Source organism: Burkholderia sp. Ac-20379 (genome assembly GCF_017104645.1).
Classification (GTDB): Bacteria; Pseudomonadota; Gammaproteobacteria; order Burkholderiales; family Burkholderiaceae; genus Burkholderia.
In genome coordinates this window covers 1-51,041 of sequence record NZ_JAAGPF010000012.1, presented here as the reverse complement: position 1 = coordinate 51,041, position 51,041 = coordinate 1, and the positions used below count along the sequence as shown (strand labels likewise).

Genomic DNA, 51,041 nt, shown 5'->3' with positions numbered 1-51,041 from the left:
GTGCTGGCCGCCCAGCCCGCGCCGCGCCCGGCCCAGCCGCAACGCGGCGCGCCCGAGGCCGGTTGAGCGGCGGATTGCGGGGCGCACGGTTTCGGGGGCCATACGCGGCCGCCCGAAACTCGCTATAGTTCGTCGCCAGAATCAGGCCGCATCGACACGACAGCGGCCGACGCGACGAACGAGGTCCCCCGTTGAGCGATATCCCGTTTCACTGCACGTCCTGCGGCAATTGCTGCCAGGATCTGCGCCTGCCCGTCACGCCCGCCGAAGCCCGCACCTGGCTCGAACGCGGCGGCCGCGTCGACATCCTCTGCGAAGCCGTGCCCTGGCTCGCCGAACCCGAACCCGACAACGCCTTCGGCCACTACAAGCGCGGCCGCAGCTTCGCCGCCGCGAGCGGCTCGCTGCCGATTCGCGTGGACGTGACGCTGGCCGCCTCGTTCACCGGCCCGTGCCCGAACCTCGACGACGCGATGCGCTGCACGGCCTATGAGATCCGGCCGATGGTGTGCCGCGTCTATCCGGCCGAGATGAATCCGTTCCTGCCGCTCGTGCCCGCCAACAAGGGCTGCCCGCCCGAGGCCTGGGAATCCGCGCAGCCGCTGATCGCCGGCGGCGTGATCGTCGACGCCACCGCGCGCGAGGCCGCCGAGCGCAGCCGCGTCGAGCAGGCGCGCGCCGCGCCGGCCAAGCGGGCGATCTGCGAGGCGCTCGGCATCAGTCAGGCATCGGTGTCGAACGAGGGCTTCCTGATCCTGTCGCCGGAGCCGGCGCAACTGCTCGGCGTGCTGCACGCGCTGCCCGCCGAACTGATCGACACCGCGCACGATGCGGGCGACGCCGCCGCCGACACGCCGTCCGCCGCCGACTGGACGCTCGTGACCAACCGCCAGCAAACCGCCGACGCGCTCGCGCAGGTCGGCGCGAGCGGCACGCTCGACCGCGCGCAGCCGCCCGGCGCGTTCCTCTACCTCGGGATGTTCGACGCGTCCTGAGCATCGCCGGGCCGCCGTTGCGCGGCCCGGTTCTCCCTCGGCGGGCGTTCGCTCCGCCGCGCCTGCCGCCTTTCCCCGCCTGGCTTCCCCGATGTGACGCGCATCTTGCGCCACGGCCCGCGCACGCCTGTCGTTCCTCGTTCGAGCGGGAAGGACGGCACGCGTCCGTCCTTCGTCTAGGGGTAAACGCAAATTAAATTAAACGTAATGAGTTATACAATGCGTAAAAATTTGCTGAGGCGAGCGCATGTCGCGCACCGCCAGACCGGAGATCGAAATGACCTTGGATTTGAGCCGACCGGGCGAAACCGGTTACCAGCCGGGCTTCGCGAACCACTTCGCGACCGAGGCGCTGCCGGGCGCGCTGCCCGAGGGGCGCAACTCGCCGCAGCGCGCGCCGTACGGGCTGTACGCCGAGCAGTTGTCGGGCACGGCGTTCACCGCGCCGCGCGCCCACAACCGCCGCAGCTGGCTGTACCGGATCCGCCCGGCCGCCGTGCATCTGCCGTTCGAGCCGCTCGAGCGCGCCCGCCCGCTCGTTTCGGAGTTCGCGGCCGATTCGGCCGACGTGCCGCCCACGCCGCCGAACCAGTTGCGCTGGGATCCGCTGCCGATGCCCGCCGAGCCGACCGATTTCATCGACGGCTGGGTGACGATGGCCGGCAACGGCTCGGCCGCCGCGATGAACGGCTGTGCGATCCACGTGTACGCCGCGAACCGCTCGATGCAGGACCGTTTCTTCTACAGCGCCGACGGCGAGCTGCTGATCGTGCCGCAGCAGGGCCGCCTGTTCATCGCCACCGAGCTGGGCCGGATCGATGTCGAGCCGCAGCAGATCGTGCTGATTCCGCGCGGCGTGCGCTTCACCGTGGCGCTGCCGGACGGCGAGGCGCGCGGCTATATCTGCGAGAACTTCGGCCAGGCGCTGCAACTGCCCGACCTCGGCCCGATCGGCTCGAACGGCCTCGCCAACCCGCGCGATTTCGAAACGCCGCAGGCCGCCTACGAGGATCGCGAGGGCGATTTCGAACTGGTGGCCAAGCTCAACGGCCGGCTCTGGCGCGCGAAGATCGGCCATTCGCCGCTCGACGTGGTGGCCTGGCACGGCAACTTCGCGCCGTGCCGCTACGACCTGCGCCGCTTCAACACGATCGGCTCGATCAGCTTCGATCACCCCGATCCGTCGATCTTCCTGGTGCTGCAATCGCCGAGCGACACGCCGGGCGTGGACACCATCGATTTCGTGATCTTCCCGCCGCGCTGGCTCGCGGCCGAGGACACGTTCCGCCCGCCCTGGTTCCACCGCAACGTCGCGAGCGAGTTCATGGGGCTCGTGCACGGCGCGTACGACGCGAAGGCCGACGGCTTCGTGCCGGGCGGCGCGAGCCTGCACAACTGCATGTCGGGCCATGGGCCGGATGCGGGCACGTTCGAGAAGGCGTCGGCGTCCGACACCTCGACGCCGCACAAGGTGGGCGACACGATGGCGTTCATGTTCGAGACCCGCACGCTGATCCGCCCGACGCGCTTCGCGCTCGACACGTCCCAATTGCAGGCGAACTACTACCGCTGCTGGCAAGACCTCACGAAACACTTCAATCCGGAGCAACGATGACCGCCGTAACCGACCTCAACGACACGCTCGCGCCCTCGCTGCGCAGTTGGCTCGACTCGGCGAACGCCGCCGGTTGCGATTTCCCGATCCAGAACCTGCCGTTCGGCATCTTCAGCGACGCGAAATCGGCACAGCCGCGCGCGGGCGTGGCGCTCGGCGACGCGATCGTCGACCTGACCGCGCTGGCGCAGGCCGGCCTGCTCGCGGTGCCCGGCGCCGATGCGCACACCGTGTTCGACGCGCCCACGCTGAACGCCTTCATCGCGCTCGGCCGCGATGCGTGGCGCGCGGTGCGCGTGCAACTGAGCGCGCTGTTCGAGCGCGACAACCCGCAACTGCGCGACGATGCGGCGCTGCGCGAGCGCGTGCTGACCGGGATGGCCGGCGCGACGCTGCATCTGCCGGTGGCGATTCCGGGCTACACCGATTTCTATTCGTCGAAGGAGCACGCGACCAACATCGGCTCGATGTTTCGCGATCCGAAGAATGCGCTGCTGCCGAACTGGTCGGAGATGCCGATCGGCTACAACGGCCGCGCCTCGTCGGTGGTGGTCAGCGGCACGCCGGTGCGCCGCCCGCTCGGCCAGCTTAAATTGCCCGACCAGGAGCGCCCGGTGTTCGGCGCGTGCCGCCGGCTCGACATCGAGCTCGAAACGGGCTTCGTGATCGGCCAGGCCACGGCGCTCGGCGAGCCGGTGGCGTGCGAGCAGGCCGAGGCGCACATCTTCGGCATGGTGCTGCTCAACGACTGGAGCGCGCGCGACATCCAGCAATGGGAATACGTGCCGCTCGGGCCGTTCAATTCGAAGACGTTCGCCACCACCATCTCGCCGTGGATCGTCACGCTCGACGCGCTCGAACCGTTCCGCGTCGCGCAGCCGCGGCAGGAGCCGCAACCGCTGCCGTACCTGCGCCACGCGGGCGAGCACGGCTTCGACATCCGCCTCGAGGTGCTGCTGCAACCGGAAGGCGCGAGCGAGGCCACCGTGATCAGCCGCACCAACTTCCGGCACATGTACTGGTCGATGGCGCAACAGCTTGCACATCACACCGTGTCGGGCTGCAACACGCGGGTGGGCGACCTGATGGGCTCGGGCACCATCAGCGGGCCGGAGAAGGATGCCTACGGCAGCCTGCTGGAACTGACCTGGGGCGGCAAGGCGCCGCTCGCGCTGAACGGCGGCGGCACGCGCAGCTTCATCGAGGACGGCGACACGCTGACGCTGGCCGGCCACTGCCAGGGCGACGGCTACCGGATCGGCTTCGGGCCGTGCGTCGGCACGATCCTGCCGGCGCTGGCCGGCATTCCGGGCGGCGTGGGCGTGGCCGACGGAGCGCGCAGCGATGGCTGATCTCACGCTGCATACGTATTTCCGCAGCTCGGCGTCGTATCGCGTGCGCATCGCGCTGAACCTGAAGGGGCTCGACTACGCGCAGGCGCCCGTGCATCTGGTGCGCGGCGGCGGCGAGCAACTGGGCGAGGCGTATCGCGCGATCCATCCCGACGGCCTCGTGCCCGCGCTGATCGACGGCGATGCGCCGCCGCTCGTGCAGTCGCTCGCCATCGTCGAGTATCTCGACGAGTGCCATCCCGAGCCGCCGCTGCTGCCGGCCGCGCCGCGCGATCGCGCGTTCGTGCGCTCGGTGGCGTTGCAGGTGGCCTGCGAGATCCATCCCGTCGACAACCTGCGCGTGCTTTCCTATCTGAAGGGCACGCTCGGCGTGAGCGACGCGCAGAAAAGCGCGTGGTATGCGCACTGGATCGAGGTGGGGTTCACGTCGCTCGAACGGCGGCTCGCGGCCGATCCGCGCGTGGGCCGCTGCGTGTTCGGCGATACGCCGGGGCTGGCCGATCTGTGCCTCGTGCCGCAAATCTGGAATGCGAAGCGTTTTGCCGTGCCGCTCGAGGCGTATCCCACGCTGATGCGCCTGTACGCGCATGCCTCGGCCCTGCCCGCGTTCGCCGCGGCCGAGCCGTCGGTGCAGCCCGATGCGGAGCCGCCGCCCGCGCGTTGATCCGGCGATTCGCGGTGGTTCCGCCACGCGGCGCGATGCTTCGGCTCGCGCCGCGTGTGCGTTTACGGCTACGGTTATGGCTGCGGTTACGGCTGCGTTTCGGGCGGCCGATACGGTTTTCCTCCACTCGTGACGCCAAGTCATCGATGTCCTGACGGCCAGGCCATTCGTCGGCGCGCGGCTGCGGCGTACGCTTCGGTCGGTCGCATGCAGCACGCCTCGCGTGCCATGCGTTCCCAGGCAAAAACGTTCAGCGATCCGGAGGAATGAACCATGTATGCAGTGACTGGCATCAGCGGCAAGGTGGGTGGCGAAGTGGCGCGTGCGCTGCTGGCGGCGGGACAACCGGTGCGCGCCGTGCTGCGCGACGCGGCGAAGGCGGCGCGCTGGGCGGCGCTCGGTTGCGAGATCGCGATCGCCGAGATCGACGATGCGGCCGCGTTGACGCGCGCGTTCAGCGGCGCCACGGGCGTGTTCCTGATGACGCCGCCGAACTACGATCCCGCACCGGGCTTCCCGGAAACGGTGGCGACCGGCGCCGCCGTGCGCACGGCGATCGAGGCGGCGCGGCCGGGCAAGGTGGTGTTCCTGTCCACCGTCGGCGCGCATGTGGAGGAACCGAACCTGCTCAACAACTCGAAGATGACCGAAGCGACGCTGCGCACGCTGAGCGTGCCGGTCGGCCTGTTGCGCGCCGGCTGGTTCATGGAAAACGCCGCGTGGGATGTGGCGGCGGCGCGCACGGGCGTGGTGCCGTCGTTCCTGCAGCCGCTCGATCATCCGATCCCGATGGTGGCGACGGCCGACATCGGCCGCCATGCGGCAAGCATGTTGCGCGAGCATTGGGACGGCGTGCGCGTGGTCGAGCTCGAAGGCCCGCGCCGCTACAGCGCAGACGACATCGCCGCGGGCTTCGCCGCCGCGCTCGGACACGCCGTGCGGATGGAGCCGGTACCGCGCGACACGTGGGAGGCGCTGTTCCGCTCGCAGGGCATGCAGCATCCGCTGCCGCGCATGCGCATGGTGGACGGCTTCAACGAAGGCTGGATCGATTTCGAGGGTGCGGGCTGCGAGCATCGCGTGGGCGAGGTCGAGCTCGATACCGTGCTCGCCGGCCTGGTGGCGCGCTGAGCGGCGCGGCGCAGCCGTATCGTTCGGAATCCGTTATGTTGAACGCCTTCGCTAGAGGAGCCGCCATGCAACGCATCTTCATCACCGGGTCGGCCGACGGGCTCGGCCTGATGGCCGCGCAATTGCTGGCCGATCAGGGGCATCGCGTCGTGCTGCATGCCCGCAACGCCGCGCGGGCCGACGCGGCGCGCCGGCACTGTCCGGCCGCCGAAGCCGTGGTGACGGGCGATGTCGCCACGCTCGATGCGATGCGCGAGGTGGCCGGGCAAGCCAACGCGCTGGGCCGCTTCGATGCGGTGATCCACAACGTGGCCGTCGGCTATCGCGAGCCGCGCGTGGAGACCGCCGACGGGCTGCCGCACGTGTTCGCCGTCAACGTGCTCGCGCCGTACGTGCTCACCGCACTGATGCAGCGCCCGCAGCGGCTCGTGTATCTGAGCTCGGGCATGCATCACGGCACGCGCGCCGCGCTCGACGATCTGGAATGGACGCGGCGGCGCTGGGCCGGCGCGCAGGCCTACGCGGAGAGCAAGCTGTACGACGTGCTGCTCGCGTTCGCGGTGGCGCGCCGCTGGCCCGAGGTGCTGTCGAACGCGCTGGAGCCGGGCTGGGTGCCGACGCGCATGGGCGGCCCCGGCGCGCCCGACGATCTCGATCAGGCGCATCGCACGCAGGCCTGGCTCGCGGCCGGCGACGACGCGAACGCGCGCGTCACCGGGCAGTATTTCTTCCATCGCAAGCTGCGCCGGCCCGATCCGGTCACGCACGACACCGGCGTGCAAACCGCTTTGCTCGACGCCTGCGAGCGCCTGTCGGGCATTGCCTTGCCCGATTGAACGCCGCGTTCGCGGGCGGCGGCGGGGCGATTGTTTAGTCCTGCCGCCTAAAAAATTGGTGCTGTCACAATCATCGGCTAGAATAGCGGCTTGTCTTAGGGGAGTAGTCTGCTTTGCCGCCCCGGCGAAGCGCCGACGTCAACATATTTGACCTGAACCGGTCATGGCGTCGGCAGCCGTGTTGTCCCACGGCCTGGCGAGACCTATGACGTTCCTTCCTCCCGGGCCGGGCTGGAAGGCAGCGTCATGGTTGCGTCGCCCGGCCCGTGGAGATAACAACAGATGTCCCTCAATCCCTCCTGCCGTAGTGCCGTCGTCGTTGCGGGGTGCCCGCGATGATCCTGACGTTCGTCCTGTTGCTGGCCGCGGCCGGCATCATCTACTTTTCCTGCGAAACCTTCGTCAACGGCGTGGAATGGCTCGGCCAGAAGCTGAACCTGACGCAGACCGCCACCGGCACGATCCTCGCCGCGTTCGGCACCGCCTTGCCCGAGAGCGTCGTCACGCTGGTGGCCGTGGCGTTCGGCAATACGCCGGCCACCAAGGAGATCGGCGTGGGCGCCGCGATCGGCGGCCCGCTCGCGCTGAGCACCGTGGCCTACGCCGTGGTCGGCATTTCGCTGCTCGCGGTGGCGAAGCGCCTGGGCCGTGCGAGCGAGGTGCAGGCCAACACCGCGCAACTGCGCCGCGACCAGCTGTGGTTCCTCGCGATCTTCGTCGTGAAGATCGGCGTGGGCCTCGTGGTGTTCCAGTACAAGCCGCTGCTCGGCATCGCGTTTCTCGCGGCCTATGCCGTGTATTGCTGGCGCGAACTGACGGCCGAAGGCGATGGCGGCGAGCACGGCGAGCTCGAACCGCTGATGCTGCGCCCGCGCTCGGACAACCCGGCGCTCGGCTGGGTGCTGTTGCAGACGCTCGGCGCGCTGGTGGTGATCTTCGCCGCGTCGCATCTGTTCGTGAATCAGATCGAAGCGGTGGGACCGTGGCTCGGCATGAGCCCGCAATTGACGGCGCTGCTGTTCAGCCCGATCGCCACCGAGCTGCCCGAAATCATGAACGCGGTGATCTGGGTGCGGCAGGGCAAGGAGCGGCTCGCGCTGGCCAACATCAGCGGCGCGATGATGATCCAGGCGACGATTCCGACCGCGTTCGGGCTGTTCTTCACGCCGTGGCATCTGGCGACGCCGTCGATCCTGGCCGCCGTGATGACGGCCATCGCGATCGTGTATCTGCAGTTCGTGTTTCGCGCCTCGCGCGTCAACAGCCGCCTGCTGACCTGTGTCGGTGCGTTGTATGCGGTGTTTGCGGGGCTGCTGGTCGTGATCTGATGCGTGTTACGCCGCCGGGCCGTCGCGCGCCGAGGGGGGCGGGCGGTGGCTGGGCGGCGTGCCTGCCCGCCTGGCCCGCAAACCAAGGGGACGCCGCCATGATCGAATTGCTCGAACCGTTTTCCCGCCGAATGGCGGAAGACCTGCTTTCCGTCTTCCCGAACTGGCGCGGCCATCTTTCCGGATTCGTCGAATCCGGAGCGCACTACCTCAAGATTCAGGTGCCGCCGCCCTAGGGATCGGCAGGCGGCCCATTGGCGATCCACGTGACGGACGAGCAGGACGTGATGGTCTGCTACGCGTCGACGCACGGGCATTTCTCGTCCGTGTCGGGCACGGCGGATGAACCGGGCGGCGCGATCCGGTTCATCCGCGAGATCCTCGATGAACAGCGCGCCCTGGTTTCATACATTTGGCTCGGCGACCCGGCGATGCCGCAAGGGTTCGTTGCCGATCGATGGTATCCGGCCGACCGGATACCCGCCGCGAATCATGAGTATCCCTACACGACCTCGATGCGCGTTCGCTCCTGGAAGGGCACGTACGACACGACGTTCGACGCGCCTTATATCCGGGACACGCCGCAGCGCGATTGACGCCGCATCCCCTCACTGCCGTTCCGGCACCGCCTCGTTGCAACCCGGCTTGTCGAACAACGCGGCCATCCCGCACGCCGACGCATACATGCGCCCGCTCGAATGGGCGATGCCGGGCGCTTCGAGCACATGCTGATGCGTGTTCGGATCGAGCATGTGGATATAGGCGTCGTAGGCCAGCCCGCGAGCGTAGCGCGTGAGCCCCTGCGCATCGGCCTCGCAGTTGTGTCCGACTGCATCCTCGTCCGGCGAATTGTCGGCAGTGCCGAGCAGGTACACGACATCGCGCTTCAGATAGCGGGCCTGCACCGCCTCGGCCGTGGCCGGCGCGCCCGCGTACGGCGGCACGCCGGAGCCCAGGCCGTAGTTCCAGCGCTCGAACCTCGGGCATTGTTTCGCGTCGAACGGCGCGAACGCGCCGTCGGAGCCGGGCCGCACATCGGTGAAATAGAGGTAGGTCGCGGGGTTGGCCACCACGTAGCGGAGATGGATCGGCGCACTGCCCAGATCGGCCTCGCCGCGCCCGAGCGCCGCGTAGCGCTGCACGTATTGTCCGCCCGCCGAATGCCCGGCCAGCACGATCATGCGCAGGTTGGGAAACAGCGTGCGGTTGGCGAGGCGCTTGAAAATTTCGTCGACGATCTCGAACGAACTGATCGCGACCGGGCCGGTTGACAGCCGGGCGCGCGGCCAGTCGTCTTCGCGCCAGCGGAGCATGGTGTCCGGCAAGCGATGCGCCGCAATATCCTTCGCAGTCAGAAATTGCGGCGTGATCAGCAACGCATCGCGCGCACTGGGGCCGGCGATCCGGGCCGCGTACTCGCCCGAGGTCAGATCGCGGCGCGGCCATCCCGGGATCACGATGACGGCGCGCGTGATGCCGGGCTGCGGCTGCGTCCAGTCGCGCGACACCGCGATCGGCACCTGAACCGTGCCGGAGGGCGTGGCCAGTTCCAGCCGCCCGGGCTGCACGATCGGCACCGGGGTGTGCACGACGTCGCGCTCGCGCATCGCCGGGGCGGCGGCTGGCGTATCGGCCTGCGCCGCCGGGGCCGCCCAGGCCAACGTCGCGGCGAACATCAGGGGCAGGGCGCGGATGAAGCTTCGTTGCGGATGCACGCGTTGTCTCCTCGGTTTCCATCGATCTTGTTCATCAGGAAACGAAGCCGGAGGCGATCGCGTTGACCGGTTCGGGCTCCCAGGCGAGCGCTGCGATTTACGGCGCGTTACAGGCGTGACGCCACCTGCGCCCGGCCGGCATCCATGCCGCAGGCCGCAAAACATCTGAACATTCGGAGCCGCCGGCGACCGGCGGCCGGAACCATCCGGCTCTCGAAACGCCCCCACGCCACCGGCAAGGCTTTCACCTTCATTTCGTTAGTCTTAACGATTCGTTGACATTCCCCTCCCTAAAATCCGTACCGCAAACAACAATCATTTGTATTTACAACGGAAGGGTAAGCATGTTGCCGTATCGGGGAAGGGGTAAGCGTCCGTCGGGGTTGCTGACAGGCATGCTGGGCGCGACGCTCGGCATCGCGGTGATGTCGGGCGCGCAGGCCCAGGCGCAACCGGCTGCGGAGCCGGGCGGGGCGGCCAATACGGCGCAATCGAAGGCTACTGCCAACGCCGCCAACGCCGCGGCGCCGGCCCAGGCCGCTCCGGCCACCCCATCGGCCACGCCGCCCACCGCCGCGCTGCCGGCGGTTTCCGTGCGCGAATCCCGCTCGTCCTACCAGACCGAATTCGTCCGCTCCGAGCAGTTCACGCAGCCGATCCTCGACATGGCGCAGAGCGTGGCCGTGATCCCGAAGAAGGTGCTCGAGGAGCAGCAGGCGCAGAGCCTGCAGGACATCCTGCGCAACGTGCCGGGCATCACGTTCACGTCGGGCGAGGGCAATCTCGGCTGGGGCGACATGTTCACGATTCGCGGCTTCTCGTCGGAACAGAGCTTCACGGCCGACGGCATTCGCGACGCGGGCCTGGCGAGCCGCATGGACACGTTCAACACCGAGAGCGTCGAGGTGTTCAAGGGCACCGGCTCGATCGAATCGGGCGTGGCCGCGCCGGGCGGCAGCGTCAACCTGATCACCAAGGAAGCGCATCTGGGCGACGCCTATCATCTGCAGGGATCGCTTGGCAGTGCGAGCTACCGGCGCGTCACGGCCGACCTCAACAAGCAGCTCAACGACACCACGGCGCTGCGGCTGAACCTGATGCGCCACAGCAACGACGTCGACGGCCGCGCGGTCACGAACTACGACCGCTGGGGCGTGGCGGGCTCGCTGGCGATGGGGCTGGGCACGCCCACCACGGTGACGATCGACTACCTGCACCAGCACGACGACAACGTGCCCGACGGCGGCATTCCGATCCAGCGCGGCACGGGCGGCTCGCCGATGCCGGGCGTGGCGCGCAACGCCTGGTACGGCGATCCGAACCTGTACACGGATCGCACCGAAACCAATCGCGTGACGGTGAAGGCGGCGCACAACGTCAACGACAACGTGCGCATCTCCAACATCACGCGCTGGGAGCAGACCGATCGCGTGACGGTGCTCGCGCCGGCGCGCTTCAACAGCACGGCCGGCACCTCGCTCGGCTACGTGGGCACCGGCCCGCTGATCGCGAGCGCCTCGGGCGTGCAGTCGTACAGCGGCTACGCGCTCGACCCGAACATGAGCGGGCTGGCGGTGATGCGCGGCAACAACTACGGCACCTCGAAGCGCTACGACATCGTTGCGAACGAAACCAATTTGAACCTCGCGTTCGACACGGGCCACATCCATCACGACGTGGTGGCGGGCGCGGAGTTCTATCACGAGCGCTACGGCGACCTGACGCGCACGGTGATCGGGCCGGCGACCAACCCGGTGATGTCGCTCGCCAATTCGTACGGCACCAGCATGGGCGCGGTGCCGACCGAGGAAAGCGGCGCGGGCGACTACTCGGCGGTGACGGACGGCGGCGTCTACCTGCGCGACACGGTCACGCTCACGCCGAAGTGGATCGTCGACGGCGCGATCCGCTACGACCGTTTCTCGGTCAAGCAGGTGAACGGCGCGGCCAACGCGCACACCATCGCGCGCAGCAACGACGGCGCCTGGAGCGGCCGCGCGGGCATCACCTACAAGCCGGTGCCGTTCGGCAGCATTTACGCGTCGTACAGCCAGGCCACGCAGCCGTCGGCGGTGGGCGGCACGACCAACAACGTGATCTACGGCGACACCACCAGCCAGAGCGTCAAGCCGGCCACGGCCAAGACCTGGGAGGTCGGCACCAAGTGGGATCTGTTCGATCGCCGCCTGTCGCTGACGGGCGCGCTGTTCCGCACCGAACTCAGCGATTCGTGGGATTACGGCGACAGCACCACCACCGTGGTGCGCCAGTTGCCGCCGAAGCGCGTGGACGGCATCGAGCTCGGCATGTCGGGCAACATCACCGATAAATGGTCGGCGTTCGCGGGCTTCGCCGGCATGCGCGGGCGCATCACGAAGGGCGCGAACGAAGGCGCGCGCCCCGGCAACGTGCCGAACGCCACGTTCAATCTGTGGACGTCGTACCAGGTCACGCCGAAGTTCGGCGTCAGCTACGGCGTGCAGTACGTCGGCACGCGCCGCTACACCGACAACGCCTACGTCGGCGGCCAGAACAACAACAGCAGCACGGTGAACGGCGCGAACGGCAAGCACCCGGTGTACGTGGCCGACAACGAGAAGGCCCCGGCGTTCTGGCTGCACTCGCTGGCCGCGCGCTACGAGGTCAACAAGCATCTGTCGGTGAGCCTCAACGTGCAGAACCTGTTCAACAAGTTCTACTATTCGGCGATCGGCGCGTCGCTCGACGGCTATCAGATCTACGGCGTGCCCGGCGCGGGCCGCACGGTGCTGATGACGGCCGACGTGAAGTTCTAGGCGTACAAGACGTCATGCAGGCGCGCGGCGGCTCCGTTTCACGAGGCCGCCGCGCAACGCATTGCGGCAACGGGAGAGCAATCATGATGGTGGAAGTGCCGGGCGTGTTCAGCCCGGAAGAAGCGGCGGCGATCGCGGCGCGGCTGCGCGCGGCCGATTGGGTGGACGGGCGCGTCACGGCCGGCGTGCAATCGCAGCGCGTGAAGGACAACCGTCAGTTGTCCGGCGACGATCCGCTCGCGCGCGAGGTGGGCGACGAGATCATCCGGCGGCTCGCGCAGCACGCGGTGTTCATGTCGGCCGCGCTGCCGAAGAAGATCTACCCGCCGCTGTTCAACAGCTATGCGGGCGGTGAAGCGTTCGGATTCCATATCGACAACGCCGTGCGCGGCATCCGCGAATCGCGCGAGCGCGTGCGCACCGACCTGTCGGCGACGCTGTTCCTGTGCGAGCCGGACACGTACGACGGCGGCGAACTGATCGTGCGCGACACGTTCGGCGAGCAGCGCGTCAAGCTCAAGGCGGGCGACATGATCCTGTATCCGGGGTCGAGCGTGCATCGCGTCGCGCCGGTCACGCGCGGCGAACGGCTGGCATCGTTCTTCTGGATCGAGAGCCTGGTGCGCGAGGATGCGCAGCGCAGCCTGCTGCTGGAGATGGACGTGGCGATTCAGCGGCTCACGCAGCAGGGCGCCGACGAAGCCTCGCTGTTGCAACTGACGGGCAGTTATCACAACCTGCTGCGGATGTGGGCCGACGTCTGAGCGTGCTCAGAAGCGCCGCTTCGGCTCTGCGCCCTGCAGGTCGATCCGGAAGCGGCAGCCGCGCCCCGGCGCGGAATCGAGCGTGACGCGCCAGCGTTGATGCTGGCAGATCCGCTGCACCAGCGACAGCCCGAGCCCGAGGTTGCCGGCGTCGGCGCGCTCGCCGTGCACGAACGGCGCGAACACGCCCGCCTGTGCCTCGAACGCGATGCCCCGGCCGTCGTCGCTCACCTCCAGCGAGCCGGGCGCGGCGCGCACCAGAATGCGCGTGCCGCCGTCGGCATGCTGCAGCGCGTTGCGGATCAGGTTCGACAGCACGATGCGCAGCAATGCAGACGGATAGCGCGGCATGGCGGCGTCGCCAGCCACGGCTTCATCGGTTTCCAGATCGAGCGCGAAGCCGCGCTGCGCGGCCAGCGCGCGCCAGCGGCCGGTTTCGTCGCGGGCCGTCTCCACGGCGCCCGTCATCAGGAAGCCGTGCGTGTCGCCCGCGCCGCGCGACAGCAGCAGGTAGGCGGCCAGTTGCTGATCGATCTCCTTGGTGGCCGTGTGCATGCGCTGCAGCCGGCTGCGCTGCGCGTCGCTGAGGCCCGGCTCGTCGAGCAGCAGCTCTGCCGAACTCGAAATCACCATCAGCGGCGTGCGCAGCTCGTGGCCCACGTCGGCCGTGAACAGCCGCTCGCGCTGCAACGCCGCTTCGAGCTGGTTGTAGGTGTCGTCGAACGCGGCGGCGAGCCGGCCGATCTCGTTGTCGGGATATTCGTGCGCGAAGCGCGTTTGCGGCGGCAGCGCGGGCCGTTCGCCCACCTGCGCGGCGAGCCGCAGCAGCGGCCGCACGAAGCGCCGCGTGATCGCGCCGCCGAGCACGAACGCCAGGATCAGCGCGCCGGCCATGCTGGCCACGGCGATCCAGTGCGAGCGCTGCTGCCGGTGTTCGAACTCGGTGTAGTCGCGCAGCAGCAGATACCGTGTGGCGTCCCGATCGTCGACCATCGCGTGCCACTGGCGGCCGTCGTGCTCGATCTTGCTGAAGCCGGCCGGCAGCGCGCGCAGCCACGGCGGAAACGCCGTGCTGCCCGGCGCGCCGTGAAAGAAGCGATCCTCGCGGCCCACGTCGCGCCCGTTCAGGTATTCGTCGCGGATCCGGTTGACGGCCATGCCCATGTCGATGCGCTGCAAGTGCACTTCGAGCGTATCGATGGCCCACAGCGAGGCGAGCGACAGCAGCGCGGCCACCACGACCGCCACCAGCAGATAGGTGAGGATCAGTTGGCGCGCGAGCGTGCGCCTAGGGTTCCACACGCTGCGGATCCTGAAGCTGGTAGCCGATGCCGTGCACGGTGCGCAGCAGCGGCGCGCCGTATGGCTTGTCGATCACCTGGCGGATCAGGTGGATGTGCGTGCGCAGGCTGTCGCTGTCGGGCGGCGAATCGAGCCACAGCGCTTCTTCGAGCCGCGCGCGGTGCACCACGGCCGGGCTGGCCTGCATGAGGATCTGCAGCAGCTTGAGCGGCGCGGGCGGCAGCCGCAGCGTGTCGCCCGCGCGCGTCAGCGTGCGCGTTTCGACGTCGTAGGCGAGATCGGCCACCTGCAGCGTGCGCGCGGCCGGGCGGCGCGTGCGATGCAGCAGCGCCTTCACGCGCGCGGCCAGTTCGGCCAGCGCGAACGGCTTGACGAGGTAATCGTCGGCGCCCGCGTCGAAGCCTTCGAGGCGGTCGTCGAGCGTATCGCGCGCGGTCACCATGATCACCGGCGTTTCCAGCCGCGCTTCCTCGCGCAGCTTGCGGCACAGGCTGTAGCCGTCGAGCCGCGGCAGCATCAGGTCGAGCACGATCAGATCGAATTCGTGCGCGGTGGCGAGCGCATAGCCCTGCAGGCCGTCGAACGCGCAGTCGACGATATGGCCGCGGTTGCCCAGATGGCCGGAGATGTTGGCGAGGATGTCGGGATCGTCTTCGACGACGAGGATACGCATGGCTGTGCCGCGGGAGGATGCAAACAAGAATCGTTGGCGATTCTACCGTGCCGGGCGGCCTTGCGCGCGCCGTGCGTCGCACGAGGCGCGGCACGATCCGGCGGTATCAAAGCGAAACGGCCGGCCCGACGAAGTCGGAAGCCGGCCGTTTTGGGCAGGACTGCGATGCAGCGCTGCTTAGACGTTCTGAAGAAACGCCGCCAGGTGGCGGTTGAACGCGCTCGGGCGCGCCATGTTCATGCCGTGCGAGGCGCCTTCGATCGTGACCTGCGACGCACCGGCGATCCAGCCGGCCAGCGCGGCGGCGTTCTCGCGATATGGCTTCGGGCTCTTTTCGCCGTCGATCATCAGCGCCGGGCAGGCGATGCGGCTGGCCACCTCGGCCGAGAACGCCGGCAGCGGATCGCGCAGTTGCATCGACAGCGTGCGCGCGTTGTCGGTGGTCATCGTGCGGAAGCCTTGCGGGCTCTTTTGCCAGGAGCCGGCGCGGCTGACGGAATCGACGAACAGTTCGAGGCCCGCATCCACTTCGCCGTTGGCGATCAGCGACACGGCGCGCGTGCGCAGGCGCTTGGTTTCGAGCGAGAGCGTGGTGGGCGTGGCGTTCTCGATGCCGGACAGCGTGCCGCCCGGATCGCACAGCGTGAGCGAGCGCACCAGTTCCGGGAAGCGCAGCGCCACCTGGAACGCGACGCTGCCGCCGCGCGAGTGACCGACCAGGTGCACGGCGCCCGCGCCGAGCTGGCGCACGAACGCGCCGACCTGATCGGCGTGGTTGCTGACGCTGAACGCGGGCAGATCGTCCGACGGTTCGGCCGGCCAATAGTGCGTGAGGCTCGGCGCGATGCAGGTGAATTGCGTGGCGAGGCCGGCGAGCTGCGGTTGCCAGAATCGGAAGTCGCACAGCGAGCCGTGCACGAACACGACGACATCGCCTTCGCCCGTCTGGACGTAGGGCATCTTGATGATGGGACCGGGACCGGGGAGATCCAGCGAAACGGGTGCGGCGAGAGAAGCGACGGGGTTCACGATCAATTTTTGAATAGTTCCGGGCGCAATGATAATGGATTTCCCTGATATGCCCACCCGGTGCAAAAAAACGACAGCGGCCGAATTCCCGTGAAGAATGCGTGGGGAAAAACTTTAAGTAATTGAATGAATTGATATTTTTGTGACGTTATCGGCCGCTTTCAAGCCCGGAATGATCGCCCAGATTGTTCTAAGAATTTGTAGTAATAAGCGTTTGCAAGGGGCGGTTTGTCGCGGATGAGCGTTTTGAGGGGGGCGACGGACGAAAAAACGGGGCTGGATCGAGGTCGGTTTTCATGGGCCGGTGCGAGCGTGCCGGGGCCGCGAGCGCGGCGCGGTTTCGTTTTCCGTCACGCTTTACAATCGAACCCGCCGTGGACGATTGCGCGCGCCATCGCGCCGCCTGCACCGTCGTCGGCTTGTCCATTCATCCGCCTGCCGCCCATCTTCATGCCCGATTCCGATTCTTCCGAAAACGTCAGCGCCTTGCGCTCCGCCGATGTAGCTGATGTAGCGGATACGTCCGACGCGCCGCCGCCTTACCGCGCGATTCTGTGGGACATGGACGGCACGCTGTCCGACAGCGAGCCGCTGCATTACGCGTCGCTGGTGGCCGCGCTGCGTCACTTCGGCGAGGAGCCGGACGACGCGCTGCACGCGCAGACCTTCGGCATGACGGGGCGCGCCTCGTACGAATTCTGCGTGGCGCGTTATGGCCGCGCGTTCGATTTCGCGACGTGGTCGCAGGTGCGTTTCGAGACGTTCATCGCCAGCCTCGAACACCTGCGTGCCCGCGAGGGGGCGCTCGAACTGTGCCGCGCGGCGCAGCATGCGGGCCTGTATCAGGCGGTGGTGTCGAACGCGGGGCGCAACACGCTCGAATCGGGCATCGCCGCGCTCGCGCTCGGCGAATACTTGACGGTGGCGGTGTGCGCGCACGATGTGGAGGCAGGCAAGCCCGCGCCCGACGGCTATCTGCTGGCCGCCGAGCGGCTCGGCGTGACGCCGGCGCAGGCCGTGGTGGTGGAAGACAGCCCGCTCGGCGCGCAGGCCGGCGTGGCGGCCGGCATGCGCGTGGTGGCCTGGCTCGACGCAGGCAGCGATCCGGGCCTGTACCCCGAAGCCGCGCAGATCGTGCGGACTTCGAAACAATTGGCCGAGGCGCTGGGCCTTTCGATCGACGTCGAGGCCTAAGCGCGGGCCGCATGACCGAACGGTCCACCCGTTGCCGCTGACGCGGCGAGCGGCGATACTCTCGTGCGCCGATTCGCGGGCAGCCAGGCCGAGGCGTTTCAAACGCCGCGCCGGCCGGATCGAAGCAACAAACTGAACAGAGGAAAAAGCATGGACGTATTGGATGTGGTGATCGTCGGGGCCGGGCATGCGGGCGCGAATTGCGCGGCCGAACTGCGCAAGGCCGGTTTCGAGGGCAGCGTCGCGCTGCTGTCCGACGAGGCCGAGCTGCCCTACGAGCGGCCGCCGCTGACCAAGGATTACTTCACGGGCGAACGCGGCGGCGAGCAGATCCGCTTCCGCACCGCCGAAGCGTGGCTCGAACGCAATATCGACGTGCGCCTGTCGCAGCGCGTCGAGGCGATCGAGCCCGAGGCGCACCGCGTGCGTCTGGCCGACGGCACGCTGCTCGGCTATCGCAAGCTGGTGTGGGCCGCGGGCGGCTCGCCGCGCCGTCTCGCCTGCGAAGGCGCGACGCTGGCCGGCGTGCACGTGATTCGCGGCAAGCACGACATCGACGGGCTGAAGGCCGATCTGGCCGGGCGCAAGCATGTCGTGATCGTGGGCGGCGGCTATGTCGGCCTCGAAGCGGCCGCGTCGCTGACCAAGCTCGGCGGCGTGCAGGTGACGGTGATCGAGGCGCAGGATCGCCTGCTCGCGCGCGTGGCGGGCGCGGCGCTTTCCGCGTTCATCGAAGGCGAGCATCGCGGGCGCGGCGTGGAGATCGTCACGGGCGCGCAGGTCACGGCGCTGAAGGGGCAGGACGGGCGCGTCGCGGCCGTCGAACTGGCCGACGGCCGCTCGATCGCCGCCGACGTGGTGATCGCCGGCATCGGCATCGTGCCGACCGTGCAGGGCCTGCTCGATGCGGGCGCGCAGGGCGGCAACGGCGTGGTGGTGGACGAGCAGTGCCGCACCAGCCTGCCCGATGTCTACGCGATCGGCGATTGCGCGCTGCGCGTGCATCCGCTCGTGACGGGCGGCGCGCTGCGCATCGAGAGCGTGCCCAATGCGCTCGAACACGCGCAGATCGTGGCCGCCTCGATCGTCGGCAAGCCGCAACCGAAGCCGGGCGTGCCGTGGTTCTGGTCGACGCAATACGACCTGCGCATCCAGATGGCCGGGATTCCCGACGGTTACGACGACGTGGCCGTGCGTGGCGACGTGGCGGCCCGCGCGTTCACCGTGCTGTACCTGCGCGGCGGCCGCGTGATCGCGCTCGACGCCGTCAACGCGACCAAGGAATACGTGCAGGGCCGCGCGCTGATCGCGGCCGACGTGACGCTCACGCGCGAGCAGCTCGAAGACCTCAGCGTGCCGTTGCAGGCGCGCATGCCGGCGGCCTGAGCGCGGCGCGGCGGGTTCCGGGCGCCTGCCCGGCCCCGCGCGGCGGCGCGGCCCGCGCCGTGACCGCCGCCACCGGCGTTCACTTCGGCAATTGCCGAAGCGAGCTTCGCGATTCCCCTATTTTTCCCGCCAATACGGCTCCCTACACTGGCCCGAATCCGTCGCGCCCTCCCGCGCGGCGCTCGGCCGGCTGCCTTGCAGGCCGGCCCCGATCCCCCGATACGGAGCCACCATGTCCACCAATTCCTACGACAGCGGCCGCCTGAACCTGCCGTTCGTCGGCATCTGCACGTTCGCCAAATCGCCGATCTGCCTCGACTGGGACAACATCGACGCCGACGTCGCCGTGATGGGCGCGCCGTTCGATTGCGGCACGCAATGGCGCGCCGGCGCGCGCTTCGGCCCGCGCTCGATTCGCGAAGCCTCCACGCTGTTCTCGTTCGGCCACGGCGGCGCCTACGATTTCGAGGACGACGTCACCTACCTGCCGGCCGACGAAGTGAAGATCGTCGACATCGGCGACGCCGACATCGTCCACACCAACACCGAGCGCAGCCACGACAACATCGAATACGGCGTGCGCAAGATCCTCGCGGCCGGCGCGCTGCCGGTGGTGATGGGCGGCGATCACTCGATCAACATCCCCTGCATCAATGCGTTCGCGGAACAGGCGCCGTTCCATATCGTCCATATCGACGCGCACCTCGATTTCGTCGACGAGCGTCACGGCGTGCGTCACGGCCACGGCAACCCGCTGCGCCGCGCGGCCGAGCACAGCAACGTGACGGGCATGACGCAGATCGGCATCCGCAACGTGTCGTCCACGGCGCGCGAAGGCTATGCGCAGGCGCGCGAGATGGGCTCCGACATCATCTCGGTGCGCGACCTGCGCCGCCTCGGCATTCAGGGCGTGCTCGACAGAATTCCGAAGGGCGTGCGCTATTACCTGACGATCGACATCGACGGCTTCGATCCGTCGATCGCGCCCGGCACCGGCACGCCGAGCCACGGCGGCCTGCTCTATTACGAAGGCCTGGAACTATTCGCCGGGCTGGCCGCGCAGGGCGAGGTGATCGGCATCGATCTGGTGGAGGTGGCGCCCGATTACGATCATTCGGGCTGCACATCGATTCTGGCCGCGCAACTGCTGCTCAACACGCTCGGCCGCGTGATGCATCAGCGCAAGCTGCGCCGCGCCGAGGCGACCAGCGCCGAAGCCGGAAAGTAAGGTTGACGAAGTCAACACCGAAGCAGAAAACCGGCGGGGCCGGGTTCGCGCTTACCGCGCGGCCGGCCCCGCCAGCACGTCCGCCGCCGCGATCAGGCATTCGCGGAACGCCTGCACCACGCGGGTCGGCTCCGCGTTCTTGCGCGTGACGATGTCGAAGTCGAGATGCGTGGCGTAGCGCGCCGGATCGATGCGGATCATCAGCCCGCCGTCCACCCACGGCTTCGCGTAGTGCGGCGGCAGGAAGCCGATGGTGTTGCCCGACAGGATCAGCATCGCGCGGCCCTCGACGTTGTCGACGGTGGCCGCGGCCTGCGGCAGGCCCAGCAGCGCCAGCTCCTGCTCGGCCAGATACGAGCGCGCCGCGAGCCGGCACCCGGCCAGCTCGGACGCGGGCACCTGCCCGTCGGCGCGCGCGGCGAGCGGATGCGTGGCCGCGCAGTAAAGGCCCTGTTCCTCGCGATAGAGCGGCGTGTAGGTGATGCCCGGCGTGCGCGTGGGGAACGGCCCCACGGCCAGATGCAGTTGCCCGTCGAGCACGTGCTGGACGAGGCTGGCCGGCGCGGCGATCTGCAGATCGAGCCGCACTTCGGGCGCGGCCTGGCCGAACTCGCGGATCGCCGGCAGCAGCGGCGAATGCAGGTCGGTCAGCGTGGCCTCGATCAGGCCGAAGCGCAGCACGCCCTGCAGGCGGTTGCGCACCGCGCCCGCTTCCATGTGAAAGATTTCCACCGCGCCGAGCAGCCGTTGCGCGGCGTCGTAGAGTTGCGCGCCGTCGTCGGTCAGCCGGAAGCCGCTGCGGCCGCGCTCGCACAGCCGCAGGCCGAGGCGCGTTTCGAGCTGCGCCATGTATTCGCTGATGCCCGAGGCGCCGATGTTCAGCGCCGATTGCGCGGCGGAAAAGCCGCCGCACTGCGCGATGGTCGCGAAGATGCGCAGCAGCTTGAGGTCGGTATCCTGGATTTGCACGTTCGTCCCTCATGCACGATGGTCGAGGCCCGGCCGTGCGCGATGCGCGGCCGGGCCTCCGGAAAATGCGCGGTGCGAGGGCGTCGTGCGGTGTGCTTACTTCTCGCCCGGCGCCAGCGCCACCTGGGTGCCGTTGCGGTAGGTGTAGATCGTGATCGGCGAATCGGTCAGATCGCGGTCCTGATTGAAGCGGTAGTGGCCCGAGATGCCGTCGGCATCGATCGCCTGCAGCGCCGCGCGGTACTTGGCCGGATCGATCGAGCCGGCCTTCACCATCGCCTGCGCCACGATGTTCACGCCGTCGTACAGCGCCGCGCTGTAGGTCAGCGGCGGCGTGTTGAAGCGCTTCGCGTAGTCGGCCGAGAACTGCCGGCCGGCCGGCGTCTGGCTCAGCACCGGGCCGCCTTGCGGGCAATACACATTGCCGTCCACCGCATCGCCGCCGATCTTCGCGAGCTCCTCGTTGCACATCGCGTCGCCGCCGAGCAGGTAGCCCTTCATGCCGAGGCGCTGCATCTGCTTGCGCATCGAGCCGGCCTGCGCGTAGTAGCCGCCGTAGAACACGCCCTGCGCGTTGGCGCCCTTGATGTGCGTGAGGATCGCGAGGAAATCGGTGGCCTTGTCCGACGTGTACTGGCGGTCCACCACCTCGATGCCGTTCGCCTTCGCGGCCGCGATGAACTGGTCGGCGAGGCCCTGGCCGTAGGCGGTGCGATCGTCCACCACGGCGATGCGCTTCAGCTTCAACTGCTTGGCGGCGAACGTGCCCATCCGCGCGCCGAGCTGCGTGTCGCTCGCCGAAATTCGGAATACGAACGGATAGCCGTGCTGCGTGATCGACGGGTTCGACGCCACCGTGGCCAGCACGATGTTCGCGTTGTTGACGGGGGCCGAGATCGGCAGCGCCACGCCCGAATTGAACGGCCCGAAGATCGCGCTGACCTTCGCGTCGATCAGGTTCTGCGCGACCGTCATGCCGGTGCGCGGGTCGCCCGCGTCGTCCTGCGAGATCAGCTCGAAGCGGGTCTTGCGCCCGCCGATCACGAGCCCCTGCGCGTTCAGGCGCTCGATCGCGAGCCGCACGCCGTTCTCGTCATCCTTGCCGGTGGCTGCCTGCGAGCCCGTGAGCGGGCCGGTCAGCCCGAACTTCACCACCTGCTCGTCGGCCGCCTGCGCGCCCGTTGCCATCATCGCGCCGGTAAGCGCCGCGAACCCCATTGCCATCCATTGCTGCTTCATCGTTCTCTCCTCGTAGCGAGTCGGTGTGCCGCCCTGCCGACCCACCGTCGGCGCCGCGTCGAGAAGCATTCTGGAGAGCCAAATTTGTCGAAAGTATTTGCGATTTCAGAACTACACTTCGGCGATGTCCGAAGTATAGGTCGCCAAAAAAACGGGGGAAGCCGGGGCTTGGCGCCCCGATTTTTTCAGCGGGCGCTGGCGACGGGCGGGTGGCTGCCGAGCGAGCCGAACACCAGCGTCGAGGCCATCGTGATCGCGCCCACCAGCAGGAAACTCATCCGGATGCCGAACAGTTCGCTGCCGTCGGGGCCGGCCAGCAGGCTCGCGAAGCCGCCGCCGATCGACACGCCCAGGCCCATCGCGAGCATCTGCACCATCGAGAACAGGCCGTTGCCGGCGCTCGCGTCGCGGTGCGACAGATCCTTCAGCGTGATGCTGTTCATGGCGGCGAACTGCATCGAGTTCGCGCCGCCGAACGCGGCCAGCAGCAGAAGAATGACCAGCAGCGGCGTGTGCGGCGCGATCGCCGCGAAGCCGAGGATCGACGCGCCGACGATCAGCGTGTTCACCTTGAGGAACGGCACGTAGCCGAAGCGCTTCACGAGCGGCGCGATCCAGCGCTTGGTGACCACCCCGGCGATCGCGGCCGGCAGCAGCACGAGGCCCGCATGCAGCGGCGTGTAGCCGAAGCCGAGCTGCATCTGCAGCGGCAGCAGGAACGGCACGGCGCTGGTGCCGATCCGGCACACCAGGTTGCCGATCAGCCCGGTGCTGAATTTGCGATCCGCGAACAGGCCGAGCCGGAACAGCGGGCGCTCGCGGCGGCGCGCGTGCGCCACGTAGGCGAGCACGGCCAGCGCGCCGCCGAGCGTGGCGGCGGCGATCCACGGGCCGCGCGCGGGTATCGCCGGCATGTCGAGCGCGAGCGAGCAGGCCAGCATCGCCAGCGACAGCAGCACGCAGCCGATCAGGTCGAACGGTTCGCGCTCGGCGAGGCCGTCCGCCGGCAGATAGCGCAGGACGGCGAGCAGACCGGCCGCGCCGATCGGCACGTTGACGAAGAAGATCCAGCGCCACGACAACGCCTGCGCGAACCAGCCGCCGAGCGTCGGGCCGATGATCGGGGCGACCTGCGCGGACACCGACACGAACGCGAGCGCGCCCACATACGCTTCGCCGGGCACGCTGCGCAGCACCGCGAGCCGCCCCACCGGCAGCAGCATCGAGCCGCCGATGCCCTGCACGATGCGCGCGATCACGAGTTGCGAGGCGGTGTGCGAGCCCGCGCAGGCGAGCGAGCCGATCGAGAACACCAGGATCGCGGCGAAGTAGACCGAGCGCGTGCCGTAGCGGTCGGCGAGCCAGCCCGAGGCCGGCGTGAGCATCGCCATGGTCAGCGTGTAGGCCACCACCACGGAGCGCATCGACAGCGTGTCCTCGCCGAACGCGCGCGCGATCGACGGCAGCGCCGTGTTGACGATGGTGGTGTCGAGGGCTTGCATGAAGAAGCCGGCGGCTACGATCCAGAGCAGCGCCGATTGAGAAGGTGATCGCGTCATGAGTCGGGGAGGGAGCGGCAAGTAACGAAACTGAAAGCCGGGCGGCGGGCAGTCAGACCGTGACCATACGCCGGTTCCCCGATTATTGCGCGATCAATCGTTGCCGGCTCAATGGGATGGCTGTGCGCGGGCCTTCTCGCATCCGGCCTGCGCGCTCACCACGTTGTCGTTGCGCGGATCCGGATCGCCGCCGACGGTGACCACCGACAGATAGGCGCTCGCGTTGCGATAGGTGTAGCCGCAATAGCCCACGCCGGTGCCCGAGCAGGTTTCCGCCTCGATCACGCCGTGCTTCGCGAGGCCGGCCGCGGCGTCGTCGGGGCCGGGCTTTTCGTCGGGGCGCACCGGCTGCCAGCCGGCCGCGATCAGGATCTTGCGGGCCGCGGCGATCGATTTGCCGAACACGTTCGGCACGATCGCGCGCCCGCCGCAGAACGTGCGCGACGCGGCCACGTCGGTCAGCGCCAATCCTTCGTCCTGCTGATGCAGTTCGGCCACCGGGCCGCCCACCTGTTCGCCTTCGCTGATCAGCAGGCCGCCGGTTTCGAGCGGATCGAGCGTACCGAATTGCCATTGCGATGCGTGGGCGAGATAGGCGAGCGCCACCAGTTTCTTGCCGTCGAAGATGCCGAGGTTCGTATGGCGCGGCATGCAGATCCCGCTCGTGCCCGGCTCGAACCCGCTGGCGAACGACACCACGCGATACCGGCCCAGCGGCGCGTCCGACATCGCATACCAGCCGAGCGCCTCGACCGCGCGGCCGGCCGGCGACAGCGCGGTGGCGTCGAGACGGTAGTGCGCGCAGAACTCGGGCACCGGTGCGGTTTCGGGCGACCGGGGCAGCGCCGACAGTTCCACCAGCGACGTGCCGGCGACTTCGGAATGAACGCGAACCTGGGCGGATGCGGGCGGCGCGATGGCGAACAGGATGCTTGTGCACGCAACCATGCAGGCAATCGCCTGAGCATGGCTCGGCCGGCGTGACGCCCGGTTCGGGCCGGTTTCGGTAAGGGAACGGAACATGCTGGCTCTCTGCGTGATGCGGCGCGTGCAGGCGGCCAGGCCGTTCGCGCCGTCGGGTTCGGTGCGGGCCGGCGGCTTGCGCCGACCCGTGCCCGGCAGCGGTGACGGGCGCCGCCATGATGCCCGAAATCGCCGTCGGTGCGCCCCGACACAAAGTTCCGGATCCCATACGATTGAGACGCATGGAAACGAATCGTGGACGGAAAGGCACTCGCGTTTTCGACTGGAGAATTTAGGATTCAGCTTCACGAAAAGCCGGAAACACACGGCTCGCGCTGAATTCTCAAATTGTTATCGTTATCGTCAGGATGACGAACCGCGTGGGGTCCCGCAGGGATCGCCGATTCGTTTGCCGCGGCCGCCGGGCCTGCGCCCACGAACACTTGCGTTCACGAGAGACAGTACGACCGCCAGACAGTTCCGGTAGAGAGAAACCGCGGGCCGCGTGCCTGCCGACCTTTGAAACGTTTGGCTTGCGCGCCGCTCCGGTGCGAAGCGCTTCACCGCGTGCAGCGGGCGTCCGAACCGGCAGTCGAAGCGACCCGATCCGAGCCGGGGGGCCGTCATGCATTACCGCCTGTTCATGGTGCCGTCGTTGCTGCTCGCGCTCGCCGCGTGCGTGCAGCCGCAACCGAGCAACATGGTTCGCATCTGCGACGATCAAGGCTGCGCCGATCGTCCGAAAAACGTCGTCACCACCGAATTGAACGACGCTGCCCAGGATCGCGAGGATCCGCGCATCGCCGCGCTCAAGCAGAGCGCGAAATCCCAGCCGAAGGCCGCCTACGATCTCGGCCTGCGCTACTTCCGTGGCGACGGCGTTCGTCAGGACAGCTATCAAGCGCTCAAATGGATGCGCGAGGCCGCCGAGCACGGCGACCTGCGCGCGCAGAAGGCGCTCGGCGTGTTCTACCTGTTCGGCCTCGAAGAGATGGGCTCCGATCCGCGCGAAGCGGACCGATGGCTGTCGATCGCCGCCGACCGCGGCGACAAGGAATCCGCCAAGCTGCTGCAGCAGGCTCGCGACGCCAAGAAGGCCGACGAGGACGATTTCAAATGGCGTTCGCGCTGGCGCGACGTCTATTACGGCTATTGGAATTCCGGCTACACCTACTACGGCGTCTGGCAACAGACGACCTGGTACTGGTATTGACGGATTCCTAAGCATGGGGGGCCGCGACGGGGAGACCACACCTTTCGCGAACCATGCCGGGGGGCTTATCGAGGTTCGCACCGAAGCGTAAGCCGGACATCGTTTCACATCATTCGACAACGACATGAACATCACTTCCACCCTCAGGATCACGGCGGCGGCCGCACTGGCCGCTTCCCTCGCCGCATGCGGCGGCATGGTGACGCCCGGCGGCCAGAACATCGGCGTGACCGGCGCGGCCGGCGGCGCGACCAGCGCGGGCGCCGATTCGACGCTCGAGCATTGCACGTCTCCGCTCGGTACGATCGCAGTCGACGACGGCCGCAACGCGGATTGGTTCGGCCCGTTCGGCAGCGCCACCAAAGTCACCAGCATCGATCCGCTGCTGCGCCTGGCCGTGCAGCAGTCGAACTGCTTCGTGATCACGTCGGTCGGCAACCAGAAGACGGACGCGCGCCTGCAACGCATCACCGAGCTGCAACGCAGCTCGGGCGAATACCGCGCCGGCTCGAAGCAGCAGAAGGGCCAGCGCGTCGCGGCCGATTACTACATGGAACCGAACATCGTCGTCAACGATTCGGCGATCGGCGGCCTGGGCGGCGCGGTGGGCAGCATCTTCGGCGGCGGGATCGGCGCGCTGGCCGGCTCGCTGAAGAGCAAGGCCTCGGTCGTGACGCTGACGCTGTTCGACGTGCGCTCGGCCGTGCAGATCGCGGCAGCCGAAGGCAGCTCGACGGCCACCAACTGGGGCGCGGCGCTGGCCGGCTTCGGCGGCGGCGCAGGCGGCGCGCTCGGCGGTTTCTCGTCGACGCCGGAAGGCAAGGCGACCGTGGTGGCGTTCATCGACGCCTGGAACAAGATGGTCGTGGCGCTGCGCAGCTACAAGGCGCAGGACGTGCGCGGCGGCCTGGGCCGCGGCGGCGCACTGAAGGTCAACTAAGCATTTCTCCGCGACGCGCGGCGGCCCTGCGGCCGCCGCGCGGCCTGCCTCGTCGCTTGCGGGCCGTGGCCTGCGCGTCGCCTTTCCATCGCTTCAATCTTTCGAGGTCGCCATGAAAAAAGCCGCCGCGCTGGTTGCGCTCGCCTGTCTGACCCTGTCCGCCTGCGGCGGCGGGGACGATTCGTCGCCCGTCGCATCGGGTTCCTCGTCGTCGGGTTCGTCGGCTAGCTCGGGCGGCGGCGCGTCGTCGGGGGCGGGCGGCTCGTCGGGAACCGGTTCGCCGGGCACTGGCAGCAGCACGTTCACGTCGCGTTTCGAGGCGTTGACGCCCGCCAACGATGCCGCGAGCTTCCTGACGCAACTCAACGCCGAAGGCGCGAAGGGCTTTCGCTACGTCGGCGACGAGTTCTTCTCGGGCGACGCCAGCTCGCAGCATTCGATCTACGTGAACGACGGCTCGGCCAGCACCTATACCTACGAGCTGCCGGTCACGCAAACCACGCAGAGCGCGTATCTCGCGCAGATGAATGCGGAAGGCGCGCGCGGCTTCCGCTACGACAGCGACCTGACCTACGGCACGCTGTATCGCAACGACGGCTCGTCGGCCACCTACAGCTACCAGTTTCAATCGAACTCCGCGAGTCCGGCCGATTTCCTCGTGCAGGCCAACGCGCAAGGGCAATCGGGCTACTGGTTCGTCGGGCCGTATTTCATCGGCGGCGCGTTCCTGAACCTCTACGCGAAGAACGGCGCATCGGGCGCGACCTACGCCTACGAGGCGCCCGCCGAATCGGCCAGCGCGAGCGATTTCGTCACGCAGGCCAACGCCGAGGGCGCGCGCGGCTTCCGCGCCAAGGGCACGCAGGTGTTCGGCAGCAGTTCGGCCACGGTGTATGTGAAGGACCAGACGCAATCGCCGACGTTCACGTATCAGGCCGTCACGCAGCAACTGACCAGCGCCGGGTTCGTCACGCAATCGAACACGCTCGGCGCGCAGGGCAACGCGTATTTCAGCGACATGGCGTTCGGCGCCTCGACGGCGTCGATTGTTTCGGTGTACTTTGTGCCGAAGAATTGCACGGGGTTCCTGTGCACCACCTTGAATCCGCTGATTCAGAATTGAGCGGCGGAGCCGGCTTTCCTTCGAAAAGGGTTTTCGCCATGCATGCACGACGTTGGATCCTGGGCTGCGCCGCGACGCTGGGCGCGGCGTTCATCTGCACGGCCGCAGCCGCGGCCGCGGCTGACGACGTGGCCTGCCGCGCCGCGGCGCCGGCCGAATTCGCCGGCCAGGCGGCGCGCTGGCTGGGCCCGTGCCCGGGCGGCGCCGCGGATGGCGCGGGCGTGATGCGCGTGGGCACGGCCGAGCCGTATCAGTTCTTTCTCGGCGACATGAAGGCCGGGCGGCCCATGCGCGGCTTGATGATCACCAGTACGGGCCTGGAACCGGTGGAGCAGTTCGATTCGGGGCTGAACAACGCGACTTCGCGCTCGATGGAAGGCAGCACCTCGGATTCGCTGTTCGATCTGGCGGTGAATGCCGCGCACCTCACGGCGAAGCGCTTCACGGCGGCCGGCAATCGCGGCTCCGCGGCCTATTACGAGCGACTGGCCAAGCGGGTGCGCGACAGCCAGCCCGAGTAAGCCGCACCTTCCCGATCGTGACTTGCGCCGCGAACCCACGCGGCGCGCCATTGTTCAGAACGACACGAACGCGCGCATCCACTCGCTGAAATTGTTCGCCGCGGCCGCCTGCTCGGCGGAAGCTTGCGCCCACACCGATTCGCGCCGGAACTCGCGCGCCGAGATCTCGCTCGGCGTGGCGCCGAACTTCTCCTTGAACAGCCGGCTGAAGTGCTTCTCGTTGACGAAGCCGTGCCGCCACGCCACCTCGGAAATCCGCATGCGCTTGGCGGTGGGATCGATCAGCACGTTGCGCGCGCGATGCAGCCGCTTGTGCTGGATCAGCCGCGCCACGCCGCCGGTCGGCTCGAACAGGCGGTAGAGCTTCGAACGCGAAATCCCCATCGCCTTGCAGATGCTGTCCGGCGTCAGATCCGGCGACAGCAGGTGCTGCTCGATGTAGTCCTTCACGCGGTTCACGAACATCGCATCGAGTTCGGTCTCGGCCTGCTTGAGCGTGTCGAGCGTCGGCGCGAGGCAGGCCACCAGCATGTTCTTGGTGGCCTGGATCGCGTAGGGCATCTCGTCGGCGCCCACCTGCGGGATGTTCCGGCGCAGCGATCGCAGATAGTCCGCCAGCAGCCCGCCCATGCCGTGCGACAGCGAACGGCCGTGCAGCGAAGCCGCGCCGGCCGGCAGCAGGTCGCGCGGAATCACCATGCAGATGGTGTCGCCGGTGGTCACCTTCAGGTCGAACGGCGTGGCCAGGTCGAGCACGCACATGTCGCCGGGGCCGATGTGCATCGTGGTGTTGCGGCCGGCCGTGCCGTACAGCGTTTCGCTGAGCTGCAGTTGCAGGTAATAGCCGTCGAGGCCATCGGAGCGGATCCGCTGCGGCGAGCGGCTCATCGCGTGATCGACCCGATGCTCGGGATGCAGCCAGTGGCGGCCGCCGAACATGATCTGGTCGAGCAGCGTGAAATCGAACTGCGAATCGTATGGCACGCGGTCGTCTTCCAGCATGCCGATGTCGAACAGCGCGCCGGTATCCGCGCGCCAGGCATCGAAGCGTTCGCGCGCGGGCGCATAGGCCGTCGAAAAACGGTAACTCAGCCCCTCGGAATTCGTACTCATCTATTGTTATTGCCCGTTATTTTTAAAATACCGGCGGTTAATCCATTTTCGGAAAAATCGCCCGATTTTTTGCTTTTTTAACGGAGCGTCATGCCGAAAAATACCGATTCCGGTGTTGGTCGTCGCATGTCGCGCGGTGTAAACGGTTTCGCGACAAGCTTTCGTTGTGTCGTTCGAGATATTACACAGATCGTAATTTGGACAGGTGACATTTTTCCGATGAATGAAAAGCGAAAGCTGGCTGAGATCGCGCCGAGGCCTTGTCCAGTGGGCGTGGCAGCCCGGTGTGCGAGAAATGGAGGAAGGCGTCGAGAGAAAATCCGGGCCTTATCTTGTGAGGTAATTACGAACAGGCTTTCCGGAATTTTCTAATTGTGTGTCGATTGGCTTCCAATCGAATTCGAATGAAAGGCAATGCGGTGCGGTATCGCGTTATGCGTGGCGCAATAGCATTTCCGCTGCCGTAAATCGTCAGGCCGTGGCGAGGGTTTTTCGCTTCAACGTTGCGGGCGCAACGATCGCGGCGGCGCTGGCGCGCTCCGCATTGATTCGGCGTACGGCGCGCCAGGCATCGAGATAATGGCCGACCGTGGCGGCGGCGAGTTGCGCGTCGTGCAGCGCGAGGAGCGCCGCGAGCACGTCGCGGCCGGCTTCGTCGAGCCGGTACGGCGCGCCGCGCAGGTACGTGCGTTCGAGCGCGGCCTCGGCTGCGGCGGCGAGTTGCGCCGCATCGGGATCGGCGTTGCCGCCCAGCGCCGCGGCAAGGCGCACCACGTTCGCGAGCACGGCGAGCGGCGCGGGATCGCGGCCGTCGTCGCGCAGGCGCGCGAACGCGAGGTGATGCTTGAGCTGGAGATCGCGTTGCTCGCGGGCCGGCAGCGGGCCGTCGAGCGGATGGGAGGCGTGGCGGGGCATGGGAGAAGGGAACGGGCGGAGCGGCCGGCGGCCGCCCCGTTTCGCCGGATCAACTGCCGACGATCGCGCGCGTCGCGAAGAACAGCACCGACGGCCCGAGCAGGCAGCCGACACCGGTGTGGAACGTCGAGATCAGCGCGCCGTACGGCACGAGGCGGCGGTCGGTGGCGGCCAGCCCGGCGGTCACGCCGCTGACGGTGCCGGCCAGGCCGCCGAAGATCATCGCCGAGCGCGGCGTGCGCAGGCCGAGGAAGCCGGCCGCGAGCGGCGTGCCGACCATCACGATGATGGCCTTCACGAGCCCGGTGGCGATGCTCAGCGCGATCACGTCCGAGCTGGCGCCGATCGCCGCGCCCGTGACCGGGCCGACGATGTAGGTGACGGCGCCCGCGCCGATGGTGGTCATGCTGACGGCGTCGGTATAGCCGAACGCACGCGCCACCAGCGCGCCGACGATGAACGGCAGCACCGTGCCGAGCAGCAGCGACACCACGCCGATCATCCCGGCGCGGCGCGCCTCGCTGGCCTGCACTTCGAACGCGGTGGCGACGATCGCGAAGTCGCGCAGCATCGCGCCGCCCATCAGGCCGACGCCGGCGAACAGCGGCACGTCGGCGATGCCTTTCTCGCCGTGCGTGACCACGCCGCCCACCCAGGCCAGCGCGAGGCCGATCAGGATTGCGAACGCCGAGCCGTGCACGCGGCCGCGCGTCAGGAATTTCGACAGCATCATCGATACCCACATGACGATGCCGACCAGCGCGAACGCGGCCACCAGGCCGTTGTGCGCAACGACTTTCTCGAGCATGGAAATCATCCGGGCCTCCGCTTATTGCTTGGCCGGCGCGAAGGCCGGATCGGAATCGTCGTTGCCGATGCGCGAAAGCACGGCGATGCAGCAGGCGCACACGGCCACCGCGCCGATCGCCGCGAGCAGCGCGACCGGGCCGCCCTTGAGCGCGGCCACCACGTTCTGGTTGGCCGCCATCGCCACCACCACCGGGATGTACATCGCGCCCCAGAACGTCACGCCTGCTTCGGATTCTTTCGGAAGCCAGCCGCGGCGGTGCAGCCAGATGCGCAGCACGATCAGCAGCAGCATCGCGATGCCGACGCCGCCGACATTGGTTTTCACGCCGATGGCGGCGCCGAGCAGATCGCCGAGGAACAGGCCGGCAAGATGGCAGAACGCGAGCAGCGCGGTGCCGTAGATGATCATGATTGTCTCCATGTCTGTTTGGATGGTTCGGCGGCAGGGCCGCCGCCCGGCGGTTCGTCGCTGCGAACGCGTTCTCGGGCCTCGTGGCGCCGGACGACGAGCGTACCGGCCGAGACAGTCTAGTCCGGCCAGAATCGCGCATTTATGAAGTTGTCCGGGCTTTTTGATTCCGAACATCAATTAATCCCAAAAGTTGTTCAAATTTTTGTTGGGATTTGCTGGTTACCCCGCCGCTGTTCGGGGGAGGTGTCGGTTTGGCGGGGGAGGTGTTCTTGCGAGCGGGTGCTTTCTGGAGCATCCATCAAGATGGCGCACGTGGCGCTGCTGGTAGCGTCTCCCCGCTCCCAAGAGAAGGGGGGCGCCACACATTCATTCCGGGACGGCGGCGTTGCATGTCAGAGCCGTTGGGGATGCCCTGAAGCTTAAGAAGGGTGACTCCATCAGCCTAGGTTCGTGTGCATCTTCGGGCGACTCTCGTTAACGCTAGGTGCACCAGCAAGCATCCTGAGGGGCAGGAATCTCGCACAGAGTAAGCGCGCTTCTGACCTTGGGTGGCGCGCCGGTTTGCTCTATCTACTCGGCCTTCTCCGCCTGATTCTTCCTGAGCGTCTTCCGAACGGGAGTCCGTTTCGGTCGAGCCGCTCTCCCCGCTCACATCTCGCGATAACTTTGCGTCGCCTATTGCGCCAGACCACGCTAAGCCGGATGACGAGAATCATGATCTGGCCAAGGGGGCGGGTTTTTACCGATGCATATAAAGCAAGTTTGATCACTGATATTAGTTTGTCTAATATGATCGAGAAAAGGTACCGATTTTTTGATCGTGAATTAACATGGCTTATATGAGGAGTCGGAATGGCGGAACTTTCCCGATTAGAGATCCGGGCGCTTCAAGTGTTCGAAGCCGTGGCGAGTGAAGGAAGCGTATCTGGAGCGGCTTCCCGTCTCGGCGTCACACAGTCTGCTGTATCTCAGACGATCGCGCAGATCGAAGAGATTTTGGGGACGAAAGTTTTGGATCGTAGTCGTCGCCCAATCAGGCTAACTCCTGCAGGAATCGCACTGCGTAGAGACGCGAATTCGGTAGTGGAGGAGATGAGCCGTCTTCTGGCAAATGCGCGAGAGGCCGATGCAGCCAATCGACCCGAGATTCGGATTGGCATGATCGACTCGTACGCAGCCACCGTCGGACCGGCCGTAGTGAAAGAGGCGATAGGGCAAGGACACCAGGTGGTTCTGTGGGCGGGGCTGGCATATCGGCATTCGCAAGCCCTTCTGCAGCGGCAACTGGACTTGATAGTGACCTCTGACGCGCTTGAGGATATGGATCGACTGGTTCGACGTCCACTGTTCAGCGAGCCGTTTATGGTGGTGTTGCCGGCTGCGCAAAAGGATCGATTTCAAGAAGGGAACATCGCTGAAATTGCACGTCAGTTGCCACTAGTGCGCTTCAGTACCAGCTCGCACTATGGCGCATTGACCGAACGATATCTCAGACGTCGGGGCATATCGGCTAAACGCCATCTGGAGATCGACGCGTCAGACGTCGTCTTGTCGATGGTCGCGGCTGATCTCGGCTGGGCGATCACTACGCCCTTGGTTCTTTTGCAGAGTCGGGGCTATTTGAGGGACGTTTGTGTGCTTCCGATCAGCGGGCCTCCTCTTACTCGGACCATATACCAAGTGTCACGTATTGGAGAATACGAAGAAACTGTCGACTATTTTTATCAAACAAGTCGGCGAGTGTTGGAAGTATCGGTATTCCCTGAGATAAAAAGGTTGCTCCCTGACTCGATCCCGAAACTGCAGCTAAGCTGATTCTTCGGAAATAGCGCTTCAAACGAACGGTTAGCGGCCGCGACGTCGTACATTCGAGTCGTGGTTGATGGAGGTGTGCGGCATTTCCGCCACTAGGTAATGTTGACTTTGAAAATTAATTCGGCGATGAACACCCAACAATCTTCCAGTGACCGGAGAGCGGCTGACGTAGCGCCGGTATATAAACAACGTTCCGGCTGGAACGCGATGCTGCCTGAGCGCCAAATCCACCAATCGTCAACCAAGTCCCGATACGCATCGATAGTGATTGGTGGAGGCTTTACCGGTCTTGCCGCCGCGAGGCGCATGGCGGAGTTGCGACCGGGAGAAGAGGTTCTGGTGATCGAGGCGTCGACAATTGGCGAAGGGTCGGCTGGAAGAAATTCCGGATTCATCATCGACTTGCCTCACAACACGAAGATGGGTGGACATACCAGTCCTCTTGAGGTTGCACGCAAACAGATTCGCATGTACGACGACGGCAGGAATTGGCTCGCGGAGTTGGTTCGTGAGAATCGCATTGATTGCGGATGGAATCCGGCCGGGAAATATCATGCTGCAGCTGGGCGCAAAGGCGTTGAGAGCCTGCGTTCAGTAATCGAACAGTACAAAGAGTGGGGAGTATCGTTCACAGAATTTGACCGAGATGGTTTGGCCGAAAAACTTGGGACGCCTTACTATTCGTACGGGTTCCATTCGCCCAACAACGTGTTCGTTCAACCCGCGGCGCTGATTCGAGGGCTAGCAGATTCGCTGCCAAAGAATGTCACGCTTCTCGAGGGGGTGGCGGTTCTGGCTGTTGATGAAGCCAAGCCGTTCGTTGTCACGACTGTGGGCGGTGAATATATTGCCGACCGCATCATCATTGCCAATAACGGATTCGCGAAAAAACTTGGCCTCCTGCGAGAGCGCCTCTTCACAATTTTTACCTACGCGGCGGTAACTCCTCGGCTTTCGGATTCCGAGCTTGGTAAGTTGGGGGATTCAAAGGAATGGGGCGTTATTCCCGCCAACCGGCTTGGCACTACCTTGCGTCGCATACAAGACGGAAGAATGATGGTCAGAAGTGCATATTCCTATGAGAGTGAGCAATCACCTGTTAAAACTCGCGAGCTGCTTACTGATTGCTACAAGCGTCGGTATCCGCAGATGAACTCTCACGAGTTCGAATATACCTGGGGCGGAACAACAGCGCTGACTCGAAATGGGGCATCTTATTTCGGCGAGCTTCGACCTGGACTTTATGCTTCGGTTGGTTGCAACGGTGCCGGCGTTTTGAAGGGTAGTGTATTTGGAAAGTTGTTGGGTGAGATGGCAATGGGAATCTCATCGCAAGCTCTAACGGACGTTTTAGGCTTTGATGGCCCAACGTGGCTGCCTCCCGATCCAATTAGAAGAATTGCTGTCACGTCAGCAATTCGATATCAGGCCTCCGTAGCTGGGCCTGAACGTTAATCCAAGATGGAGAAAATAAATGTCTGAAATTGAACGAAGCCGCGTGACCAAGAGAATGGCACAAGTGACTCGACACGGAAGCGTTCTGTACCTCGCAGGCCAGGTCGCAACTGACGTCGAACAGGACATGACGGGGCAGACCCGCCAGGTACTAGCATCCGTCGATGAACTGCTTAGAGAGAGCGGGTCAGATCGGTCGAGAATTCTGTTTTGCCAGATATTTCTGTCGGACATGTCTCAGTTCCATCTTATGAACGCGGTTTGGGATGACTGGGTAGCTGAGGGCCATGCGCCTTCTCGCGCTACGGTCGGCACTGTTTTGGCCTCACCCAAAAAGCTAATTGAGGTTGTAGTGACGGCGGCGGCAGCTGAATAAGTGGCGCTGCCAACTTGACGATATCGGTCGAGGTCAATAAACACGCCCGTCGTTAGAAAAATTTCCGCATCCTCAATGCCACAGACATCACCGTCGGGTCGGATAGGGCAACGCCTTCGGCTTTTTAGCTGGGGGCGAAATGGTTTGAGTAGATCAGGAGACAGCATGAACAAACCAATACTTATGGAAGACTTGCCGTTGAGCAAATTCCATCTTCGCGTCGCTTTCGCCGGCACCGGAGGCGTTTTCAGCGACGGATTCGTTCTCGGCATCGTTGGAATCGCGGTCACTATTGCGGCCGTTCCGTTGCATCTAAGCGCATTTTGGATGGGGTTGCTTGGCGCCGCCTCCCTTATCGGGCTTTTCCTCGGAAGCCTCATTGCTGGCCCGCTGGCTGACCGTTTCGGTCGCCGATGGGTATTCGGCTATGACATGGTGCTCTTCGCGGTGGTATCTGCCGCCCAGTATTTTGTTACGTCACCGACAGAGCTTTTCATATTTCGGATCTTCCTTGGTGTAATCCTCGGTGCCGACTACGTCGTCAGTAAATCGATGATCGTCGAATACGTTCCCCGGCGCTATCGAGGAAGACTCCTGAGCACGCTATCGATTGCCTGGGCGTCAGGATATGTCAGCGCGTATATCGTGGGGCTCTTGCTGAAGGACGTCGCGCCGGACTCTTGGCGATTGATGCTCGCGCTGAGCGGCGTGCCTGCACTCATCATTTTCCCCTTTCGACTAGGTGTCCCGGAGTCCCCGCTTTGGCTCATCAAGAAATCGCGTGCGGCAGAAGCGGCTAAGGTCATGCTCGAGAAATTCGGCGAAAACGTGGTGGCCGCCGTCGGACCAGTAAGTAACGCTACGAACAAGCGCGTGAGCTTTGGCACCTTGTTTTCTCCTCGACTGCGTAGGAACACTATCGTCGGATGCGTGTTCTTCACATGTCAGGTGATTCCGTATTTCGCATTGGGAACCTTCAGCCCGAAAGTGCTGGAATCGCTGAACGTTCACAATAGCTATGTTGGAGCAGTCGTCTACAACATCTTGCTGATTGTGGGGTCTTTGATTGGGCTTGCAATAATCGACCGTATCCCGCGCCGCGTATTTTTGACCGGATCATTTTATGCGTGCGGAGCAATCCTTTTCGCGCTGGCCACGTTGAACCAAAGCACCATTCTCACGATTGTTCTGTTTGGACTTTTTGCTTGTGTGTTGTCTGGCGCGGCCAACTTGGAGTACGTCTACACGCCGGAACTTTTCCCCACCGAATTGCGCGCTTCGGGAGTCGGCATCGTGATTGCATGCAGTCGGCTCGGATCGGCCGCAGCAACGTTTCTACTACCTATCTCGGTGCAGCAGTTGGGAATTCGGGAGTCGCTCTTGTTTTGCGTTGGGGCGCTCATTATTGGCGGCATCGTCTGCCAGCTGTTTGCGCCAGAGACGCGCAATGCCGGTTTGATGTCTGAGCTGGATCCGACCAGCAAGACGGGGCTGGAGTCTTTCAAGGATATCGCTAGACGGCAGTAACGACTGATTGCCTAGGCACTTGAACAACCATCGGCGCGAGGGGGCGGAACACTAGTGTGCTCTCGTGAGATGCCCCCGCAGCCGGTGTTGCTCGTCAGTTTTGCGCATCGGAGCACTAGCTCCGCCACCCCGGCGAGGATCTTCATTGACCTCCCCCCGAAAAACCGTAGCAGCGAAGACTGGAGCATGGACTTCGTGGCCGATCAGCTGTTCAATGGGCAGAAAATCCGCGCCTTAACTGTGGTCGATAATTTTAGTCGGGAGAGCGTGGCGATCACTGTCGATTACGCCTTGAAGGCAGCCGATGTAGTCGCTACGATGAACCATCTGAAATCGCTTCGTGGTACACCAAAACGCATACAGGTCGATAACGGCAGCGAGTTCATCTCATGCGCATTGGATCACTGGGCGTATGAAAACGGTGTGGCCTTTGACTTCTCGCGTCCTGGCAAACCCACGGATAATCCGTTCATCGAATCGATCAACGGTAGCTTGCGGGACGAATGTTTGAACGTGCATGGGTTCTTGTCACTGGACGATGCCCGGGAAAAGATCGAGCGCTGGCGGCAGAATTACAACGACTTCAGATCGCATAGTTCGCTGGGCGATCTGACGCCGTGCGAGTTTCGGCTCGCTCATCTTAAGGCCGGAAACCTCCAAGTCTAGGCGCTCGGCTAGTCGGGAGGAGGTCAATATGTTCGATGAGTTGCGGCATGGCATTTCATCCGTCTCATCGGCAGAAAATTTTGTCGCGGCGACGTCATTCGACAACGTAGTACATCGCCGTGGCACAGATTGGGCAGAGCGTCTTTACCCGGCCATCCTTATGCCCGCGCAGCGTCGCCGGCTGACCGCACCGTTCGCAGGTACGCTGGCTCAACCATGCAGCTTCGGTAAGCCAGTTGTCCACCGCGTCTGTTATTTCGCCGCGCAGACGAAAACGCAGACTGCCCAGCTTCTCCCGCACTTCAATCGCGCCCAGATGCGACCTCCACGATTCCAGCTCGAGCTTGCGCGACAACTCGTCGATGATGCGATACCAGCCATCGTCGCACTCGAACAGGCAACCGCCGGAAAAGCGCGGCTTCAAGGAGCGGTAGATTGCCGGGTAGCTCGCCATCAGAGTGATTTCAAATTCCTGCTTCATCGCTCGCACTCGCTCAATGAAGAACTGGCCGGCATTCATTGTTGATGCCATATGGCACGTGCCCCGTCGCCACGAGTTGCGAGGCTGCTTCGCAGTTGCGTACGTGGTCGTCGAAGAAGATGTCAGGCCTGAATTCCGCGAGAAAGGCAGTTTTTTCCTTACCGCCGAGAAACATGGCCTCGTCGACCGCGACGCCCCACGCCATCAGCGTGCGAATCGCCCGCTCATGCGCCGGCGCGCTGCGGGCTGTGACCAGTGCCACGCGCACCTGCACCGCGCGGCGCTGACCTCGAAGTGCGCACAGGGCGGCAAGGAATGGCTTCAGCGGGCCGGCAGGCAACGGCGAACGCGCGTGACGCACCTCGTGCGCGTTGAACTCCAGCAACTGCCGCTCTTTGAAAACACGTTCGGCCTCGTCACTGAAGAGGACTGAGTCTCCGTCGAACGCGATGCGCAGTTCCTCGTCATTCTGAGCGGTAGCCAAACCTGAAACCGGGTAGACCCGGGCTGCGGGAAATCCTGCCAACATCGCTTCTCTGACGTCCGGCCCATGAGCGGAAAGGAACAGGTTTGCCTCAAGTGGCGCAAGGTAGCGGTGGGGCTTTGCACCGCTAGTAAAAATGGCTCGGCTGATGGCCAGCCCATGATGGCGGGCCGATGTAAACACCCGAAGCCCCGTAACCGGGTCGTTGCGCGACAGGATGGCAAGCTCGACGTCGTTGCTCCCGCCGCTATTGAAAGCGAGGAGCTTTCGAACCAACGGAAAGGCCACGCCCGGGCTCGCAGGGACATCCAGGCGCGTGGCCTGAAGTGCGCAATACGCCGATGGGTCGTCTTCCTGAAACAGCCGATTTTCTGCCTCAAAGTCGAACAGCGCCCGGGCGGAAACGGCGATGGTGATTCTTGTGGTCGAAGTCATAGGTCTCTCCTGTGGCTGGAGACAATGATGAGGGTCGCAAAGGACAAAAAGTGTCCCAACCCTCTCGTAGAATCACGACAAGCCCGAAAGCTGACTCACGCACCGTTGAACAACGCACAGACTGATGACTTCCAGCCTTGATGAAGCGATTCTTCGAATCCTGCCTACGGACAGGGAATCGGACTCGTGGATGCCCACTTCACGGGTTATCCAACTACTGACCGACCGAGGGCACCAGGTCGACTATCCGCGGCAGGTTCGACGCCGCCTTGCTCGGCTTGAGCGTGAAAAGCTTGTGTTGTGCACAATGGACGGGCAGCAGCTTTTATGGCAGCGCAAATCGTGGTTGCAGGGTGCCAACCAGATGACCGGCCTGATGAGCGCCTCGGAAGCGGTAGCATTCCACGCGCTCCGGCGCTTTGTGGCGGACAAGCTGCCCGCAGCGGTCACCATGGACATCGAACCACTGTTCAAAGCCGCCGATACCCGTCTTTCGCAAGACGGGGAAGACAGCCGGCTGTATCGGGCGTGGGTACACAAGATTGGTTCAGTGGAGCCGACCTATTTGCTGGGGCGGCCGCCCATCGACCCGGAAGTCTTCCAGACGGTTGTGACTGCGACGTTCTTCGAGCGCGAACTCCTTGTTCGGTATCGGCCGGCCTACAAGGAGATAAGGGATGAAGACATAAAGCCGAAACGGCTCTGGCCGCTTGCACTTGTCGAATCAGCCGGGCTCATGTACATGGTCGCCCAGAGTCCGGACCACCCGCCACGCCCCGAGGAAGGGAAGCCAAACTGGCTTCGAATTTTGTATCGACTGGACCGTTGTATTTCTGCGGGCGATTCCGGGACAGCGTTTGCGTACCCACGGGATTTCAACCTGAAGGCGACGATTGAAAAGGAGCAGGTGTTCGACTTTCTTCCTGAGGCGCCGGTTGTGCTGGAACTTGCGCTAGAGCCGTCCGAGGCAAAGCGACTTGAGGAGCGGCGCATGTCGGAGGATCAGCGACATACGCCACTGCCCGACGGCCGAATAAAGGTGACAGGAACGGTGGTCCCGAGCGTCAAGCTGCGATGGTGGCTTCGTTCCCTCGGCGCTGCAGTGGAGATTCTGGCACCGACCGTACTCCGCAACGAATTCGCCCGCGAGGCGGCTGTACTGGCGAAGCGTTATGGCACTGCCGCTTGAACGGTACACCGGCAAATTAAGCCGCGTAATCGGGGTAGTGGATGGAAAACGAAATCGCAATCAGGCTGGAATGCCACGGCACCATCCATCGGCTTCAATGCGTCGAGGCTTGTACCGACGCAACCTTGTCTGCTAACGACTTTCTGCCTGCCGTCGACGAAACGACATGTCTGCTCGAACACGAAATGCCGAGGTGTCCACATTGTGGAGGTCTCGCGAGGCCAAGCATTCTGATGTCCGGGGACTGGCAATGGGTTGAGAAGCACGCGGAGAGGCAGGAAAAGCAGCTCGCATCCTGGTTCAAACGTGGCCAGCGCCTGGTAGTGGTCGAAGTGGGCACTTGCCAGGCAATACCGACCGTGAGGCGATTTAGTGAAAGGCATGGCCCTCGTGTTATCCGCATCAACCCGCGAGAATCGACGATACCGATTGCAGTCGGGGTAGGAATGGCATGCGCAGCGCGAGACGCGCTGCAACAAATCGACATCCAATTCCACCGATGAGCATGTCCTCTTCAGAAACCGTCGACTTTTCCGTTAACTAGAACGGACCCTGGTGCGAAAAATCAAGACCCCATCGCTGGCTCGAACTGACTTCTACCAAGAGTTGACTCGTCGTGAACCGTATTGACTACCTCGAAGATAGAGACGTTCGGGATTTCGTCGCCTTCCTGGCTGGCGTCATCCAGGGCAAGTCCCTCGGGCTTTCCATCGGATTTTCAAGAAATCAACTTTATGATGGCTTTGACGACAAGTTCCCTGGTGGTTACCACGACTACCGAAACGGTGGCGGTCCAGTCTACGTAGTGCGTGCCGAAAGTCTTGAAAGCCTTTTTGATATGTATTGGTGGAACCGAAAGGACTTTGAGGGCAACATGATGGCGCTCGGCATAGTCAGCGCGCGAATCAAGGAAGCCATTGAGGGGGAGAATGGTTCGCGTGCGCGGGAACTAGCCGAAACGGCATGTCACGAAGTGATGAAGTGGGGCTTTGGAGAGAGACGTCGCGCGTACGACGCGAATATGAGCTGGGCAAAGCAACAAGGACAAGCTCTCCCCCATGTCCTGCGCATGGGTCGAGAATCACTGAGCGGCGACAGTCCGGACATCGAGGCTTTCGGCGAACGCGAGAGCCGCCACATCCACTCGCCGAGAATGAACGCCGGTTGGACGAAATACTATGCGCTGGCACTTCCCGAACACATTATTTACGATGGTCGGGTTGGGGCTGCCCTTGGGTTGCTCGTGCAAAGATACCTTGCCTCCCTACCGCGCTTTGCAGGCGTTCCAGAAAGACTCCAGTTCCTGTGGGCCAACGGTGACGGCGGCGGTACGTTGCGTGACCCATCCACCGACGGACATCATTTTGGCAAGTTGTACGGCGGACATTACGGTTCTAAGTCGTGGGCACGGGTGAACGTCTGGGCCAACTGGATTTTGTCCGAAGCGCGTGACAAGGCTGGCGCGAAATGGTGCGCAGGGCCTGATGGACTTCGCAGGTTGGAGGCCGCGCTTTTCATGCTCGGCTACGATTTCTATCGTTTTCGCGATACGCATAGCGGTCGTGAAAACAGTGAGCTCTACCGGGGCGCGAGAAGTACCAGCGAGAGCCGGCTAACCACCAACCGGTCTGGTGTTGCGCAGGCGAAATCTCGGCTTCGCGCTGAGACTTGTTCGTCTACCGCCGCAAGCATACCGACACGGTTACCCGACGTTACCGCAGTTGACTTCCGGTCGGCGCTGCAAGAAGCGCGACTTGCTGCCGGCCTAACCTACAGCGAACTTGCACGGTTAGTGGGCATCCATGCTGCGATGCCCTCCCGCTATGAGAACGCCGCACATAGTAATGCGACGCTCCCGAGCACGGAAACCTGGCAAAAGCTAAACGCGGTTTTGTTTCCGACTGGCATCCAGAATACGTAGCGTGCGCCTGCGCTCATGCGCCGACGCCAGACATAAAATTTCGAGAGTTTTAGCCGTAAATAAAACGTCTTCCCCGAGTGCGGGGATGGATCGGCGTGAGAGACCATGCGGACGGCATCTCCGAGTGAAGCGGCCTTAGGGCCGCGGTTATGCAAGAAGACATTGTTGTCATTTATTCAGGGGGCGAAGCCGCGACGTGCGTTCTCCACCACCTACACGTTCAGCGTCTTTGGGTTCGAGACGTTCGTGCTGCGGACACTTCGCAAGTGTGGGTGTGAGCAGATTGATGTACTGATTTACGCTCGCGAGGTGCAGCGGTCGACGGTGGAGGCGACAAGCCTGCGCGCTGGCAATGCGTACCGGGTCGTTCCGGTGGGGCGCCGTGTTCCATCCTGGGCGTGTCGGTGAACTCGTGGCCTTCCTCGACTCACAACGGGCCGCACACGAGTTCTCACCAGAAAACGTAGAGGTCATCGAGAGCCACCGCAAGCGCAGCGCGACCGCACGGGCCCGCTTGACTTCGCTGCGCGGAACACTTGGCTCATCCATACGCTCGGTACGCCCGTGCCCTCCCGATAACGAGCACGAGACCCAAAGCAGCTACATGCGAGACACCTGACTCATGGCCAAGCGCCCCGACACACTGAATACGACCATTCTCGCCATAGAGTTGCTACGGCGCATTCCGAGAAACCGGAAGACTACCGCGGCTGAACTTCACGGACAGCTACAACATGCGGGACTTGACCGAGACCTGAGGACAATCCAACGCCAACTCGAAACACTGTGCGAGCATTTCGACATCGAATGTGACGACCGAAGCAAGCCGTATGGGTATTGCTGGAAGGCTCAATCAAGTGGACTGTCCTTGCCGGTACTCAGCGAGCAAGAGGCTTTGCTCTTGTTGTTGGCAGAGGAGTATCTGAACCATCTGCTGCCGGCTGGGGTCATGAAGTCCATGGACGGGTTCTTTGAGCAGGCGAGGAGGAACTTCGGTCCCACCGTCGCGGAAAGACCAAGTCAGCAATGGCTGCAGAAAGTCCGGGTCGTTAGCCCGACGCAGCCAACATTGCCGCCAAAAATCGAGGATGGGGTGTTTGACGCCGTAAGCAATGCGCTCTACGCCAATCTCTGGCTGGAGGTGGATTATCAAAATGCATCAGGCAAGTCGAAGTCTGCTGAAGTGATGCCGCTCGGATTAGCTCAACAAGGCGTTCGTCTTTATCTGGTGTGTCGCTATAAAGGGTACGCCGAGGAACGCATTCTGGCTTTGCATCGCATCATCACGGCTCGTACGACCACACGACCTTTTGAGCGACCGACCGACTTTAACCTTGCGCAGTACGAGACTGATGGCAAGTTTGGCTTCGGAAGCGGAAAGCGAGTGCGGTTGAGATTTTGCATTGAACGGGAGACCGGTCTTCAATTGCTTGAGTCGCCTCTGGCGCCTGACCAAGAAGTCGCCACCTTTGACGACAGGCTTGAAATAGCCGCCGTGGTTGTGGAGACAGTACAGCTGCATCGCTGGTTGCTCGGCTTCGGGGAAAAGGTCTGGGGTGTGAAGCTCGAGGAGGGCCACGCCGAAGACGCGGAACTGGACGCGCTGCGACACATCTTGTCGTAGCTGTGAATAGTATGCCCCCATGGGTTGTCACTGCTGGGCGGCATTGACCCGTTTCAACAGCCTTAGAGAGGATTATTCATGGGTAAGTTGATTGTTTTTCTGATACTTGGATTTATCGCTTATAGCGTGCTCAAACAAATACTGAAAGTGGCACGCCTCTTCGAGCCGAGGCAGCGACAGGAGCGTCAGCTTGGGCCTGAAATGGTGGACGTGGCAACTCCACAGGTGGGAGCGTCCAAAACAGCGAGTGCTCAAGATTGGGCTGATGAGGTGAAACGCTCATATGAACTTTTCAAAGCCGGCGCCCTCACGAAAGAGGAGTTTGAGAACGTGAAAGCTCAATTGCTCGAAAAAGTGGGCGCGGAAATCTAAGTTGACTAATCGGCAGGCTTGCCGTGAGAGACCATGAAAGATAAAGAGAATTCGCCAGAGAGCGTCCAAGATTTGCACGCTCACGGCGAGACGCAAAAGCAAACTGGGACGAGCACGGATGTTCTGCGTGCGGGCATCTCACTCGCGTCCGATGAAACGGTGCGCCGATTCGGCAGTGCCGGCGCGGAATTCCTCAAGGGCTATCGTGGTGTCGATAACGAAACCGGGCAAAAATTCGCCAAGGGTCTTGCTGACATTGCGAAGCACAAGGTCAACCCCGACCCGCTCGAAGCAGCAAAGAACGTCAAGCAGCAGGCTGGCTTCTCAGCAGAGGTAGCGACGACTAGCCGCGACAACGCCGAGGCCATTATTTCTGGCTCCAAGGTTCGCACCGTACGTAGTGATGACTTGGCAGCCTTCGGTCGAAACCACAATGTGGTGGATCGGGTTCAGGTTCTCGATGGCCAAATCATCGAGGGCTCGCAGGCCCAGATGAAGTTCGTGGGTGACCGCGATACGCTCTTTTCCCGGATTGCTCGAGAGGATGGCAAATTTGCTCGCTATCGCGGTGTGAAACTTGAGCTGCCGTCCGAGCAGTACGAGGGAGCTCAAGAATACTGCCAAGAGCAGGCTGAACAATTGCGCAAGAACGCACAAGCTGCCGAAGCGCAAGGAAAGCCGGACGTTGCAGCGAAATTACTCCGTGAGGCAGACAACTACGAAGCACTCGGCGAGAACGTACGCGATAGTGGCATAACGACAGAAGAAGCCATTTTCTACCGCGAGCATCCTGAGCTTGCGACGATTCTCGATATTGCCAACACCAGCCATCGTGCCGGCATGGAAGGTGCGAAGTACGGTGCCATTATCGGAGGCACCATTTCTGTGCTCAAGAACACCTTTGCTGTGGCGCAAAAGAAGGTATCGCTTGGGGACGCTGCAGTCGAAGTAGCCAAGGATGTCGGCAAAGCAGGGGCGCAGGGCTATGGCACGGCCTTTGTCGGCACAGCGACCAAGGCCGTAATGCAGCAATCGAATCACGCAGGCGTGCGTGCGCTTGCGAATACCAGTGTTCCAACACTGGCGGTTACTGCTTGTTTGTCGCTGGGCATGTCGATAAAGCGTTACGTGCGTGGAGAAATCGGCGAATCAGAATTTATTATCGAAGTGGGGGAGAAGGGGGCTGGTATGCTGTCGAGCGGTATGTTTGCTGCGCTGGGACAGATTGCCATCCCCATCCCGTTTGTAGGTGCCGCCATTGGTGGCATGGTGGGCTACACCCTGTCGTCAATGTTCTATCAGAGCGCGGTTGAGGCTTCCAAAGGCGCCGAGCAGTCACTCAAGAATCTCGAGCGCGTGCGTGAAATCGCTGCAAGTGCTCACGCTCAATTGGCTCAAGAGCGCATTGCACTGGTGGCCTTTTACGCGGAGGAAATGCCTCAGTTGCTCGAGGAAACACGTGAGCTGAATCGAGCGGTCGACAGCGGCAATGCCAGCGCCGATGATCTGGCCGCCGCCGTTAATCGATTCGCTGAGTTGTTGGGCAAGGAATTACCGCACGCGTCGCAACAGGAATTCGATTCATTCATGGCATCCGATATGCCACTGAAACTGTAGTTCCGCGACATAGCCAACCAAGTTCCAATCGGGGGTAGTAATGCTGTTGAAGCAACTTTCAGACGAAGATACGCAGGTATTCCTTTGCGTGGCTGAGCTATTGAGCTTGGCTGATAAGCCCATTCTTTGGGACGGTAAGCAACGAAATGAGATAGCTGCCAAAGATATTGGTAGCGCAAAAATAACGCTTAAGCGTAGCGAACAGCAAATCAAGGCCATGAAGGAGCTTATGGCGGCAACCTCTGCGACGGATGATGTCGCGTCAGGCACATTTTGGAGCCTTCTTGCCATGGGTTTGCTGCCTTGCTCGCAGATTGAAGGTCGCCTAATTAAGCGTCTTGAATCATTGTCTATTGATTCCATTGATGATGAGATTGTTCGAGTGGGAATTGTTCGAGAAATTCTGAGCTTGGAATTGCGAGGAAAAAAAGCTGTTTCGCCATTTGTTCCGAAGCTAATGCTCTTCGAGTTGATGTTGTTTGTGATTGGTGATGGCGGAATTTCCGGGATTCAATGGAATCTGCTGGACGAATTCAGTCACCACTATCAGATTGAAAATTATATTGTCCAAGATTTGCTTGAGCGTGCCGAAGTCACGCACCAAGAAGCCCAAAAGACCCTCGCTATTATTCTCGAATAAGGAAAGATCATGGTTCCGATTCTCATCGGAGGAGCAGTTATTACCGGCTTGTATGGCGTTGTTAAGGGTGCGTTGGGTGCGAAGAACCATAGCGACGCATCTGAACTGAACGATAGTGCGATTTCCGTTGTTGATGCGGCGAATCGTCGCGTCGATGAGCAACGCAAAGCGACAAACGCGATGCTCGAGGACTATGGCGCAAGAAAGCTGCGTGCATTTAACGGCACCATTTCCGATTTCTTGGAAGTATTCGGCCGCTTGAAGAATGTCGAACTGATCAGCACGCCGGAGTTGGACACGCTCAACGTTGGCGATTTCTCGACAAAAACGCTGCAAGGCCTTCGCGACGACTACGCGCTGCTCAAGAGTTCCGGCCTTGGACTGGGTTCGGGACTGACAGGTGGTGCGGCAATGGCGTTCGGGGCGTACAACGGCACAATGCTGTTGGCCACCGCGAGTACCGGTACCGCCATTTCGACGCTGAGTGGTGCAGCCGCGACCAACGCCACGCTGGCCTGGTTGGGGGGTGGTTCCTTGGCAGCTGGCGGTGGTGGCATGGCGATGGGCGCGATGGTTTTAGGGGGCCTTGTCGCAGGACCGGCGCTCGCGATTTTTGGCCACATTGTTGGCAACAAGGGGGAAGAAGCCTTGAACAATGCTCGTAGCAATATGGAGCAGGCCAATGTCTTCAAAGAACAAGCCGTCGTCATGTCCGGCAAGCTCGAGGCCGTCGAGCGTGTGACATCCCTCGCCAATACAACGTTCTCGAAAATCAGCTCGAAACTTCGCCACGGAGTCCGAGGTCTGAAGGGCGTCATTGACAGCAACGGCGAGGACTACGCGACGTATTCACCTGAAGCCAAGGAAGTGGTCTTCCTTTCAGTCAAGTTTGCTCAGCTTCTGAAAGCAATGATTGACGCTCCTATTCTCGACGAAGAAGGGAACTTGGTGCTGTCGACAGAGAAGCGCGTGGAAGAAGTCGCTGCTCTGACGGCCTAAACGTCCAGGCTTATAAGCGAAATGCCCCGTTTTATCGCCGCTGAATCATTGTGGCGGTTGAGCGGGGCTTGTTCTGATTCTGTTCGAGTTACCTATGACCGAAGTTCGTCGTCCATTTCCGTGCACCGGTTGCGGCGCCTGCTGTAGGCGCATTGGGCTAGTGGCTGAAACTCGATATCTCGACCGAGGAGACGGAACTTGTCGGCATTACGACGATGCTCAAAGGTCCTGCGGGATTTACAAGCATCGACCGCTCATCTGTCGCGTCGAGCGGTACTACGATGCTCACTTCGCTCAAAACTACAGCTGGGACAAATTCGTGGAGCTGAATCTAGAGGTGTGCGCTCGGTTGGCGGCACAGGACGACGAAGGGATGGATGTGTCCGCATAATCCACTCAGCGCGCTGCCGCAGAATCTGCAGCAGCGCCTGATGGTTACCCCACTTCGGTCACCGTGGTAAGCCTTATACTTAAAGTCAGACTTCAAGCATCGCCTCAACGACGCGATGCTCGGCTTCGCGTTCGATCATCGACCACGCTTCGCGCGGAAGTCGCACGCCTTCGCCCACGACCTCGCAGCTCAAATCGAAGTCGGCGACATCCTGGATGCCCATCGCAGGGCTTCGAATGTGCCAGAAATCTCCAGTCGTCGCCGCTACGGTTTTTCGGGGGAGGTCAAATCCGGGCTCCTGATCGCCGGCGGCCTGGCCTTCCTGCTGAGTTTCGCGACGATGCTGATCTATGGGCGCATCTGGGCGCCGGTGACGGTTGTCGCGGCCGAGGCGGCGCGCGCCGAACGCTGACAGACCCGGCCGGGCGGCCTCACCACCGCAACACGCGCGGCCCGATCAGCGCGCCCGCCGCCGTGGGCACCAGCATCCCGAGCAGATACCACACGCCCCAGAACGGCACGCCCATCTCGGGGCAGTGCAGGCAGTAGACGAGCGTGGCCAGCGCGCCGGACAGCAGGCCGCCCACGGCGCCGGTCAGTGCCAAGCGGGTGGGCGCGAGGCTGCGCAGCGCGGCCATGATCGCCACGAAGCCGGGCGCGGACAGCATCGCGATCAAGAGCGGGCAGACTCGCCAGGTCGCGCCGAGCACGATCGCCAGGCGCTCGCCGGGCGGCGTGCCGGCCAGGATCGCGGCGGCGGCGATCCATACCACCAGCACCGGCCAGGCGATCAGCAGCCCCGGCCGCGCGGCGCGCGCGCCGGGACGCGCGAGCTTCGCGACGGTGGCGAGCGCGCCGGCGGCCATCGCGAGCGGCAGCGCGACCTTGGCCCAGAACAGCGGCGTGCACACGATCTCGGCGAGATCGTGGCGCACGCCGAGCACGGCCAGCATCAGCACGAACGCGCCCACGACGCCGGCCGCGACGGCGGCGGCGAAGCGCTTGGTGGAGGCATGCCGGTCGACGCGCGGAGCGCCCGTCGCCAGCATGGAAATCAGGTCATCGGTTTTCATGGTGTGTCCCGCATCGTGGCGGCCGGGCAAATCCCGTGCCGTGCGGCGATGTTCATGAGTTCGCTTCAGCTGAACGAAAGGTTACAGCGAAGGCGAGAAATTCCCGGAATTCTACGACGATGCGCCGCCAGAAGGGGGTTCGACACCGGTACAGCCGCCTGTGCCGATGCCGGCCACCGTCACCGTCAGCGTGGTGCCGGTCACGCCCGAGGCGATCCGCAGCACGCCGCCGAGCCGCTCGACGCGCGCGCGCAGGCTGCCCATGCCGATGCCGCCGTGCGGGCTGGGCGCATCGGGGTCGAACCCGCGCCCGTTGTCGGTCACGGTCAGGCTCAGGCCCGCGGCCGGTTCGCCGGCCACGGCGATGTTCACGCGCGTCGCGCCGCTGTGGCGCAGCGCGTTGGTCACCGCCTCCTGGAGCACCCGCATCACGTCGAGGCAGACGGCGTTCGGCAGGCGCAGCGCGTCGATGCCGCTCAACTGCCAGCGGCAATCGATGTCCTGGGCCTCGAACGCGCGCGCGAACCGGTGGCGCATCGGCGCGATGAAGCCGTCGAGCGTGCGCGTGCCGGCGTGGTCGAGCGAGGCGGCGTCGATGATGATGCGCAGATCGTCGCGCAATTCCTTCAGGATGCCCAGGAATCGTGCCGGTGGCATGTCCTGCGGCGCGTGTTCGAGCGTCGTGATGCTCGACACCAGCGTGCCGCCCAGGCCGTCGTGCAGATCCTGCGCGAGGCTCAGGCGCTCGCTGAGCCGCGCGTTCGTGACCTGCAGCGCGTGCTCGCGGTCGAGCGTGGCGCGCAACTCGCGCCGGGCTTCGGCCACCGCGCCGGTCAGCTCGTCGTTGAACTGCTCGATGCGGCGCAGGTTCGTGACGAAGCGCCAGGCCAGCACCAGCGCCATGCCGATCATCTCGAACTGCGCGGCGATCGACGTGTAATAGACGTTGTCGGACAGCACGCCGAGGAACGTCAGGATGTCGTGCAGGCAGGCCGCGATGAAGATCAGCATGCAGCCCGACAGCGCGAGCCGGTCGCCGCGCGGCCGGCGCACCGCGAACACCACGAAGCCGCTGCAGCAGGCGATGAACACCAGCGCCGGGATCAGCGCGATCGCCGCGCGCACCGTCTCGATCCACTCGCGCGGCGCGGCCAGCATGACCGCCGCCTGCGCGGCCGACAGCAGCCACAGGCCGCCTTCGAGGCGCGGGAAGCGGCGGCCGGCGAAGCGCAGCGTGAACATCGCGAAGCTGGCGCTGAACACCACCACCGCGATCGACATGGCGGATTCCCAGCCGTCGGTGCGGGAGAACGGCCACGGCGAGGTGGCCGCCTGGTTGAGCTGGAAGCACCACCACGCGATCGATTGGAGTCCGAACCAGCCGTAGACGCTCTGGCGGCGGCGCATCAGCCACAGCACGACGAAGAAGCAGCCGAGCGTGGAGGTGACGGCCAGGCTGTAGAGCTGCAGATCGCGGCGGATCTCGTGCGCATGGCCGTAGCGGTGCTCGACCACGCCCGGCGGCCCCACCACCACCGTGCCGAGGCCCGGCGCGTAGGCGGACAGGCCCGACACGCGGATCAGCAGCGTATCGGCGTCGGTGCGCAGCAGCGGCGCGGGCAGCAGCCAGCGGCGTGGCGAATTCCAGGCGCGGCTCAGCGGCTCGACGAGCTGCGGATCGTGGGCGATCAGCGTGTCGTTCAGATAGACCGCGCCCGCCATGTTCACGTAGTCGACGAACGCGGCGGCGGGCCGGCCCGCCAGGCACCCGGCGGCCCAGTTGACGCGATACCAGACCACGCCGTCGAAGTGCGGCCAGCGCGTGGTCCAGACGTCGGGCAGCGTGACGGGCACCCAGCCGGTGGCGGGTGGGGTGTTGTCGGTCCAGCCGGCGGCACGCGCGGCGTCGACACGCAGCGTGCAGCCTTCGGCATGTTGCGCGGCGAATGCCGACGGAATCGCGCGCGACGGCGACGGCGTGGACGACAGCGCGAAACTCGGCGATGTCAGATGCGGGGCGGGATTGAAACGGCGCGGCGCGGGCGTGGCGGTGGTTGCGGCCGGATCCGGATCGACGGGGACGACGGAGGCAGCGGAAACGGCGGAAGCGGCGGCGGAAATCGCCGGCACGGGATCGGCCTGCGCCGCCAGCACGGCCACCGGCGCGGCGGCGAGGCCGGCCGCGAGCAGCA

General features: G+C 64.4%; 47 protein-coding genes, 1 pseudogene and 1 riboswitch. Of the genes and pseudogenes, 32 read left to right on the top strand and 16 right to left on the bottom strand.

Features of this window, described 5'->3' with window-relative positions:
* The first annotated feature begins 191 nt into the window (after positions 1 to 191).
* The 9 genes from G3N92_RS03130 (at position 192) to G3N92_RS03090 (ending at position 8,517) form a co-directional block, all read left to right on the top strand.
* On the top strand, positions 192 to 995 hold the full coding sequence (locus G3N92_RS03130; protein WP_206125981.1) for a YkgJ family cysteine cluster protein: 804 nt from the start codon (positions 192 to 194) through the stop codon (positions 993 to 995).
* 277 nt (positions 996 to 1,272) lie between these two features.
* Positions 1,273 to 2,610, top strand: a complete 1,338-nt coding sequence (gene hmgA, locus G3N92_RS03125) for a homogentisate 1,2-dioxygenase (protein WP_206125979.1) — start codon at positions 1,273 to 1,275, stop codon at positions 2,608 to 2,610.
* Positions 2,607 to 3,962, top strand: a complete 1,356-nt coding sequence (gene fahA / locus G3N92_RS03120; protein WP_206125977.1) for a fumarylacetoacetase — start codon at positions 2,607 to 2,609, stop codon at positions 3,960 to 3,962. Before hmgA ends, fahA begins: the two co-directional genes overlap by 4 nt.
* The gene (gene maiA, locus G3N92_RS03115; RefSeq protein WP_206125976.1) at positions 3,955 to 4,626 is read left to right on the top strand and encodes a maleylacetoacetate isomerase; all 672 of its coding nucleotides are present in this window, start codon (positions 3,955 to 3,957) and stop codon (positions 4,624 to 4,626) included. Before fahA ends, maiA begins: the two co-directional genes overlap by 8 nt.
* 273 nt (positions 4,627 to 4,899) lie before the next feature.
* Complete coding sequence (locus G3N92_RS03110; protein ID WP_206125974.1) at positions 4,900 to 5,757, top strand: NmrA family NAD(P)-binding protein; 858 nt, start codon at positions 4,900 to 4,902, stop codon at positions 5,755 to 5,757.
* Between the two features lie 65 nt (positions 5,758 to 5,822).
* Complete coding sequence (locus tag G3N92_RS03105) at positions 5,823 to 6,593, top strand: SDR family NAD(P)-dependent oxidoreductase (protein ID WP_206125973.1); 771 nt, start codon at positions 5,823 to 5,825, stop codon at positions 6,591 to 6,593.
* A gap of 86 nt (positions 6,594 to 6,679) precedes the next feature.
* A riboswitch (yybP-ykoY riboswitch) is annotated at positions 6,680 to 6,787 on the top strand.
* Positions 6,788 to 6,928: 141 nt separating this feature from the next.
* Positions 6,929 to 7,921 (top strand): sodium:calcium antiporter, encoded by a 993-nt coding sequence (locus tag G3N92_RS03100; protein WP_206125972.1) that lies wholly within the window; start codon positions 6,929 to 6,931, stop codon positions 7,919 to 7,921.
* A 98-nt stretch (positions 7,922 to 8,019) separates the two neighbouring features.
* Entirely contained in the window at positions 8,020 to 8,157 is a 138-nt protein-coding gene (locus G3N92_RS03095) for a hypothetical protein (RefSeq protein WP_206125970.1), read from the top strand.
* Positions 8,158 to 8,187: 30 nt separating this feature from the next.
* A complete protein-coding gene (locus tag G3N92_RS03090) occupies positions 8,188 to 8,517 on the top strand; it encodes a hypothetical protein (protein WP_206125969.1) in 330 nt (109 codons plus the stop codon).
* A 12-nt stretch (positions 8,518 to 8,529) separates the two neighbouring features.
* Here the strand turns inward: G3N92_RS03090 and G3N92_RS03085 are convergent, their stop codons facing one another.
* Complete coding sequence (locus G3N92_RS03085) at positions 8,530 to 9,636, bottom strand: alpha/beta hydrolase (protein ID WP_206125967.1); 1,107 nt, start codon at positions 9,634 to 9,636, stop codon at positions 8,530 to 8,532.
* Between the two features lie 395 nt (positions 9,637 to 10,031).
* Between G3N92_RS03085 and G3N92_RS03080 the strand changes: the two genes are divergently transcribed.
* Both G3N92_RS03080 and G3N92_RS03075 read left to right on the top strand, forming a co-directional pair.
* Complete coding sequence (locus G3N92_RS03080) at positions 10,032 to 12,431, top strand: TonB-dependent siderophore receptor (protein WP_241014543.1); 2,400 nt, start codon at positions 10,032 to 10,034, stop codon at positions 12,429 to 12,431.
* A gap of 83 nt (positions 12,432 to 12,514) precedes the next feature.
* Positions 12,515 to 13,195: a Fe2+-dependent dioxygenase gene (locus G3N92_RS03075; protein WP_206125964.1), complete on the top strand. Its 681-nt coding sequence runs from the start codon at positions 12,515 to 12,517 to the stop codon at positions 13,193 to 13,195.
* 6 nt (positions 13,196 to 13,201) lie between these two features.
* Here G3N92_RS03075 and G3N92_RS03070 read toward each other — a convergent pair whose 3' ends face one another.
* The 3 genes from G3N92_RS03070 to G3N92_RS03060 all read right to left on the bottom strand — a co-directional run bounded on the left by G3N92_RS03070 (position 13,202) and on the right by G3N92_RS03060 (position 16,199).
* Positions 13,202 to 14,497 carry a HAMP domain-containing sensor histidine kinase gene (locus G3N92_RS03070; RefSeq protein ID WP_206125962.1) on the bottom strand — a complete coding sequence of 432 codons (1,296 nt, stop codon included), beginning with the start codon at positions 14,495 to 14,497 and terminating at the stop codon, positions 13,202 to 13,204.
* A complete protein-coding gene (locus G3N92_RS03065) occupies positions 14,484 to 15,170 on the bottom strand; it encodes a response regulator transcription factor (RefSeq protein WP_206125961.1) in 687 nt (228 codons plus the stop codon). Before G3N92_RS03065 ends, G3N92_RS03070 begins: the two co-directional genes overlap by 14 nt.
* 177 nt (positions 15,171 to 15,347) lie before the next feature.
* On the bottom strand, positions 15,348 to 16,199 hold the full coding sequence (locus G3N92_RS03060; RefSeq protein ID WP_206125959.1) for an alpha/beta hydrolase: 852 nt from the start codon (positions 16,197 to 16,199) through the stop codon (positions 15,348 to 15,350).
* Between the two features lie 450 nt (positions 16,200 to 16,649).
* Between G3N92_RS03060 and G3N92_RS03055 the strand changes: the two genes are divergently transcribed.
* The 3 genes from G3N92_RS03055 to speB all read left to right on the top strand — a co-directional run bounded on the left by G3N92_RS03055 (position 16,650) and on the right by speB (position 20,007).
* Positions 16,650 to 17,393 (top strand): HAD family phosphatase, encoded by a 744-nt coding sequence (locus G3N92_RS03055; protein ID WP_206125958.1) that lies wholly within the window; start codon positions 16,650 to 16,652, stop codon positions 17,391 to 17,393.
* A gap of 150 nt (positions 17,394 to 17,543) precedes the next feature.
* A complete protein-coding gene (locus G3N92_RS03050; RefSeq protein ID WP_206125957.1) occupies positions 17,544 to 18,779 on the top strand; it encodes an FAD-dependent oxidoreductase in 1,236 nt (411 codons plus the stop codon).
* 232 nt (positions 18,780 to 19,011) lie between these two features.
* On the top strand, positions 19,012 to 20,007 hold the full coding sequence (gene speB, locus G3N92_RS03045) for an agmatinase (RefSeq protein WP_206125956.1): 996 nt from the start codon (positions 19,012 to 19,014) through the stop codon (positions 20,005 to 20,007).
* Between the two features lie 51 nt (positions 20,008 to 20,058).
* Here the strand turns inward: speB and G3N92_RS03040 are convergent, their stop codons facing one another.
* The 4 genes from G3N92_RS03040 to G3N92_RS03025 form a co-directional block, all read right to left on the bottom strand.
* Positions 20,059 to 20,976 carry a LysR family transcriptional regulator gene (locus G3N92_RS03040; protein ID WP_206125955.1) on the bottom strand — a complete coding sequence of 306 codons (918 nt, stop codon included), beginning with the start codon at positions 20,974 to 20,976 and terminating at the stop codon, positions 20,059 to 20,061.
* A gap of 96 nt (positions 20,977 to 21,072) precedes the next feature.
* Positions 21,073 to 22,215, bottom strand: coding sequence for a branched-chain amino acid ABC transporter substrate-binding protein (locus G3N92_RS03035; RefSeq protein ID WP_206125954.1), 1,143 nt, complete (start codon positions 22,213 to 22,215; stop codon positions 21,073 to 21,075).
* A gap of 185 nt (positions 22,216 to 22,400) precedes the next feature.
* A complete protein-coding gene (locus tag G3N92_RS03030) occupies positions 22,401 to 23,774 on the bottom strand; it encodes a DHA2 family efflux MFS transporter permease subunit (RefSeq protein ID WP_206125953.1) in 1,374 nt (457 codons plus the stop codon).
* A 108-nt stretch (positions 23,775 to 23,882) separates the two neighbouring features.
* Positions 23,883 to 24,722 carry a PASTA domain-containing protein gene (locus tag G3N92_RS03025; RefSeq protein WP_206125952.1) on the bottom strand — a complete coding sequence of 280 codons (840 nt, stop codon included), beginning with the start codon at positions 24,720 to 24,722 and terminating at the stop codon, positions 23,883 to 23,885.
* A 640-nt stretch (positions 24,723 to 25,362) separates the two neighbouring features.
* On the opposite strand from G3N92_RS03025, the gene G3N92_RS03020 reads away from it, so the two are divergent.
* The 4 genes from G3N92_RS03020 (at position 25,363) to G3N92_RS03005 (ending at position 28,534) form a co-directional block, all read left to right on the top strand.
* Positions 25,363 to 25,950, top strand: a complete 588-nt coding sequence (locus tag G3N92_RS03020; protein WP_206125951.1) for a tetratricopeptide repeat protein — start codon at positions 25,363 to 25,365, stop codon at positions 25,948 to 25,950.
* Between the two features lie 124 nt (positions 25,951 to 26,074).
* A complete protein-coding gene (locus tag G3N92_RS03015) occupies positions 26,075 to 26,890 on the top strand; it encodes a CsgG/HfaB family protein (RefSeq protein ID WP_206125950.1) in 816 nt (271 codons plus the stop codon).
* Positions 26,891 to 27,002: 112 nt separating this feature from the next.
* Entirely contained in the window at positions 27,003 to 28,013 is a 1,011-nt protein-coding gene (locus tag G3N92_RS03010; protein WP_206125949.1) for a hypothetical protein, read from the top strand.
* A 38-nt stretch (positions 28,014 to 28,051) separates the two neighbouring features.
* Positions 28,052 to 28,534: a hypothetical protein gene (locus G3N92_RS03005; protein WP_206125948.1), complete on the top strand. Its 483-nt coding sequence runs from the start codon at positions 28,052 to 28,054 to the stop codon at positions 28,532 to 28,534.
* Between the two features lie 54 nt (positions 28,535 to 28,588).
* Here the strand turns inward: G3N92_RS03005 and G3N92_RS03000 are convergent, their stop codons facing one another.
* The 4 genes from G3N92_RS03000 to madL all read right to left on the bottom strand — a co-directional run bounded on the left by G3N92_RS03000 (position 28,589) and on the right by madL (position 31,781).
* Positions 28,589 to 29,647, bottom strand: coding sequence for a helix-turn-helix domain-containing protein (locus tag G3N92_RS03000; RefSeq protein ID WP_206125947.1), 1,059 nt, complete (start codon positions 29,645 to 29,647; stop codon positions 28,589 to 28,591).
* 471 nt (positions 29,648 to 30,118) lie between these two features.
* Positions 30,119 to 30,562, bottom strand: a complete 444-nt coding sequence (locus tag G3N92_RS02995; RefSeq protein WP_206125946.1) for a hypothetical protein — start codon at positions 30,560 to 30,562, stop codon at positions 30,119 to 30,121.
* Positions 30,563 to 30,611: 49 nt separating this feature from the next.
* The gene (gene madM / locus G3N92_RS02990) at positions 30,612 to 31,379 is read right to left on the bottom strand and encodes a malonate transporter subunit MadM (RefSeq protein WP_206125945.1); all 768 of its coding nucleotides are present in this window, start codon (positions 31,377 to 31,379) and stop codon (positions 30,612 to 30,614) included.
* Positions 31,380 to 31,391: 12 nt separating this feature from the next.
* The gene (gene madL / locus G3N92_RS02985) at positions 31,392 to 31,781 is read right to left on the bottom strand and encodes a malonate transporter subunit MadL (protein ID WP_206125944.1); all 390 of its coding nucleotides are present in this window, start codon (positions 31,779 to 31,781) and stop codon (positions 31,392 to 31,394) included.
* 855 nt (positions 31,782 to 32,636) lie between these two features.
* Here madL and G3N92_RS02980 point away from each other — a divergent pair.
* The 5 genes and pseudogenes from G3N92_RS02980 to G3N92_RS02960 form a co-directional block, all read left to right on the top strand.
* The gene (locus G3N92_RS02980) at positions 32,637 to 33,599 is read left to right on the top strand and encodes a LysR family transcriptional regulator (protein ID WP_206125943.1); all 963 of its coding nucleotides are present in this window, start codon (positions 32,637 to 32,639) and stop codon (positions 33,597 to 33,599) included.
* Between the two features lie 126 nt (positions 33,600 to 33,725).
* Complete coding sequence (locus G3N92_RS02975) at positions 33,726 to 35,054, top strand: FAD-dependent oxidoreductase (protein ID WP_206125942.1); 1,329 nt, start codon at positions 33,726 to 33,728, stop codon at positions 35,052 to 35,054.
* A gap of 19 nt (positions 35,055 to 35,073) precedes the next feature.
* Positions 35,074 to 35,430, top strand: a complete 357-nt coding sequence (locus G3N92_RS02970) for a RidA family protein (RefSeq protein ID WP_206125941.1) — start codon at positions 35,074 to 35,076, stop codon at positions 35,428 to 35,430.
* Between the two features lie 165 nt (positions 35,431 to 35,595).
* Entirely contained in the window at positions 35,596 to 36,957 is a 1,362-nt protein-coding gene (locus tag G3N92_RS02965) for an MFS transporter (protein WP_206125940.1), read from the top strand.
* 171 nt (positions 36,958 to 37,128) lie between these two features.
* Positions 37,129 to 37,623: pseudogene (locus tag G3N92_RS02960) on the top strand (integrase core domain-containing protein); the annotation flags it as partial.
* A gap of 94 nt (positions 37,624 to 37,717) precedes the next feature.
* On the opposite strand, the gene G3N92_RS02955 reads toward G3N92_RS02960, so the two are convergent.
* Both G3N92_RS02955 and G3N92_RS02950 read right to left on the bottom strand, forming a co-directional pair.
* A complete protein-coding gene (locus tag G3N92_RS02955; protein WP_206125938.1) occupies positions 37,718 to 38,104 on the bottom strand; it encodes a hypothetical protein in 387 nt (128 codons plus the stop codon).
* A 13-nt stretch (positions 38,105 to 38,117) separates the two neighbouring features.
* Positions 38,118 to 39,023, bottom strand: coding sequence for a 5'-nucleotidase (locus G3N92_RS02950; RefSeq protein WP_206125937.1), 906 nt, complete (start codon positions 39,021 to 39,023; stop codon positions 38,118 to 38,120).
* A gap of 124 nt (positions 39,024 to 39,147) precedes the next feature.
* On the opposite strand from G3N92_RS02950, the gene G3N92_RS02945 reads away from it, so the two are divergent.
* From G3N92_RS02945 to G3N92_RS02905, 9 genes are all read left to right on the top strand, one after another.
* Positions 39,148 to 40,212, top strand: coding sequence for a WYL domain-containing protein (locus G3N92_RS02945; protein ID WP_206125936.1), 1,065 nt, complete (start codon positions 39,148 to 39,150; stop codon positions 40,210 to 40,212).
* Positions 40,213 to 40,828: 616 nt separating this feature from the next.
* Positions 40,829 to 42,133, top strand: a complete 1,305-nt coding sequence (locus tag G3N92_RS35455; RefSeq protein ID WP_339385774.1) for a helix-turn-helix transcriptional regulator — start codon at positions 40,829 to 40,831, stop codon at positions 42,131 to 42,133.
* A gap of 622 nt (positions 42,134 to 42,755) precedes the next feature.
* Positions 42,756 to 43,757: a WYL domain-containing protein gene (locus G3N92_RS02935; protein ID WP_206125935.1), complete on the top strand. Its 1,002-nt coding sequence runs from the start codon at positions 42,756 to 42,758 to the stop codon at positions 43,755 to 43,757.
* A 78-nt stretch (positions 43,758 to 43,835) separates the two neighbouring features.
* Complete coding sequence (locus tag G3N92_RS02930) at positions 43,836 to 44,129, top strand: hypothetical protein (RefSeq protein ID WP_206125934.1); 294 nt, start codon at positions 43,836 to 43,838, stop codon at positions 44,127 to 44,129.
* A 33-nt stretch (positions 44,130 to 44,162) separates the two neighbouring features.
* On the top strand, positions 44,163 to 45,746 hold the full coding sequence (locus G3N92_RS02925; protein ID WP_206125933.1) for a hypothetical protein: 1,584 nt from the start codon (positions 44,163 to 44,165) through the stop codon (positions 45,744 to 45,746).
* 40 nt (positions 45,747 to 45,786) lie between these two features.
* A complete protein-coding gene (locus G3N92_RS02920) occupies positions 45,787 to 46,386 on the top strand; it encodes a hypothetical protein (RefSeq protein ID WP_206125932.1) in 600 nt (199 codons plus the stop codon).
* 9 nt (positions 46,387 to 46,395) lie between these two features.
* Positions 46,396 to 47,385 carry a hypothetical protein gene (locus G3N92_RS02915; RefSeq protein ID WP_241014540.1) on the top strand — a complete coding sequence of 330 codons (990 nt, stop codon included), beginning with the start codon at positions 46,396 to 46,398 and terminating at the stop codon, positions 47,383 to 47,385.
* A gap of 94 nt (positions 47,386 to 47,479) precedes the next feature.
* The gene (locus tag G3N92_RS02910; RefSeq protein ID WP_206125931.1) at positions 47,480 to 47,776 is read left to right on the top strand and encodes a YkgJ family cysteine cluster protein; all 297 of its coding nucleotides are present in this window, start codon (positions 47,480 to 47,482) and stop codon (positions 47,774 to 47,776) included.
* 115 nt (positions 47,777 to 47,891) lie between these two features.
* A complete protein-coding gene (locus tag G3N92_RS02905; protein ID WP_206125930.1) occupies positions 47,892 to 48,188 on the top strand; it encodes a hypothetical protein in 297 nt (98 codons plus the stop codon).
* 19 nt (positions 48,189 to 48,207) lie between these two features.
* Here the strand turns inward: G3N92_RS02905 and G3N92_RS02900 are convergent, their stop codons facing one another.
* Together G3N92_RS02900 and G3N92_RS02895 are read right to left on the bottom strand one after the other, a co-directional pair.
* Positions 48,208 to 48,849, bottom strand: a complete 642-nt coding sequence (locus G3N92_RS02900; RefSeq protein WP_206125929.1) for a DUF1109 domain-containing protein — start codon at positions 48,847 to 48,849, stop codon at positions 48,208 to 48,210.
* 111 nt (positions 48,850 to 48,960) lie between these two features.
* On the bottom strand, positions 48,961 to 51,039 hold the full coding sequence (locus G3N92_RS02895) for a 7TM diverse intracellular signaling domain-containing protein (protein ID WP_241014539.1): 2,079 nt from the start codon (positions 51,037 to 51,039) through the stop codon (positions 48,961 to 48,963).
* Positions 51,040 to 51,041 lie beyond the last annotated feature (2 nt).

Coding starts and splice junctions, on each gene's coding strand:
- G3N92_RS03105 (WP_206125973.1), top strand. CDS start 5,823: ATGCAACGCATCTTCATCACCGGGTCGGCCGACGGGCTCGGCCTGATG.
- G3N92_RS02980 (WP_206125943.1), top strand. CDS start 32,637: ATGGCGGAACTTTCCCGATTAGAGATCCGGGCGCTTCAAGTGTTCGAA.
- G3N92_RS03065 (WP_206125961.1), bottom strand. CDS start 15,170: ATGCGTATCCTCGTCGTCGAAGACGATCCCGACATCCTCGCCAACATC.
- G3N92_RS02975 (WP_206125942.1), top strand. CDS start 33,726: ATGAACACCCAACAATCTTCCAGTGACCGGAGAGCGGCTGACGTAGCG.
- G3N92_RS03080 (WP_241014543.1), top strand. CDS start 10,032: ATGCTGGGCGCGACGCTCGGCATCGCGGTGATGTCGGGCGCGCAGGCC.
- G3N92_RS03050 (WP_206125957.1), top strand. CDS start 17,544: ATGGACGTATTGGATGTGGTGATCGTCGGGGCCGGGCATGCGGGCGCG.
- G3N92_RS03030 (WP_206125953.1), bottom strand. CDS start 23,774: ATGACGCGATCACCTTCTCAATCGGCGCTGCTCTGGATCGTAGCCGCC.
- G3N92_RS02920 (WP_206125932.1), top strand. CDS start 45,787: ATGCTGTTGAAGCAACTTTCAGACGAAGATACGCAGGTATTCCTTTGC.
- G3N92_RS02970 (WP_206125941.1), top strand. CDS start 35,074: ATGTCTGAAATTGAACGAAGCCGCGTGACCAAGAGAATGGCACAAGTG.
- speB (WP_206125956.1), top strand. CDS start 19,012: ATGTCCACCAATTCCTACGACAGCGGCCGCCTGAACCTGCCGTTCGTC.
- G3N92_RS03005 (WP_206125948.1), top strand. CDS start 28,052: ATGCATGCACGACGTTGGATCCTGGGCTGCGCCGCGACGCTGGGCGCG.
- G3N92_RS02930 (WP_206125934.1), top strand. CDS start 43,836: ATGGGTAAGTTGATTGTTTTTCTGATACTTGGATTTATCGCTTATAGC.
- hmgA (WP_206125979.1), top strand. CDS start 1,273: ATGACCTTGGATTTGAGCCGACCGGGCGAAACCGGTTACCAGCCGGGC.
- G3N92_RS03035 (WP_206125954.1), bottom strand. CDS start 22,215: ATGAAGCAGCAATGGATGGCAATGGGGTTCGCGGCGCTTACCGGCGCG.
- G3N92_RS02965 (WP_206125940.1), top strand. CDS start 35,596: ATGAACAAACCAATACTTATGGAAGACTTGCCGTTGAGCAAATTCCAT.
- G3N92_RS03095 (WP_206125970.1), top strand. CDS start 8,020: ATGATCGAATTGCTCGAACCGTTTTCCCGCCGAATGGCGGAAGACCTG.
- G3N92_RS02955 (WP_206125938.1), bottom strand. CDS start 38,104: ATGAAGCAGGAATTTGAAATCACTCTGATGGCGAGCTACCCGGCAATC.
- G3N92_RS02915 (WP_241014540.1), top strand. CDS start 46,396: ATGGTTCCGATTCTCATCGGAGGAGCAGTTATTACCGGCTTGTATGGC.
- G3N92_RS02900 (WP_206125929.1), bottom strand. CDS start 48,849: ATGAAAACCGATGACCTGATTTCCATGCTGGCGACGGGCGCTCCGCGC.
- G3N92_RS02995 (WP_206125946.1), bottom strand. CDS start 30,562: ATGCCCCGCCACGCCTCCCATCCGCTCGACGGCCCGCTGCCGGCCCGC.
- G3N92_RS03025 (WP_206125952.1), bottom strand. CDS start 24,722: ATGGTTGCGTGCACAAGCATCCTGTTCGCCATCGCGCCGCCCGCATCC.
- G3N92_RS02950 (WP_206125937.1), bottom strand. CDS start 39,023: ATGACTTCGACCACAAGAATCACCATCGCCGTTTCCGCCCGGGCGCTG.
- fahA (WP_206125977.1), top strand. CDS start 2,607: ATGACCGCCGTAACCGACCTCAACGACACGCTCGCGCCCTCGCTGCGC.
- G3N92_RS03010 (WP_206125949.1), top strand. CDS start 27,003: ATGAAAAAAGCCGCCGCGCTGGTTGCGCTCGCCTGTCTGACCCTGTCC.
- G3N92_RS03000 (WP_206125947.1), bottom strand. CDS start 29,647: ATGAGTACGAATTCCGAGGGGCTGAGTTACCGTTTTTCGACGGCCTAT.
- G3N92_RS03075 (WP_206125964.1), top strand. CDS start 12,515: ATGATGGTGGAAGTGCCGGGCGTGTTCAGCCCGGAAGAAGCGGCGGCG.
- G3N92_RS02905 (WP_206125930.1), top strand. CDS start 47,892: ATGCTCGGCTTCGCGTTCGATCATCGACCACGCTTCGCGCGGAAGTCG.
- G3N92_RS02925 (WP_206125933.1), top strand. CDS start 44,163: ATGAAAGATAAAGAGAATTCGCCAGAGAGCGTCCAAGATTTGCACGCT.
- maiA (WP_206125976.1), top strand. CDS start 3,955: ATGGCTGATCTCACGCTGCATACGTATTTCCGCAGCTCGGCGTCGTAT.
- G3N92_RS03100 (WP_206125972.1), top strand. CDS start 6,929: ATGATCCTGACGTTCGTCCTGTTGCTGGCCGCGGCCGGCATCATCTAC.
- G3N92_RS02910 (WP_206125931.1), top strand. CDS start 47,480: ATGACCGAAGTTCGTCGTCCATTTCCGTGCACCGGTTGCGGCGCCTGC.
- madM (WP_206125945.1), bottom strand. CDS start 31,379: ATGATTTCCATGCTCGAGAAAGTCGTTGCGCACAACGGCCTGGTGGCC.
- G3N92_RS03015 (WP_206125950.1), top strand. CDS start 26,075: ATGAACATCACTTCCACCCTCAGGATCACGGCGGCGGCCGCACTGGCC.
- madL (WP_206125944.1), bottom strand. CDS start 31,781: ATGATCATCTACGGCACCGCGCTGCTCGCGTTCTGCCATCTTGCCGGC.
- G3N92_RS03055 (WP_206125958.1), top strand. CDS start 16,650: ATGCCCGATTCCGATTCTTCCGAAAACGTCAGCGCCTTGCGCTCCGCC.
- G3N92_RS03020 (WP_206125951.1), top strand. CDS start 25,363: ATGCATTACCGCCTGTTCATGGTGCCGTCGTTGCTGCTCGCGCTCGCC.
- G3N92_RS02935 (WP_206125935.1), top strand. CDS start 42,756: ATGGCCAAGCGCCCCGACACACTGAATACGACCATTCTCGCCATAGAG.
- G3N92_RS03110 (WP_206125974.1), top strand. CDS start 4,900: ATGTATGCAGTGACTGGCATCAGCGGCAAGGTGGGTGGCGAAGTGGCG.
- G3N92_RS02945 (WP_206125936.1), top strand. CDS start 39,148: ATGACTTCCAGCCTTGATGAAGCGATTCTTCGAATCCTGCCTACGGAC.